We start from the raw sequence: 56,880 nt of genomic DNA, 5'->3' as shown, positions 1-56,880 counted from the left end.
ACGCCCCAAATGGGGCGTTTGAGTCTGATGACAAACCTCATGTCCGCACAGAACGAGAGGATGTCACCCAATAAAAACCAGGAAAATCAATTTATTGATTTTCGGCTGCTAACTAAAAAGAAGGAAAAACCACGCTTTTTCCTTCTTTTTCATCAATCTGAAACGCCCCGTCCGGGGCGTTTTATACAGCGTTAAACCAGTGACTTCAGCCGGTAGATCCACTCCAGCGCCTGGCGAGGCGTCAGGCTGTCCGGGTCGAGATTTTCCAGTGCTTCAACCGCGGGGCTGGGTTCTTCAGAGGCAGCCAGCAACGACATCTGCGTGCCGTCAACCTGGCTTGCTGCAGCATTGCCAGACAAGCTTTCCAGTTCACGCAGCTTCTGGCGCGCGCGTTTAATCACATCTTTCGGTACGCCAGCCAGTGCCGCAACCGCCAGCCCGTAGCTTTTGCTCGCCGCACCATCCTGCACGCTGTGCATAAACGCGATGGTGTCACCGTGCTCAAGGGCATCGAGATGCACGTTGGCAACCCCTTCCATTTTTTCTGGCAGCGTTGTCAGCTCAAAATAGTGGGTGGCGAATAGCGTCAGCGCTTTAATGCGGTTCGCGAGGTTTTCGGCACAGGCCCAGGCCAGAGACAGTCCATCATAAGTTGAAGTACCCCGGCCAATTTCATCCATCAACACCAGGCTTTGCGCTGTGGCATTATGCAGAATGTTGGCGGTTTCTGTCATTTCAACCATGAAAGTAGAGCGCCCTGAAGCCAGGTCATCCGCCGCACCAACACGCGTGAAAATGCGGTCGACCGGGCCAATTTCTGCGCTTTCTGCCGGCACAAAGCTGCCAATATAAGCCATCAGCACAATCAGAGCGGCCTGGCGCATATAGGTACTTTTACCGCCCATGTTCGGGCCGGTAATAATAAGCATCCGCCGTTGTGGCGACAGATTCAGTGGGTTGGCAATAAACGGGTCACTTAATACTTGCTCCACTACCGGGTGGCGACCGCCCTGTATTGCAATACCGGGTTTATCGGTAAGTGTCGGGCAGACATAGTTATAGCGCAGGGCCCGTTCAGCCAGGTTTGCCAGCACATCCAGCTCCGCCAGCGCCGCCGCGCTGTTTTGCAGTGCTTCAAGGTGTGGTAGCAATTTGTCGAACAGTTCATCGTAGAGCTGTTTTTCCAGCGCCAGCGCTTTCCCTTTGGAGGTGAGTACTTTGTCTTCGTACTCTTTCAGTTCAGGAATAATATAGCGCTCAGCGTTTTTCAGGGTCTGGCGGCGCACATAGTTAATTGGCACCATGTGGCTCTGCCCACGGCTTACCTGAATATAGTAGCCATGCACAGCATTAAACCCGACTTTCAGGGTGTCAATACCCAGTTTTTCCCGCTCGCGGATTTCCAGTTTGTCGAGGTAATCCGTTGCACCATCTGCCAGTGCGCGCCATTCATCCAGCTCTTCATGGTAACCTGGAGCAATAACACCACCGTCACGTACCAGCACTGGTGGGCTTTCAATAATGGCGCGCTCCAGTAACTCGCGCAGTTCGCTAAATTCGCCACAGGTTTCACGCAGGCGCTGAACGGCAGGCGCATCCACTTCCGCCAGCACATCGCGCAGTAGTGGCAGTTGCTGGAAAGCATGGCGCATTCTTGCCAGGTCGCGCGGGCGGGCCGTGCGCAGCGCAAGGCGGGCCAGAATACGCTCCAGATCACCGACCTGGCGCAAAATGGGCTGTAGCTCGCTGGTTAAATCTTGTAATGCACTGATAGCCTGTTGGCGGCGGCTCAGCACACTGGTATCGCGCACCGGCATATGCAGCCAGCGTTTTAGCATGCGGCTGCCCATTGGTGTAACGGTGCCATCCAGCACGGCGGCAACCGTGTTGTCGGTCCCGCCTGCCAGGTTGAGGGTGATTTCCAGGTTACGGCGCGTGGCGGCATCCATAATAATGCCATCCTGCTGGCGCTCCATGGTGATACCACGGATATGGGGCAGTGCAGTGCGCTGAGTGTCTTTCACATACTGCAACAGGCAACCTGCGGCGCACAGGCCACGGTGTGCCTGTTCCACGCCAAAGCCAGTTAAATCGCGGGTGCCGAATTGCAGATTCAGTTGCTGGCGAGCGGTATCAATTTCAAATTCCCATAACGGGCGGCGGCGCAACCCCCGGCGGTGTTCAACCAGGCGCATATCGGCAAAATCTTCCGCATAGAGTAATTCTGCGGGGTTGGTGCGCTGCAGTTCGGCGGCCATATCTTCCGCATCTTCCGGTTCAGAAAGGCGAAACCGGCCAGAGCTGATATCCAGCGTGGCATAGCCAAAACCTTTGCTGTCCTGCCAGATAGCCGCCAGCAGGTTATCCTGCCGCTCTTGTAGTAAAGCTTCATCACTGATGGTTCCTGGCGTGACGATACGCACCACTTTGCGCTCCACCGGGCCTTTAGTGGTTGCCGGGTCGCCAATTTGTTCACAAATAGCGACAGATTCACCAAGGTTAACCAGCTTTGCCAGGTAGTTTTCGACCGCATGATGCGGCACTCCCGCCATGGGGATAGGTTCCCCTGCGGAAGCTCCGCGTTTGGTCAGGGAAATATCCAGTAACTGGGAAGCCCGTTTGGCGTCGTCGTAAAACAACTCGTAAAAATCGCCCATCCGGTAAAACAGCAAGATCTCCGGATGCTGTGCCTTCAGGCGCAGGTACTGCTGCATCATTGGTGTGTGGGCGTCGAAATTCTCTAGTGTGCTCATCAGTTTATGATGTCCATTTTCTTAAATTTTAATGAGTTAGTGATATTTGTTGTTCTCATTGAATTTCACTATGTCTCATTGGATCTCATGAATCGGGTTGTTCTGTTCATGCATGCGTGGTGAGCATGATAACGGAGTCTTTATGGCAGGAAAACAAGTGGCAAGGTGACTGGCGTTTAACGCGATAGAAATGGTGACGCCAGGTGACAAAGATAAAGCCGATATTGGTGAAAATCGGTGCCTCACTGCTCTCGCCGCTGCCTGTATTAAACTCCACGAATCAGGCATTCACGGGTTCCTTCATCAATAATATTCACTGTTCTGAATCGGTTACCGCAATAAAGTGCATCATGCATATAATCCAGTGTCCACTGAATATCCGACTGATTTACAACAGATAACGGCTTACTCTCACGTTTTGGCAACGTTTTTTTTATTTTGCGTTTGAGGTTCAGGCCTGGGCAACAATAGACGCGACAGACACATTTATGATTGAAGATGACCCCTTAAATCTGAGACGGTAATAGCATTTCCAGAAACCCGCCTGAGGCGAGTCAGCCAGAACGGACTGAATCGCATCAATCACAGCCTTTGGACCTCTGCAAATGTTAAAGCAGAAAATCTAATTATAGCTGTCTCATTTTAAGGGGAGTAGACATAAGCTTTCATGTATATTTTCTATGTTATAAACAATAACACTATTACCTGATCAGTCATAAAGCCATTTTCCCGCTTTCGCTGATTCAGCAAACATTTTGACGGTTAAGGGTTTACGAGTTCTCTCTATATCTTTCCGCTTTACTTTAAACCACCGTGTTAGCAATGGGGTATTCTCCCAAGGAAAATAATACGACCATTTAACACTGGAAAGATCAACATTAAACTTTTTTTCGAATTTATTTAAAGCTTCATGCAGGTCATCACCGGGAGCATCAAATAAATCATAATCAAGTTCCAATGGGATTTCTTCCCAATTTTTATCTAAGCTGGTTGAAATCTCCTCTTTAAACAAGTCTAAAACCTGATCTTGAATACTTTTCATTAAAAGTATGTCCATTGTATACGGTCTTTAGGGCGTGCTATCAGGTTATATTTTTCCTTAGTTTTCCTTGATACTTGATAAATTGAGTTTACAAGGCCTATCCAACCTAACCAAGGAACATAACGAGCTATAACAGCAGCAAGACTATTCGTTTTTCTCATTCTCACACCAACAGGTGTAGGAACCCTAATACCAAATGGAGTTTTTGCATTTCGCAGAAGCATCCTTCCATATTTAGAAACGACGCTTGTTCCTTTAATTGCCTCTCCTGGTTTTGTTCTGGTTTTTAGCCAAGGTTGCCCGGCGAGGATAGCAGCACCTGATCCAATACTTATGCCAAGCTCGTCACAAAATTGCTCAAGGAAAATTACATCAAAAAGCTCACCGGCCGAGAGGTTGGATTGTCCGTGGTAGAAATAGGTTCCGTTTAGTTCTTCTGTCGTATCCATTCGATCACCTTATGCTGTTTGTCGCTCATTCCAGGCATCTGTGAAAATTATATTCCCATCACAATGCTTCCAGGTGATCTTCTCATACCTTAACTCAATAGATTCAAGGTGATTGTTGTTCTTGTCTTCTGGGGAAGCCATTGTAGGAGATATTGATACGATTCGAACTCCTTCAAGTAGCATATTGAAGTATTCCACTTCCTGACCGGCATCACTGATTTTATACCATTTGATTTCAGCAGATTTCAGGTTCTGACCAGTAGCAACTGCTTTGTAGAGGTATGGGCTGGAATAGTCGAATTCTTTAACGATGATCATTGGTGAGTGTTGACGAGTGCCGGTAGGCTTGCCAGTGGCATTATCAGTAGGAATGGAGAGATTATGGTGAAACCCTTTAAACTCAATACTGAATTCTCTATCTGCAACATCACAACCGCCTTTGATTAGTGCTCCACCATCGTCATAGAGCCACATATTTCCGGGAATAGCCATGTTCTTTTTTCCTTATGCTATTGTAAATCCTTATAAATAGTGTATCTATTGAGTGGAGGTGAGTAAATAACCAATGTGTGGTTTTTTTGCTCCTTAGAAGAGTAAGTTATCTGCTTCTACCAATCGCACCGACATTCACAGAAAAGTATGCCACCAGTAAACTAGAACATAGCCAGTAATCTCTTTGTTCCTCTACTTCAACAGGTTAACACTGATAAAAGAGTACAGCTGCATCATTGGCGTGTGGGCGTCGAAATTCTCTAGTGTGCTCATCAGTTTGTGATGTCCATTTTCTTAAATTTTAATGAGTTAGTGATGTTTGTTGTTCTCATTGAGTTTCACTTTGTCTCATTGGATCTCATGAATCGGGTTGTTCTGTTCATGCATGCGTGGTGAGCATGATAACGGAGTCTTTATGGCAGGAAAACAAGTGGCAAGGTGACTGGCGTAATAGCGTCTCGCTCACCGCAATAAAACTGCTTTGCTTCCTTTTTCGTAAGATATCCTGGATGGTTCGCTTATGCTCTTGAACAAGGCATTGAGTGCGCCCTTGAGTTACTTGAGTTAATTCGCCTGGAAATGTTGGTATAATGTTCGTTCGATGACTGTCTGCCCAAATTCTGCTTTCAGGAGTAACGATGAGCAACAACAAAAAAACTCAGGCAAGCTACGCTAAGCCGTCTCGTGCCGACATTGTTCGCTCAGTAGTAACGTCTACGGCTGTTGAAACTGGGCAGTCCTCTGCGAAGATTGAAGCTTCCCTTGAAGCGACGCGCAAAAAATTTGCTCATTTACGTCTTGCGGTTTAATTCCTTCTTAATACTTCCCTGACCCAGTGTCTCATTGGCTCGTAGTCCATTGATAAGCCTGAATGAATAGCCGAGATATACTGGGTTTTGTTTTGCTCCCAACTTTTATAATCCAGCGGTTTGTATCCTCCCTGAACGGCCATCACGTCGGCTAATAGTCGCGACAGGCGCCCGTTTCCCTCTCTGAATGGATGGATAAGTATCAGCTCGACATGGGTGATGGCGACAGCGGCGATGAGTTGTTCTTCGTCCATGCCGCTACACTTGGCTTTCATCGTATTTAACACGAGCATTTTCAATATCCTGTAAATGCTCGATTGCCCATTCGAACACTGCGGAAAAAGGTTTCTGCAGGGTTCGGCCTAGGTCAGTTATAGAGTATTCAACTGCAACGGGGGAAGTGGCTAAAACTCTGCGGGTAATCAGTCCATTACGCTGAAGCCGTCTAAGTGCTTGCGTTAGCGCTTTATGAGTGATGCCTTCTAAGCGTCTCATCATCTCATTGAAACGGGTGGGGCGTTCTTCGAGGATGGTGAGGATCATTACCGACCATTTATTGGCGACCTGATCGAAGAACGATCTGGCGGCACAGTCTGCGAAAAACATATCGCTAACTCCGAATTCTGATCCACGCGGCATCCAGGTATCCTTATGTATATCTACGCGATTAAAGGTGCGTAATTGACAGTAAATATATAATGGATATCTTCATGTATCAACATGATACATATAGGGTGGATATCCAGATGGTGCAACTCTCTCACCGCAGACTTTCAGGTGATTTTGCTAATGCAGCAGAGGCAACTCAGGGCTCCGGGGCCCAGCCTGCTTTGGCTCAGGACATGCAGACAGCACGGCTTTTCAGTACTGATTCGGGGAATGGGCGTGCGCTGATTCTTCTACACGGTTGGGTGGCGGATTCCCATGACTGGAGCTGGCAGATCCCCGAGCTTGAGCAGCATTACCGCGTGATTGCGGTCGATCTTCGTGGACATGGGCGCTCAGAAGTTATGCCCTCTGGTGCTTATACGCCAGATCACTACGCCGCGGATATCATCTCGCTTATCCAGAAAGCATTGCCGGGACAAAAAGCGGTTCTGATTGGACATTCTATGGGGGGGCAGATCGCTGCACGGATTGCTTCGGAAAGACCTGATCTTGTCGACGCAGTCATTTCGGTGGACGGCAGCCTTGGGTTTGATCAATCTTTTGCGCCGCTATTCCAGCAAACGGCAGAACGTTTACAACGTGAAGATCCCGCATCCGTTACATCCGAAATGATCCAGAATTTCTATGATGCCGCGACCCCGGCTGCATTTAAGACCTGGCATTCACGGCGCATGTTTGGTATGCCTGAAGCACCATTCCGCGAATCCTTTGGCCCGCTGTTTGTTGGTCCAGAGCAGGTGGGGGTAGGTCAGGGTAGCGAAGCATTGCTGCGGTCCCTGAATATTCCTTTTTACCACATGTGCCGTTATGTTGAGCAGGCTATAGCGATGCGGCCATGGTTCTCACATCCCAAATCAAAAGTAGACGTTTGGGAACATGCCAGTCACTGGATAATGAAAGACCGACCTGATGACGTAAACGCTGCGATTATTGACTGGCTTAATAAACTTTAGTCATTTTACCGCAGTACATGAACTCAGAGGGGCTGGTCTTCTGGCAGCGCGAGGCGACGCTGGTACTGTAATACTGGCATCAGCTACTGAGAACAACAGGTGATGCTGGCCGGGCGAGGTATAGACTTTCATACCCTCGCGATAGTATGGAAACCTTGTTGCCCCATCACCCGTTTTAGGCTGATGCTTTCTATAACAAGATGCTTTATGTTGGTCAAACTTATCCTTCAGGGCATCACCATGATAACAGTAGAGAAATCAGATCCATTTTCTTCAGAATCCTGTCGCCTAATCGAATTGCTATCAGCAGAGCTTGCCGCTATTACTGGTGATAACGGAAAAAGCAATTTCACCGTTGACGCAATGAGTGATGACAAGGCCTTATGGGCATTAGCAAAGAATTCTCAAGGCAACGCTATTGGGTGCGGTGCTATACGGCCATTAACGCAAAATATAGCCGAGCTTAAAAGAATGTTTTCAGACCGAAGTGTGCCTGGGGTTGGCTGCGCTTTACTCAAATTTCTTGAAAAATCTGCAAAAGAGATGGGATATACCGAACTTAGGCTGGAAACCCGACACATCAACTATCGGGCTGTAAATTTCTACAAGAAAAACGGCTATATCCGTATTGCGAATTACGGTCCATATATAGGTAGGACAGAAGCTGTCTGTTTCTCAAAGGCATTGCGCTGAATATATTAATCGGATCTGACGTCCACGCCTGGCACACAGCAGTCATTTTGATTCTTCTTTCACATCTCAATCCCTGGACAATCCCGCCAGCTTTACACCAAATCAGGAAACCGGCATCACCCGACGGAAAAGACGGTGCCCAGTCTGAAACACCTGATGAATCCTCCGTGCCAGGGGCATTGTCCTCGACCCATCATGCTGTACTCAACATAATGGATCTTATGTGGCGGTGGTCGCTATGTTCATTTTTGTTGTTAGCTTTTACCCGTAGCGCGGTTGAAAGTAATCAATACAACATACATAGACGGGGGAAGAGTATTATAACATGTAGACCAGTGCTGGCAGTTTAGTGTACTTGTCCGAAGAGGTATCAGTATTTGATATCTCTTCGGAGCATTAAAAATGAAACTCGTGAAATGAGGTGATAAAAATTACAGAGGTAGTGTTTCTATTTCTGATTACATCCTGCGCTAAACAGTCAGTATCACGCTCCCCGTTGTGCGCCCAGCTTCAAGGTCTGCATGTGCCTCAGCGGCATGAGTCAGTGGATATTGTGCCCCGACAGGGTTTATAAGTCCGTTCTGAAGGGCCGATATAAGGTCTCTCGCTCCCTGCGCGTAAAGTTCTGCGTCATCAGCATAAGCCATTGAGCTTGGCCTCATGAGTGCGATTGAGCGGGCGAATCCCAGTTCTTCAACGCGGACCGGAGGAATGGGGCCAGCCGGTTGGCCCAGACTTGCCGCCGTGCCAAACGGGCGTACCACGCTGAGCGTGGTAGAGAGCGTGCTTCCGCCTATCCCATCAATGGCAAGATGTACGCCACGACCATCAGAAATTTCACGTACCTTATCTGCCCATGCAGTGTCTGTATGAAGGAGAACCTCTTTTGCTCCTGCTGCCTGCGCAATTTTAACTTTATCCGCAGAGCCCGTTGTGCCGATGACGCGTGCGCCTTTCATTGTTGCCCAGCGTGTAACAATCTGGCCAAGCCCCCCGGCAGCAGAATGTACCAGAATCCAGTCGCCCTCTTTGACATCTCTGACTTTATGAAGAAGCATATGTGCGGTAAGTCCGCGTAACATAGCGCTTCCGGCTGTTCTTATATCGATATTCTGGGGAATTCTGACAAGGCGACTGGCCGGGATATTTCTTATTTCGGCATAGGCTCCCATCGGGCTGCCGGTATAGGCCACCCTGTCACCCGGAGCAAAGCCCCGGACGTTATGTCCGGCCGCTGTCACTATGCCGCTCCCTTCAAAGCCGGGTATAGCAGGCGAAGAGGGCAGAGGATAAAGGCCTGAACGATAGTAAATATCAACAAAATTAACGCCTATCACTTCATGCCGGATCTGAACTTCATCAGGGCTGGGGTCTTTGATTTCTATTTCAGTGGCGTGGAGTACTTCAGGTCCGCCTGGCTGGCTGATAATGATTGCGGTTGGCATATACTGTCCTCACTATTAAGTGAGAAAATTATAAAGTTGTTCACATGGAGAAAAATACGGGTATAAAAGCTCTATGTATGTGCGGATATGCACAAGGTGGAAATGGATGGACTGGCAGGATTTAAATTGTTTTCTCGCGCTGGCGCGTAAAGGGTCCATGTCAGCCGCGGCTAAAGAACTTAATGTGGATCACGCAACTGTAAGCCGCCGTATAGCGGCGCTGGAAACTGCGCTCGGGCTTCGCCTTACCGAACGTTTACCCCGGCAAACCAGCCTTACTGAACAGGGAAAAGTGATTGCCTCGGTAGCGAATGAAATGAACAGGATCGCAGACCGGATTCATATACAGGCAAAATCGTTATCAACTTTACCTGCGTTTAGTTTAAGGATCAGTGCATCTCCTGCTGTGGCTGCACAGCTGATTGCGCCTGCTATAGCAGGTTTCACTCAACGCCATCCTGACATCGCGCTCTCGTTGGCAGGCGAATCACATCATGCTCAACTGAATAAAGGAGAAGCGGATATAGCCGTACGTCTGACGAGACCTGATGACCCCGGTTTGCTGGTCCGCCGGATTGGTACAATGCATTTTGGCCTTTATGCTTCCCGTTCCTGGCTGGAAACTCCACCTGAAGACTGGGTATTCATCGCTTATGAGCGCTCTCTTGAACATGTTACGCAGCAAAACTGGCTGGAATCACTGCTGGAAGGAAGGCGTGTCATATTCAGGGCAAGCGATCTGATGGCACAGCAACAGGCCGCCAGAAGCGGCCTGGGTCTCGTCACGTTACCCTGCTTTATGGGAGATGCTGACAGTTCCCTGGTAAAACTGGCCGTCAATTCGCGCCCTCCTGTCAGAGATATCTGGCTGGTCGCTTATCCGGAGTTAAGACGTGATCCTTCAGCAACTGTCGTCATGGAGTTTCTTGCCGCCACCATCAGTAATGTATGTCCGTCAGACTGAATATCCCGGAATGATCCTACCCACCATTAGTGGACATGCAACTAAGCGAGTAAACTCCCTGCCTCCAACGTTTTGATAAAAAATAATATATGGAATGGTTGATTACGAAAATAGCAAGAGTCAGAAGCATGCATTCTTGTTATGTATTAGCTATCCAGGCATGAATTAATAGTGATTGAAAGAAATGATGAGGTGGCGAAAATCCGGCATTGAGAATTAATTCTTCAGTTTTTTCAGGGGGCAATAGAAGCAACCTTTTTCGTAGCAAAGTTTTGAGATCCTCAAGCATTGGTATGTTTGGGCTGGAGATTGCCTGGAGCGCTGCCCAACCAGACAATTGTTCGTCGAAATTACCCGTTGTGGTATCTCCCGCGATTTCGGCCACAATCAATCTGCCGCGAGTCTTTAATCTCTTTTTTATTTCACAGTAGATGCCTCCCCGGTCACTCTTCTGGATAAAATGCGTTACCAGCAGGCACAATACTGCGTCATAAGCCACATTGTCCGGTATATTATCAAGATATCCTTCTATTAAAGTGCAACGGTCTTTTATCTCAGCTTGTTCCAGTTTACTGGCGCATACTTCCAGCATATCGGGAGAGGGATCCACCCCAGTGAAGTGCCAGCCATGGTTTTTGACTGCGTGGTAAATAATTTCGTTACCAGTTCCCACACCGACACAAAGTATACGTGCATCAGCGGGGAGATCACGCAGCAGCAACGCGACCAGGAAATGTAAGTTGTCGTTAATCGCGCTGAAACGTGAATTATTGGCATCATACTGGCGGGAGAATTCACTGTTAAAAATGTCATTGGTATTCATATGTACCTGTCATTTACTTATGTGGATTCAGTATTTGTTGTGCTTCATGCTTCATCACATGAGTACGAATAGCGGCCTGAAAAACTTTAAACAATAAGCCATTAATAAAGGTGGTGATGGTCAGTACGATAAAAGCTGTCATTATCCAGTCGAACAGGCCGACGCTGCTGTGTAAAAGAATCGGGTGGTAGATCAACATACCGGCCGCAACCATCCAGTGGCTCATGCAGTAAAAACAGCTGAACAGATGCCCTAATAAGCCATTTTTTCTGGCCGCCAATGCGCGTAGCGACGCGAAAAGTTCGGTTTGCGTAATTGTCATAGACAAGCTGGCAGATGACAGGGCAATCATCAGGCATACTGAAAAATCTGAAGATAATACAGAGAGCATTGTTGGTTCCTTACAGGTCTGTGATGGCAATTTTCCTGTTTGCAGGCGATGCGATCCTTCATGTAACTTATAAAATCACATGATATTCGTTGTTGTCAATCTTATGTATCATTGTAAGATACATAAGTGTCATTAAAGAGAAGAGTCGATATGCGTCAGGACAACAAACTTTCCCGCACACTGCATGTGTTACTGCATATGGCGCGGCACGATAAAGTCTATACCTCAGAACAAATCGCCATGATGCTTGGGACGAACAGTGCTGTTGTAAGGCGGACTCTGGCAGGATTACGCGAGGCGGGGTTTGTCACATCGGTAAAAGGCCATCACGGTGGCTGGCGTATTGCTGTTGCTATGCGGGATATCAGTCTGCTTGATATCTACAACGCTGTGGGGGTTAAGCAGCTTTTCGCCATCGGCGGAGGGGATGAACATCCGGAATGTGCCGTAGAAGCGGCGGTAAATCAGGCTCTGGGTAATGTGCTGGAAGAGGCTGAACAGGCACTCCTGTTACGTTTTTCTGAAATTAGCCTGCAAGACTTAAGTGAAAGGTTCGAGAAGCATTTCCCTGGAGGTACTGGAACTAAATAGCTTCGCAAAATAATAGGCCTCTGGGGGGAACTCAGTCCGAATTGAGCTATCTGTTCAATCGCCAAAAATCGCCAACCGGTCAGGGCGATACTCACCATAGCCGCAATTCCTGATGAAGAACGATAACTCATGCGTAAAGAAGCCCAATAAAACCATGATGAAAATTATGCCCGACGCTCTGTCGCCATATTGATACTGCACTGGGGAATGGCCGTCAGCGATCTTGCCAGGCTACTTTGTGCTGTGCGTTCATCTGTCGGAAGATGGATAAACTGGGGTTGTGATGTCCATTTTCTTGAATCTTAATGCGTTTGTGGTTTTATTTTTGTTGTTACGAGCTACCCGGACGCACCGACAACAGGAAGGATAAATCTGGGCATTGAACTATCTCCATCTGTTTACACTATTAACCCAGCTAACCCAGCAGTTTCATTTCCAGCGCCCGGCTCATAGCCTGAGTGCGGCTGTTGACTTTGAGCTTGGCGTAGATGTTCTTGAGGTGCCATTTCACTGTCTCCACAGAAATAGTCAGGGAGCGGGCAATTTCTTTGTTCATCTGGCCGTCGGCTATCAATTGCAATACCTGAAGTTCGCGTTCACTGAGCTCCCAACGAACATTATGGCTTTCACTTTGTTCTTCCTGCACACCCGTGCCAACCCCGCGACCGTATGTTGCTTCTCCCGCTTTGCATGTAAAAGAGGATTCGTTCATACAGGTAAGCAAAGGTTGCAATGCATCCCCAACATCAAGAAAGATGCGCTTCAGATTCTGTTGTTCAGCTAATTGCAGAACAGGCTGAAATATAGTGCAGGCATCTGCGCTTTTGCCACTGTTCCACAAAGCTAACGACCAGAGCGTACGCAGGCGCGCCGCAGTTAACCAGTCGCCCCGATTTTCCTGATCACTAACCAGTTCAGCCAGTAGAATGCAGGCTTGAGGCGCCTGGTCTGTAGCCAGAAGAAGGCGGCTGCGGCTGAGGGTTGCATACTGAACGATAGTTCGTTGGCACGGGTGTTCCGCATCAATACTGAAGTTGGTGACCAGTTGTTCAAGTTGCCGTTGCAGTTGCTCAGCACCCGCAAAATCTTCACGCTGCAGCCGCACCCTGACTTGTTCTGCTAACAATATAGCCTGTAACCGTTGCCATCCACGAGACACGGCAAGTCGTTGCGCATGCTCCAGCAACCGCTCTGCTTCATACGGCATATTGCCATTTAAGGCCTGACGCGCAAGACAGGTATAGCAACGGCATAGCGCGTCGGGTGGACTGAACCGATCGATAAATTCGAGCCTGTCAGTTAACAGATTATCGAGTGAGTCAAGACTCTTGCATTCGTAAGCAATCTCCGCCAGCAGTGGCGCCAGTGTCGCACCACTGGTCGATTGGGTACCGGTATAACGTTCCGCCTGTCGCAATGCTTTCTCTGCATACCACCCGGCTTTTTCCAGATCACCCTGACAAAGGTGGCACTGGGCAATGATAAAAGCGCGGTAAACCGAGACAAACAGATTGTCTAAAGGGCTTTCTGGACAGGGCATATGCTGTTGAACCTCCAGAGCTTCGGTATAGCGCTGGTTAACAACATGGCAATAGCTAAGAATATTACATATCAGACCATCAACCCAGGTATCTCCACAAGGCACTTCGGCCAGCAATGGCTGAACAATAGCCAGACTCTCTGGGATGTTCTCGGCAAAGGCCTCGCAAATTGCACGCACAACACGCAATTTGTGCCAGGTGCTGCGGGGTAAATCATCACGGTGATTAACGACTATCTGTTCCAGATTATCAAGCAACTGCCTTGATTCATCAAAATGGAAATAATGTGCCAGACCCCAGGCAAGGTTAATTTGAAGGTCAATGCGTGAAGGATCCGAACTGGCAGGTAAGTGATGCATCCAGGAAACAAGCGTTTCTATATCACCTTCTTCTGCCAGTGACTGAGCGCTTGCGCCATCCTGCCTGGAGCTATGAACTGGCTTTCCCGCTTTGAGTGCATGGCGTATCGCCTCAGACCACAGCCTCTGTTCGGCAAACCAACGGCTGGCCAGTTCATGCAACTGTGTGAGGTTAATTTCGTTGTTCTGCTGCAGCATTGCCCGAAGGTTTTCCTGCAACAGAGGGTGGTAGCGAAACCAACAGCCTTGTTCGTCAAGGGCTGACAAAAAAAGGTTGTGTCGCTCAATCCATGCCAGCATCGCTTTACTATCATTACGTCCCGTAACTGCATTACATAATCCGGCATTTAACCGACTGAGGAATGACGTTTTCAGCAGGAAATCGAGCACCTCCTCCGGAAGCGGATCAAGCACCACCTCTTTCAGATAACGGGCAATGGATCGTGTTCCTCCACGGATATTGCGCAGCAGATGCTCTGGATCATTTTGCAATTCAGCAGACAATGAAGCGATTTTCATGCCTGCGATCCAACCCTCTGTCGCGGCCTGTAGCCGCTGCGCATGTTGGTTGCTGAGTGGCACTGCAACCGTCCGGTGAAAATAGTTCTTCGTTTCTTCGAGCGAGAATTGCAGGTCTCTGTCATAGATTTCCACCAACTGGTCCTGTGCCTGCAGCTGGCTTAGAGACAGGCTTGGGTGGAAACGGCTACCAATTATCAGATGTAAGGCAGCAGGGGCATGCCTGAGTAAATAACCCAGGGCTTCATATACACCAGGGTCATTAATCACATGAAAGTCATCGATAATCAGATACAGGTCGTGCGGACAAGTGTGTAACTGGTTAATCAGCCCGGCCAACAGCCGCTGGGAGCTGGAGAGCATCTGTTCTTCTATGTCGCGCCAGAAATCGACGTCCCAGTTTGCATCGAGTGGGCGCAATGCTTCCAGCAGATAAGGAATAAACTGCCATACGTCATCATCGTCCTCATCAAGGCTAAGCCAGGCAACACGTTCACCCTGAGCGATCATTTGCTGATGCCATTGTGCCAATAGTGTGGTTTTACCAAACCCGGCACCTGCACAAACAACGCCCAGTCGGCATAACTGAACTTGATTGAGAAGTTGAAGAAGTCGTGGGCGCTCCAGCAATTGTATAGAGGAGCGTGGTGGAACGAATTTGGTCAGGATTAGCGGCAAGCCTCTCGTCAGCCGCAATGGTCCCGAGACCAGTGAGGGTAATTGGCGACCTTCTAAATCCGATGGCTTCATCCGTGGCTGTCTACTCGCTTTGTTTTTTTTAATTGTATGTCAGAGCAAGGGATTACATGGAACAGCCCAATGTGATTGATGCACAAAATTTATAAAGTTTGACCTCAAGCATGAAAACCCCCTCCAACCCCCCCATGCAGGTGGCTTCTCACTCTCCCGTACCGCTCGTAGATTCATTGCATTGGTGTAGCCAGGGTGTATCTCCCTGCCCGGACGACCTTTATTGAGGAGAATTAAATGATGCTAAGCAAACAGGCTTTATTGCAGGCTTACCGCAAGATGCGGGAGATCAGGACATTTGAAGAGCGTTTGCATCAGGAAAATACCAGCGGTGATATCCCTGGCTTCATTCACCTTTATACCGGCGAGGAGGCTATAGCGGTAGGGGTCTGCGAAAATTTAACCAGCGCTGATTTCATTGGGTCAACACACCGTGGACATGGTCACTGTATTGCCAAAGGTTGTGATATTCACGGCATGATGGCCGAGATATTCGGTAAAGACAGCGGCTTGTGTCGGGGGAAGGGTGGGTCTATGCACATTGCCGATTTGTCGAAAGGTATGCTGGGCGCGAACGCTATTGTTGGTGGAGCCCCTCCGTTAGCCATTGGTGCAGCGCTGACGGCCAGGACTCTTAAAACCGGCAACGTCGGGGTCTCTTTTACTGGTGACGGTGGTTCTAATCAGGGGCTGGTTTTTGAAGCCATTAATATGGCAGTAGTGCTCCAGCTTCCAGCCATTTTTATTTTCGAGAACAATGGTTATGGGGAAGGGACCGGTCATGACTACGCCGTCGGGGGGCGTGATATCGCCAGGCGCGCCGCTGGCTTCGGTTTACCGGCAGTAACCGTTGATGGCACTGATTTCTTTGCCGTTTACGAGGCAACCTCAGAGGCGGTCAGGCGGGCACGCGAAGGAGGTGGCCCTGGCGTCATTGAGGCCAAAGCCTTCCGCTGGCATGGTCACTTTGAGGGCGATCCCGCGTTATACCGTGCTGAAGGTGAAGTTCAACGCCTGCGTGAAGAACATGATCCGCTGAAGATTTTCATAGCAAAGGTTAGTCAACATATCACCCAGGAAGAACTTGCGGTAATCGACGCGGAAGTTGAAGCGCTTGTTGACGATGCTGTGGCGAAAGCCCGCGTCGCTGCCTACCCAGCACCAGAAGACCTGCTGACAGACGTTTACGTCTCATACTGAGGGGGATAACAATGACAATAAAAACCTATCGTGAAGCGGTCAAGGAAGCCCTGGCTCAGGAAATGGAACGCGATGAACGCGTAGTGCTAATTGGTGAAGATTTACGTGGTGGTCATGGCGGAAACGCGCCCGAAGAAGCGAGAATCGAAGCCTTTGGCGGTGTGCTCGGTGTAACTAAAGGGTTGTGGACGCAGTTCGGATCAGAGAGGGTTATAGACACACCAATTACAGAGTCGGCGATCATCGGTATGGCAGCCGGTGCCGCAGCCACTGGTCTGCGGCCAGTGGCGGAGTTGATGTTCATGGATTTTTTCGGCGTGAGTCACGATGCACTGTACAATCAGGCCGCCAAATTCCGTTATATGTTTGGTGGTAAGGCCAGGGCGCCACTGGTAATGCGAGGCATGATCGGTGCTGGTTTTTCTGCCGCAGCCCAGCATTCTCAGTCACCTTATAATATCTTTGCTACCACGCCGGGGTTGAAGGTGGTGGTGCCATCGACACCTTATGACGTCAAGGGGTTGTTGATCCAGTCAATTCGTGATGACGATCCGGTGGTATTCTGTGAGCATAAAATGCTTTACGACCTCAAGGGTGAAGTTCCGGACGAGATTTATACTATCCCGCTAGGTGTAGCTAATTATACCCGTGAAGGAGAGGACGTCACCATCATTGCGTTGTCAGCAATGGTGCATAAAGCAAACCAGGTTGCGGACAAACTGGCCAGCGAGGGGATCTCGGTTGAGGTGGTTGATCCACGTACTGTTTCGCCACTCGACGAGGAAGGTATTCTCGAATCAGTTGCTTCCACAGGGCGTGTAGTGATTGTCGACGAATCCGCAGCACGCTTCGGCTTTGCTCATGATGTCGCGGCACTGATTGCGTCCCAGGCATTCCATTTCCTCAAAGCACCAGTCATCCTGGTGACACCACCACATACTCCAGTCCCTTTCTCCCCTGCTCTCGAAAAACTCTGGATCCCTGGCGTTGAACGTATCGAAGCAGCCGTCCGTCAAGTACTGGAGGATTAATCTATGAGCGAAATCAAGACACTTGAAATGCCAAAGTGGGGGCTGTCAATGGAGGAAGGTTTGCTCGCCCGGTGGGCCATCCAGGAAGGTGACAGCTTTACCAAAGGGCAGGAAATCTGCGAGATTGAAACCAGCAAAATCGTTAATGTGCTGGAGGCGCCTTTCGCCGGTACGCTGCGTCGGATAATAGCCCAACAGGGTGATACCCTCCAGGTAGGAGCCGTTCTGGCGCTGGTCGCTGACACTTCGGTCAGCGATGCCGAACTGGATGAATATGTTGCCGGTCTGGCTACGGTGAAATCAGTAACTCCTGCCACGGAGGCCACCGGGCCGGATGTGGTTGCGCAAGCAGTGGGTAACCTACCTGATGTTGCATCGACCCCATCCAACAAACCTGTGCCGCCCATTGGGCAGACTGAAGTCCCAGCAAGTCTGCAAGGTATAACGGATGTGACTCTGGTTAATGCCACTCCCCATGCGCTACGTCTGTCTGCTCGACTGGGGGTCGACCTGAAAAAGGTCCGTGGGAGCGGGCGTGATGACCGTATCTCTGTGGCAGACCTGGAAAGGGCGATAGTTGCAGCTGGCGGCCGCATAGCCCCTCCGCAGATACCTGTTCGTCGCAGCAAAATACCACGCTCGCATGCCGATGACAGCCAGGTATCAGCAACTCCGCTGGCGCGCCGTCTTGCCAACAAACTGGGTATCAATTTACACGACTGCCGAAGCAGCGGTTCACGTGGCCGGGTCAGTCGTGATGATGTGCTGGCCGCGGCAGCGCTACTTGACGGGCAGCCGCAGACCGGGCCTGCTCAGGAAAGTGTGCCTGCAACCTTTGAGAACATCCCCCTGTCAGGTATGCGGCGGGCTATCGCATCCCGCTTGCAAATGTCCAAGCAACATTCTCCCCATTTTCGTTTGACTGCCGATCTTGACCTGGAACGACTGTTAGCGTTGCGTAAGGAAATTAACAGCGAAGTTCCCGGCGTTAAGATTTCGGTTAATGATCTGCTGGTTAAGGCCTGTGGCCTGGCACTGGTTGCCGTACCGGATGTCAACGTACAGTTTGACGAAGTTACCCAGAGTATCCACCGTTTTGCCAATGCCGACATTTCGGTGGCTGTTGCGCTGCCTGATGGGTTAATTACGCCTATTGTTCGCTCAGCGAACCGGAGAACGGTAAGTGACATATCGAACGAAATTCACTCTCTGGTGACCAAAGCCAGAGCGGGCACGCTCAAGCCTGAAGAATTCCAGGGGGGAACCTTTAGCTTGTCCAACCTGGGCATGCTCGGAGTACGGCAGTTTGACGCCATCATAAATCCACCTCAAAGCGCGATCCTCGCAATTGGTACCTGCGAGGCCCGGGCAGTCGTACGTGATGGACAAATAGTCGCGCGCCATCAACTGACTGTTTCGCTGTCCTGCGATCACAGGGTTATCGATGGGGCGCCAGGCGCGGCTTTCTTGCGGGAACTCAAGCGTCTGGTTGAAACACCGACACTGCTGTTTATCCAGGAGGCGAGTTATGCACGATAAATATGATGTACTGATCATCGGGGGCGGGCCTGGGGGATACGTGGCGGCCATTCGTGCCGGTCAACTGGGGCTTCGTACCGCATTAGTGGAAAAGCAACATCTGGGAGGCATCTGCCTGAACTGGGGATGCATCCCAACCAAGGCACTGTTGCACGGTGCTGAGGTGGCGCACAGTATTGCACATGCCAACCAACTGGGTTTTAGTGTTGGGGAGGTGAGTTTCAATCTGCAGAAACTGGTGCAATTTAGCCGTACAGTGTCGCAACAGCTGACTGGTGGAGTCGAGTATCTGTTGAAGAAAAATGGTGTCAGGGTCATTGATGGCACTGCCCGGCTGTGTGGCAAGGGACAAGTAACCGTATCTGATGCCAGAGGGGAAAAGCATGAGTACCGGGCTGATCATGTTATCCTGGCAACTGGTGCCCGGCCACGGGCGTTACCAGGCATAACGCCCGATGGTGAGTATATCTGGACCTATTTCGAAGCGTTGCAGCCTGAGCGATTGCCGAAATCTCTGTTAGTCATTGGTTCAGGGGCCATTGGCGTCGAATTCGCCAGCCTTTATAACGATCTTGGCTGCAAAGTAACGCTGGTCGAGCAGGCTCCACAGATCCTGCCAGTTGAAGACACCGAAGTGTCTGCAGCGGTGCGCAAATCATTCGAAAGGCGCGGCATTCAGGTCCATACCCAGACTCTGGTGACGCAAGCGCAGGTCACCGACACAGGGGTGTGCTGCACCTTGAAAAACGCCAGTGCCGAACAGTTCCTGGAGGTTGAGCGAGTGCTTTTGGCGGTTGGCGTACAACCCAATATTGAAGATCTCGGGCTGGAAGCGCTTGAAGTTGGGCTGGACCGGGGTTTCATCAAAACGGATGCTGCTTGCCGCACCAACGTATTTGGTCTTTATGCTATTGGTGATGTAGCCGGCCCGCCATGCCTGGCGCACAAGGCCAGCCACGAAGGCGTGATATGTGTTGAGACACTGGCTGGCCTCGCAGGCACAGCTCCTCTTGACCACGACTATGTGCCCGGTTGTACTTACGCCCGGCCACAGGTTGCCAGTCTGGGTTTGACAGAGGCTACAGCACGCGCCAGAGGGCGGGCTATCAAAATAGGTAAGTTCGCCTTGCAGGGTAATGGAAAGGCACTGGCCAGTGGAGAGACGGAGGGGTTTGTAAAGACTATCTTTGATGCTGAAACCGGCGAGCTTCTGGGCGCGCATATGGTTGGCGCACAGGTGACTGAACAGATCCAGGGGTTGGGCATCGCCCGTCATTTAGAGGCCACACATGAGAGTCTCCTGTCGGTGGTCTTTGCGCATCCAACGCTTTCCGAAGCTATGCATGAATCAATTCTTGCCGCCAGTGGCAAGGCGCTGCACCAATAGGAAAATAGGTAAAAGAGACACAGTCCTGATAGTTGTGACGGGTGACATAACCCAAAGAGCAATAAGGCCTGTTAATAAATGAATAGTTTATGAAATAAACAGGTATGTTACTAAGGCACAGACAACCTTACCCGCATAGCTGAAAGCTGGCATGGTAAATTACTGCCAACCGTCAGCCGGAAATCGGCAACTGGCTCATCTTCTGTTGCGCAGTAATGTCAGACGCTGGCATTTAACCCGTCCGGGAAGGGAAACAGATTAGTAGGGGCTAAAAGTCACAAGGTAAATGAATGTGATGTAGCCCCTGAAACACCAGACCAGAGCGGTCTCTCCATGATGTGACTCACCCCACACCTGGATACGCACTGAAGGCGTGCCATTCTTTCAGAAAAGCGCTTCTTTTATACTGATTTCTTCCACATTCAGTATTGATGACATGTCGAAACCCTGCATATCAGCCCTGAACTCTGCGCTAACCATATACTTCTGATTTATGGCTTGTATATCGGCTCCATCTTTATAAGTTACTACCGCAATGACCTGATTATTTGCTCCCAGGTACACATGGTTAACATATATATCAAATGTGGGAAGGCTGACCATGTGCCTTGGCCAGTGCGTGTGAAAATAAGTTTCTGCGGACAGCGCGTCTTTGAGGGTGTAAATCCTGACCTGTTTCATTTTAACCATCCAGCCATTCAGATTATCGGGAGGGGAACAGACCTAATCATACTGATTTTATTGCGGTGAAATTCACAAAAGACCACATTGTTGTATCGAAAATATGCGGCTCAGTTGAACTGAACGTTATATATCCTTCAGCATCGACACAAACCGCTTTACTGTGTGAGATCGTTCAAAACGACGCCAGCAGAGTGCGATGTCGGTATAAAGTTCTGGCGTTGTTAAAGCATGATAGGTGATGCCGGGCGGTGTGATAGCGGTCATTGATTTTGGCACCAGCGCAAACCCACAACCGGTGGCGACCATCCCAAGGGAAGATGAAAACTGGGAGGACTGCAGCGTGTTTTGCATATCAATGCCTGCCCGTTCGCAGCAACCGTATACACGGTCATAGCAACCCGGTGCGACCTCCTGCGGGAATAAAATCAACGGAGTATCTTTCAACTGCCCCAGGGCAAGCGATTCACATTTTGCCAGCGGGTGAGTCGGATGTAATGCAGCAACCATTGGTTCCCGTTCGAGTATTTTCAGCTCAAAATCCTTGCTGCTATCACAGGGTAGCCGCACAAAAGCGATATCCAGTTCACCTTCTGCCAGCATCGTCATCAGGCTGGACATATTGGCCTCCACCTGGTGGACAGTAACTCCCGGGTTTTGTTGTAAATACAGGTGAATGAGCCTAAAAATCTGAGGATGGAAGGCATCTGAACTGGTGATACCAATCGAAAGGCTGCCATTAAGACCCCGGGCTATTCCTCGGGCTTTTTCCAGTGCGGCATCACTCATCGCCAGGATTTTACAGGCATCCTCATAGAATGCCTCACCCGCCTCAGTCAGTTCCACGCCACGGGTCAGTCGCCTGAACAATGGAGTGCCGACCTCCTGTTCAAGCCGCTTAATCTGCTGACTCAGTGGCGGCTGTGAAATACCCAGTGCTTTAGCCGCTTTGGTGAAGTGTTGCTCGCGCGCCACCGCAACAAAATACCGCAGATAACGAAGTTCCATATCAAAAACGTCTCAAACCAGCATGGTTTCTATATTGGAATTATCAACTGAATCGAGTCAACATTTATTTAACCTTTCTGAAAAAAGTTGAAGAGGCAGGGCATGATTTCGCATTCATCTGCATGTGATTGTCAGGAGAGTTTTCATGAAACTGTACGGGCATTCTCCGCGCAACATCCTGACAGCATCATTTATCAGACATCGCTAATGAGCGCTTTGTTGAGTGGCGTATACGAAGGGGAAACAACTATAGCGAGCTTGTTAACCCATGGCGACTTCGGTCTTGGCACCTTTAATGAACTTGATGGTGAGATGATTGCCTTCAGTAGCCAGGTTTACCAGTTACGTGCTGATGGTAGTGCCCGGGCTGCAATGCCGGATCAAAAAACACCGTTCGCAGTAATGACCTGGTTCCGGCCGCAGTATCGTCATACTTTTGATACCCCAGTCAGCCGCCAGCATATTCATGATGTTATCGACCAGCAAATTCCTTCAGATAACCTGTTCTGCGCATTGAGAATAGATGGCCATTTCCGCCATGCGCACACCCGTACAGTTCCACGCCAGACTCCGCCTTATCGTGCGATGACCGATGTACTGGATGATCAGCCCGTTTTCCGTTTTAACCAGCGCCAGGGCGTGCTGGTGGGGTTCCGCACACCGCAACATATGCAGGGCATTAACGTAGCCGGGTATCACGAACACTTTATCACGGATGATCGCCAGGGCGGCGGGCACCTGCTCGATTACCAGTTGGAGCATGGCACGCTGACTTTTGGCGAAATTCATAAACTCATGATTGACCTGCCTGCAGACAGTGCGTTTTTACAGGCTAACCTTCACCCGGGCAATCTTGACGCAGCGATCCGTTCGGTCGAAAACTAACAGGAGAATCACAGTGAACAGTGAGAAGCAGGCACGTCAGTGGGCACACGGTGCCGACATGATTGTCGGCCAGTTGGAAGAACAGGGAGTTAAACAGGTTTTCGGTATTCCGGGTGCAAAAATTGACAAAGTTTTTGACTCCTTACTCGATTCCTCAATAGAAATCATTCCGGTCCGGCATGAAGCGAATGCGGCATTTATGGCTGCGGCGGTAGGGCGGCTGACAGGTAAAGCCGGTGTGGCGCTGGTCACCTCCGGGCCGGGCTGCTCAAATCTGATTACTGGCATTGCCACGGCAAACAGTGAAGGTGACCCGGTTGTCGCTCTGGGTGGTGCGGTTAAACGTGCGGACAAAGCGAAACAGGTTCATCAGAGTATGGATACGGTTGCCATGTTTAGCCCGGTCACGAAATACGCTGTGGAGGTCACTTCCTCTGACGCAATAGCTGAAGTGGTATCAAATGCCTTTCGCTCCGCCGAACAGGGCAGGCCAGGCAGTGCTTTTGTCAGCCTGCCACAAGATATTGTCGACCAACCAGCAAGGGGCGCGATTTTACCTGCCGGCTCCTCGGCATTGATGGGACCGGCACCTGATGTGGCCATTAACGAGGTTGCGGCCCGCATCAATCAGGCGAAGAACCCGGTTATTTTATTGGGGCTGATGGCCAGCCAGACAGCCAACAGTGCAGCGCTACATCATTTGCTGGAGAAAAGTCGTATTCCGGTCACCAGTACCTATCAGGCGGCCGGTGCCGTGAATCAGGCGCATTTCACGCGTTTTGCCGGGCGTGTTGGCCTGTTTAATAATCAGGCGGGTGACCGTTTGTTACATCTGGCTGATCTGGTTATTTGTATTGGCTATAACCCGGTTGAATACGAACCCGCGATGTGGAATAGCGGTGATGCCACACTGGTACATATTGATGTGCTGCCCGCCTATGAAGAGCGCTATTACACCCCGGATTTTGAACTGATAGGGGATATCGCAGCAACGCTGGAGCGTCTGGCTGGCCGTATTTCCCGTTTGTATGAACTGAGCCCACGCGCTACAGAAATTCTCGTCGACCGTCAGCGTCAGCGGGATCTTCTCGACCGCCGTGGCGCGTCGCTCACCCAGTTTGCTTTGCACCCATTGCGTATTGTCCGGGCGATACAGGATATCGTGAACAACGACGTGACGCTGACGGTCGATATGGGCAGTTTTCATATCTGGATTGCCCGCTATCTCTACAGCTTCCGCGCCCGTCAGATAATGATTTCCAATGGCCAGCAAACGATGGGGGTAGCTCTGCCGTGGGCAATTGGTGCCTGGATTGTGAACCCGGGGCGCAAAGTGGTTTCTGTTTCGGGTGACGGGGGATTCCTGCAGTCGAGCATGGAGCTGGAAACCGCCGTGCGTCTGCACGCTAACATTCTGCATATCGTGTGGGTGGATAACGGCTACAACATGGTGGCGATTCAGGAAGAAAAAAAATACCAGCGTACTTCCGGTGTTGAATTCGGCCCCGTCGATTTCAAAGCCTATGCCGATGCATTTGGTGCAAAAGGGTTTGCTGTGGAAAGCGCTGATTCGCTGGAAGCGACATTGCATGAAGCAATGGATGTAGACGGCCCGGCTGTAGTGGCCATTCCGGTTGACTATAGCGACAACCCGCTGTTGATGGGGCAGCTCCATCTCAGCCAGATTCTGTGAGTTAATAAAAGGACAAAATGATGCAAAAAGTTGCTCTTGTAACAGGTTCAGGCCAGGGGATCGGTAAAGCCATTGCGCTACGCCTGGTAAAAGAGGGTTTCGCTGTGGCTATTGCCGACTATAACGAAGCAACGGCGAAAACCGTAGCAGACGAGATAACGCATTCAGGTGGTCGCGCTATTGCCGTGAAAGTGGATGTATCTTGCCGTGAACAGGTTTTCGCGGCGGTAGAGTCAGCGCGTAAAACATTGGGGGGATTTGACGTTATCGTCAACAATGCCGGGATTGCCCCTTCCACGCCGATAGAATCTATCACCCCTGAAATAGTAGATAAGGTATACAACATCAATGTGAAAGGTGTTATCTGGGGGATACAGGCTGCTATCGAGGCTTTCCGCAAAGAAGGGCACGGCGGTAAGATAATTAATGCCTGCTCACAGGCAGGGCACACCGGCAACCCCGAACTGGCGGTATACAGTTCAAGTAAGTTTGCGGTACGCGGTCTCACTCAGACTGCCGCACGGGACCTGGCTCCGCTGGGGATTACTGTTAATGCCTATTGCCCGGGGATCGTGAAAACACCCATGTGGGATGAAATTGACCGACAAGTATCCGAAGCGGCAGGTAAACCACTGGGATACGGTACTGAAACTTTTGCCAAACGCATCACGCTTGGCAGGCTATCTGAACCGGAAGATGTGGCTGCTTGTGTTGCTTACCTTGCCGGGCCTGACTCGGACTATATGACCGGGCAATCATTGCTGATTGATGGTGGAATGGTGTTTAACTAATTACTTACTATAAACTCTGACGTGGATTTTCCCCTGCTATATATAGCAGGGGCTTTTTATATCTGGTTTGCAATATGTTCACGTAACCACTTATGTGCGGGGTCACGGTGAACCCGTTCGGGCCAAAGCATAAGCATCTCGAAGCCCGGCACCTCAAAAGGCAGAGGAATAACCTGAAGCGCAATATTTTCCCGCACCAGCCTCCAGGGCACCATCGCCACCATATCTGTATTGGCCAAAACCGCACAAAGGAAAAGAAAATGAGGGACCGACAGCGATACCTTACGTGTAATCCCTTGCTCCATCAAAAACGTATCTGTTATACCGCGAAACCCGCCGCCATCCGGGGAAACCATCGCATGGTCAAGTTGGCAAAATTGTTCCAGTGTCAGGCCTGGCTTTAAGTGGGGATGGCCAACTCTGCCTGCCAAAACATAGTGCTCGGTGAAGAGTGTGCGCCGGTGTAAATCCAGTGGTGCTTCTGCTGCACTCATCAATGCCAGGTCAATGTCACCTTGTTCTGCTTTCCTCAGAACTTGTGAAGGTGAACTTTGCACTACAGATAAGCGGGTTGCTGGTGCTTGTGTTCGTAACGATTCAAGCATGGGAAGCAAAATAGTGTACTCACCATAATCGAAAGCGGAAATCCGCCAGGTCTGGCTCGACTGTTGAGGAAAGAAATCCCCTTGTGGTGCCACAGCCTGTTCAAGAAATGACAATGCCTGCCTGAGTGGTTCGCGCAGTTCATCTGCTCTGGCCGTAGGCCGCATCCCCCGTGCACCCGGTAGTAATAATGGGTCGCCAAAATAGTCCCGCAAACGGGAAAGTTGCACACTGACAGTTGGTTGCGAAAGGTGCAGGCGTTCCGCAGCCCGGGTGACATTATGTTCAGTCAACAGCGCATCAAGCGTGATTAACAGATTCAGGTCGAGACGTCTTAAGGAATTACTCATGGCTATACCTGGAATATAGGAAATTCATTTCAACTATACCTGATGGAAGACTAACGTGTTGCCACTGACGCATTCTCCACTGACTAATAAGGTATTGATGATGAATATTCTTCTTGTTTATGCGCAACCAGAACATACGTCTGTGACACGCCATCTGGTGGATATTGCCGTTGAGGTATTCACGGGGCAGGGACACCAGGTTGAGCAATCCGATCTCTACGGTATGGAGTGGAAAGCGGTATTTGATGGTGATGATTTTCCTGAGCGTGTAAACCCGGCGCGTTTGTCATTTATTGACGAGTCCCGGCATGCTTTTCACCATGGTTGCCAGACACCGGATGTCAGCGAAGAACAACGAAAAGTCCTCGCAGCGGATGCCGTGATTATGCTGTTTCCTCTTTGGTGGTTTGGTATGCCGGCAATCATGAAAGGCTGGATAGAGCGCGTCTGGGCTTACGGCCTGGCGTATGGCTACCAGGGCAAAGGCAATGCGCACCGCTACGGAGAAGGCGCTTTTGCAGGCAAACGGGCACTGCTGGCGGTCAGTGTGGGTGGGCCAGAGCAGGATTATTCCCCGCGCGGGATTAATGGCCCTTTAGAGCAACTTCTGTTCCCTGTCACACACGGTACGCTGTTCTACACCGGCATGGAAGTATTACCCACGTTTGCAGTATATGGCAGTGGGCGTATTGATACGGATGCTATGGCACAGACAGAGGCCAGGTGGCGGCAACGTTTGAACGCAATGTTTGTTGAGGAGCCAATAGCCTTTCGCCGCCAAAATAGTGGTGACTACCCGGATAGCCACGTACTGGCAGATCATGTATCTCCGGGGCTGTCTGGCATGGCGGCACACATTGCTGGCAGGTAACCCTTGGTGAAAACACCAGTGTGCCGGATAACTGGCAGTGCGCTGGGTTGAGGCCGGGCTGGGGCAACCACCAGTACTGTTTCGGGAATTACTGGCAAAAACAGTTACTGATGCCAGCCTTCTGGCAGAAATAGACCCGTTACTGGAAATTAAACAGCGCACCGGGGAAGCCGTGTATGGTCCGCGCAGGGAGCACTTGCACGCGTTTATTGAACACGAACTGGCAAGAGGGGAAATCTCACCGAAATTGCCCCTGAGCGCGACGGGAAAAACCGGGGCACTCGACAGCCTGCTGTACCGCACGGTAATGGGGTAACGGTGCCTGTTTGTGGGCTGAAAAAACTGCCCCATCAGCCTAAGCATGGGGCAGTTGTTCCCTGGTGGTTAGTGGACTTTCTGCCGGACATCCAGCACAGCCTGCTGGTTGGCACTCAGCGTTTCATCCACCGTCAGTTTGCCCTTTAACAGGTTAGCGATGTTTTGCGCCACCTGGCTGCCCATCTGGTCGAAACCGGGAATACTGACATACTGAATCCCCTGGTAGGGGACCGGGTTCAGTGTCGGTGTTTCCGGTGAGGCCGTTTCCATGGCGGCAAGCACTTGTTTGGCATAGGGTGCCAGTGCCTGGTAACCTGCTTCAGCATAGGTCGATTTTCTGCTGCCCGGTGGAACAGAGCCCCAACCGACAACTTTGGCAACCTCCTGAATATACCCGCGTGAAGTCGCCCAGGAGATGAAATCAATGGCCTGTGCCCGCTGGGAACTGTTGGCCGGTACCGCCAGCGCCCATGCCCATAACCAGTGAGAGCCATTACGAGTAATGTCATGAGGTGCTGAAGCAAACCCCAGTTTGTCGGCGACCATTGAAATCTGCGGGTTGGTCAGCAGCCCGGCAGCAACGGTACTGTCCACCCACATGGCACATTCCCCCTGAGCTGTCAGGCGCAGGATCTGTCCAAAGCTATTATCCACCGTATCCGGTGGGCCGTATTCATGCACCATCGTGACATAATCTGTCAACACCCGCCGCCACTCTGGTGTGTTCATGGTAGGGGTCCAGCTTTCATCGAACCACTGGGCACCATAGGCGTTGGCGATGGTGTTGATCAGCGCAACGTTATCTCCCCAGCCGGGCTTCCCGCGCAGGCACAAACCATAAATACCTTTGCTCTTATCCGTCAGTGCGGCTGCAAAATGCTGAATATCCTGCCAGGTGGGTTCTGCCGGCATGCTCAGCCCTTTTGCCGCAAATAAGTCTTTGCGGTAATACGTCATACTGCTTTCACCATAAAAAGGTAGCGCATACAGCGTGTTATGCCACGAAAGCGCTTTGCGCAGCGGGGGCAGCAAATCATTCACATCATAACTGTCGGGTAAATTATTCAGTGGTGCAAGCCAGCCTTTTTCGCCCCATAATGGCGCTTCGTATGTGCCGACGGTAATCACATCAAAGCGTTCACCGTTGCCTTCCATTGATGAATAAATCGTTTTTCTGAGTGCGCCATCATCCATAACATGCCACTGCAAATGGACACCAGGGTGTGACTGTTCATACTGGTCGGAGAGTTGCTGCATAATCGTCATGTCACCATTGCTGATGGTGGCGATTTTCAGCGTTGTGTCGGCCCAACTGAGCACCGGGACGAGCAAACAAAGTGAGGCCAGTAACTTACGCATTATGCCTCCTTGTATTCAAGTGCGGTGTGCATTGCAGCGCCGGACACTGATTTTTCACGATTCTGTGTGTGGAAAAAGGCCATTTTTTCCACCAACAAGTCAGCATGCTGGCGTACAGTCTGGCTGGCATGGCTGGCTTCCTGTACCAGCGATGCATTTTGCTGAATAGCTGTATCCATCAGGTTTACCGCCGCATTGACTTGCTCAATGCCGCTCGATTGCTCCCGACTGGCAACCGCGATTTCACCCACAATATGAACTACCCGCTCAACGCCCTGGTTAATCTCATTCAGCATGTCGCCAGAACGGCTGACCAGGTTACTCCCGGTATTAATTTTGCTCACGCTGGCATCTATCAGGGTTTTGATTTCTGCAGCCGCTTTGGCAGAGCGCTGGGCTAACTGACGCACTTCGGTGGCAACCACGGCAAAACCGCGCCCTTGTTCGCCCGCTCTTGCGGCTTCCACCGCAGCGTTCAGTGCCAGTAAGTTAGTCTGGAAGGCCAGTTCATCAATCACCCGGTTGATATCGGCAATTTGGTTACTGGCTTCTTCAATTTCGTGCATGGCTTTCACGGCGCTGTTTAACACATCGCTACCACGTTGTGCCTGTTCGCGCACGGTGGTTGCCAGCGCATCTGCCTGCGAAGCGTTTTCCGCATTATGCTTCACAGTGGCGGTCATTTGCTCCATGCTGGCGGCGGTTTCTTCCAGTGAACTGGCCTGGGAATGGGTGCGTTCAGAAAGGTCGTCGTTCCCCTGAGCCATCTGGCGAGCCGCATCGCGCAGAATATCCGCGCTGCTGCTGACATCCTGCACAATATCTGACAAGCGCACATCCATCGTGGCGAGTGACTGCATCAGTTCCCCCAGTTCGTCGTGCGTGCTGGCGGTGACACGGTGGTTCAGTTCACCATTGGCGATGGATTCCGCCAGGTTACGGGCACGGGAAAGTGTCTGGTGCAATGAACGAATCAGTAGCCAGCCCGCGATAATGCCTGCCAGCAGACCGACAACCAGCATCACTATCAGGCTGTTACGTGCCAGAAGATAGGCGCTGTTACTTTGCTGATACGTTTTCTCGGCCAGCGCGCGCATTTGTGCATCGAGGCTATCAATATTCTTTGCCATCGCCAGTGAGTGCACCCGCAACCGGGTTTCAATCACCACCAGGGCGGCGGAAGGGTTACCTTGCTTAAGCAAACTGCCGGCCTCACTCAGTGCCTGCTGGTAACTATCGAGATCCTGAAAAAAACTGTCACGCAGTCCGGACATATCCTTATGGGTATCCAGACCAGCCCAGGCTTTACGTGCGGCAGCAATTTTTGCGCTGTCGTCCTGAATAACGGCCAGCCGGGTTTCTACTTCACTTGCGCTGGTCCAGTAACGTAACGCTTCAAATAATGTAGAAGACTGGTTTTGTACCATGCGGTACAAACGGGAAGAGTATTGCAAGGGCAGCAGTTCAGTACGATAAGTACTTTCTGCACGCTGTTCTGCATTGTGCAGGCCAAAGATCCCCCAAACGGAGGTGATCACTAATAAAATACAGAGAAAACCAATAATACCGATTAAACGCGCCCGAACGGTCATTTTCATTCTGAACTCCCGGTGAGTAAAAGTTGTAGGCGGAAAATTATTCTTTTTTTGCCTTTCAGCTATCGACTTACCGGGGAATAACTTGAAGGAAATGTCGGAACATGTGCGGTAACTTATGTTTTTGAGGTAAAAAGTGCAGCCCGGTTTTATACCGGGCTGAATATGAGCTTAACCGTGCATATCAAAAAAACAGTCTTTATCTAACTGAATAGTAGCCACTTTCTGTACCGGGCCACGCATCCTGACCTGAAAATCTTTATTCAGGGTAATGGTGAGTTGCCCGCCTGGCATATGCACGGTGACTTGTTCATCCACTAAACCGAGTTTGTACATGGCACTGGCGGCGGCGCAGCTGCTGCTGCCGGAAGCCAGGGTATAACCGGCTCCCCGTTCCCAGATACCAATATTGATATTATTGCGGTCCACAACTTCCACAAACTGCACATTGGTGCGCCGGGGGAATAATGGCAGGGTTTCTACTTGCCCACCCAACTGCCGGACCTGCTCCAGGTCGAGCTTTTGCACACGGATAACACAATGTGGGTTACCCATAGAGACCAGCGTTGCCTGCCAGGACTTGCCACCCAGCATTAATGGCAATGCCAGTGCTTCTGTGCCTTCTACTAATGCTGGCAGGGCGGCAGGGTTAAAACGGGCTTCGCCCATATCGACAACTACCTGATGCGCCCCTTCTTCCACCAGGCAGGAAACCTGGCCGCCCAGGGTGTTTACCTTAAAAGGCGAGTGTGCCACGCGGCCGCAGTCGAACAGGTAGCGGGCATAGATCCTGAGCCCATTCCCGCTTTTTTCAGCTTCAGAGCCATCGGGGTTAATAATACGCAATGTGGGGATCTCGCCGTCATCGCCATCCACCAACAGGCCATCGGAACCAATGCCGTAATGGCGGTCACAAACGCGCTGGATCTGCTGGTTAGTCAGTTGCGTAGCCACACTGTGGTGGCAGACCAGGTAATCGTTGCCAAGGCCGTGGTAGCGGTGGAAGGTAAGCGGGTTTTCCATGGTGAGTTCCTGAAAGTCATTAACTATTTTCATCAGCAAACCATACCGTTTTTTGCCGGTTATGCCAGTGTTGCTGTTCTGGCAGAAAGAATGTTCAGCATCGGGCTGCAGATATTAGTCATTCTGATAGTTATGACGGTATTTTCGCTGGTTTTTCCACCAACTGCCACAATGGTGGTGGTCATCTGTCACTAACTGCAACTGCGAGCCTTTTATAGGATTGCAGTTGCTGCGTTTTTCATCACTTTTGGATCAGCCCTGACCGCAGTTTTATCGCCCACGTACTTTCCTTGCCCCATCACAAAGCAACTCTGCTGTTTTTTGCACCACATATGGTCAATAAAAGTTAATATCCTGCCGCCAATTGCTGCAAACGTGCTGTGTTCTTACGGTTTTTCACTCTGGCACAAAAATGGCATAACCAAGAGAAACTTAACCAACCAGTCAAAAATTGACAGGGGGAGCAGGGGAATGAGCCAGCTAATGTATGAGGAAGAGTCTGCCGTGGTGCCTTTAAAGCCTGCCACGGCACGGCCAGCCGTTACGGTGCGTGATGTAAATGTCATTTACCCGGCGGCAGACCAGCCAGTACATGCACTTAAAGATGTGAATCTGACAATTCGCCAGGGTGAGTTTGTCTCTTTCATTGGGCCATCTGGCTGCGGAAAAACAACCTTACTGCGTGCCATTGCCGATCTCGAACAGGTGAGCTCGGGTGAGTTGCTGGTCAACGATATGTCTCCTTCTGAAGCCCGCCAGGCCGGGGCTTATGGTTATGTCTTCCAGGCACCAGTATTGCTCCCGTGGCGCACGGTGCTGGCGAATGTCATGTTGCCGTTACAAATTCAGGGTGTGCCGCCAGGCCGGTGTGATGAAATTGCCCGTGAGCAACTGGCGCGTGTCGGGCTGAAAGGGTTCGAGAAAAAGTACCCCTGGCAGTTATCTGGTGGTATGCAGCAGCGTGTTTCTATTGCCCGTGCTTTAGGTTTTGAACCCAAAATATTGATGATGGATGAACCTTTCGGTGCGCTGGATGAACTGACCCGCGACAACCTGAACCAGCAACTTCAGCAACTGTGGTATCACGAGCAACGCACGATGGTGTTCGTGACCCACTCCATTTCTGAGGCAGTGTACCTGTCCACCAAAATCGTCATTATGTCTCCACGGCCCGGGCGCATTATTAAAGTGATTGATTCACCCCTGCCTGCTGAGCGCGACCTTACAATTCGCGACACAGCTGCATTTATGCAGTTATCTCAGGCGGTGAGGGAAGCGCTGGTGGAGGGGCATCATGACCACTAGAACGCTCACCTGGGGGCGGCGTTTAACGTTCCATACTCTGCCTGTCAGTGTGGTACTGCTGGCAGTGGTCGTGCTGTGGTACGCCCTGGCTGTGGCGCTGAATGCCCATGGCACCATTGACCGGGTGTTGTCCCACCGGGCTTCCTGGAACATGGCAGACCTGATTGTCGCCTCACTGAATGCCACTCGCCCGTTACTGCCCGCTCCCCACCAAATTGTTGCTGATATCTGGAACAGCCTCACTCAATGGCCGGTGACATCGCCACGTAACCTGCTATTACACACCTGGGTGACGGCCAGCGCCGCATTAACCGGTTTCGTTATGGGAGTGGTACTGGGGATTTTGCTGGCGGTGTGTATCGTTCATTCGCACACCCTGGATAAAGCATTGTTGCCGTGGATTGTGGCTTCACAAACCATTCCGGTACTGGCTATTGCCCCCATCGTACTGATAATTCTCGGTAGCATGGGGATAACCGGTATGTTGCCGAAAGCCACCATCGCCATGTATTTGTGCTTTTTCCCGGTGACGATAGCCACGGTGCAGGGGCTGCGTTCCCCGCAGAAAATGGAGATGGAGCTGGTACACACCTGGGCGGCCAGCCGGATCCATATCTTCTGGATGGTGCGCCTGCCTTCCGCTTTGCCTTATTTGTTCCCTGCTTTTCGTGTCGCTATTGCCAGTGGGCTGGTGGGCACCATGGTGGCAGAACTGCCCACCGGAGCGCAGGCCGGGCTGGGAGCACGCCTGCTGACCAGTTCTTATTACGGCAATACCGTGCAAATCTGGTCGGCACTGGTGATGGCATCGCTGCTGGGCCTGCTATTAACCGGCATGGTCACACTGGCTGAACGCCTGGTCATGCGTAAGCGTAAGGGGGCGTGATGAAAAGTAAAACCATTCCGGGCGTTATCTCACTGCTGCTGGCGCTGCTGTTACTGGCTTTATCCCTGGTTCAACTCTCTGTTGCCTCGCCGGTGAACGGTGCGCTGGTGGTGATAAACCTGGTGCTGATTATCAGTGCGCTGCTGGCCTGTTCACCCACCTTGCCGGTCTGGCGCATGGCGGCTTTTGCCATCACCCTGGCGGCAGGTACCGTGTGGCTGGCGTGGTTGCCGCTCAGCGGGTTAACACTGGCGGCGGTGGCATTACTGGCGGTTGTCAGTGTACAGCGCCTTGCCCGCACACCATTACCGGCAAGCCTGGTTGCCAGCCTGTCAGGGCTGTGGATCCTGGTGTTCTGGCAAATCCTGGTTACGGCGTTTGCAGTGCCTCAGGTCATTTTGCCTGCGCCGCTGGCGATTATATCTGCGCTGGTGAGCAGCTCAGGCATGCTGATGGGCGATGTTCTGCAAACGGTGATCAAGTCTGTCCTGGCGGGTTATGTCCTGGGAAGTGGGCTGGGGATTGTGGTTGCTTTGTTGACAGACCGCCTGCCTTTCCTGCAACGCGGATTGCTGCCAGTGGCAAACCTGACCAGTACCGTGCCACTAGTGGGTGTGGCGCCGATAGCGGTGATGTGGTTTGGTTTTGACTGGCCTTCCAAAGCGGCTGTTGTCACCCTGGTCACCTTTTTCCCGGCTTTGGTGAGTACCCTGGCTGGCCTGAAATCCTGCGGAAAAATGGAGCAGGAACTGATGTATTGCTATGCCGCCACGCCGCGCCAGAGCCTGCTTTCCCTGCGCCTGCCTGAAGCCATGCCGTTCATCTTTAGTGCCCTGAAAGTGAATGCGACGCTGTCATTAATTACCGCGATTGTAGCTGAGTTTTTTGGCTCGCCCACTGCCGGACTGGGCTTTCGTATTTCTACTGAATCTGCGCGCATGCATATGCCAGTGGTGTGGTCTGCCATTGTGGTGGCTTCAGTTGCTGGCTCGCTGATGTACGCCCTGGTGGTCCGCCTCGACCGGCGGGTGAATTTCTGGCATCCCACAGTGCGTGGTATGTCGTAAACGAAGTGAATGAAAAATAACGTTAATTAATGATGCTTAGCACGTTTGTATTCCCTTTTTAATGCCGGTGGCTGGTAGCGGTATGCCGGAATGATTCTGGGGATATACATACCTAACCCGAGGAGTTACTCAATGATAAAACGTTCTGCTTTTCGCCGGGGATTGTTGCTGGCGGCAATGTCTGCGACGCTCGCCTTTCAAACCTTTGCCGCAGAGAAAGTGACACTCCAGTTAAAATGGGTGCCGCAGGCGCAGTTTGCTGGTTATTACGTGGCTCAGGCGAAAGGCTTTTATCAAAAAGAAGGGCTGGATGTCACTATCAAGCCTGGCGGAACGGATATTTCGCCAGTCCAGGTGATTGCCGGTAAATCTGCAGATGTCATTGTGGACTGGTTGCCTGATGCGCTTGCTTCCCGCGAAGCTGGCGTTCCATTAGTGAATATTGCTCAGGTGTATGACCGCTCAGGCATGATGCTGACCTGTAAAAAAGCCAGTGGCATTAAAACCCCGGCAGATTTTAAAGGCAAAACTCTCGGTGTCTGGTTTGGCGGCAACGAATACCCCTTCTTTAACTGGATGAACAAACTGGGGCTGAAACCGGGTAAAGATATCACCATCTTAAAACAGGGCTTCAACGTTGACCCGCTGCTACAGGACCAGGCTGCCTGTATTTCCACCATGAATTACAACGAATACTGGCAGTTAATAGACGCCGGGCTGAAAAAAGATGAACTGATTAATTTCCCATATGAAGACGAAGGGGTTTCAACCCTGGAAGACGGCCTGTACGTGCGTGGCCCGGACCTCAAAGATCCGGCGTTTGTCAGCAAAATGGCGAAGTTCCTGAAAGCGTCATTTGAAGGGTGGAACTATGCCGTTAAGCACCCGGAAGAAGCAGCAAAAATCGTGGTTGCTGAAGATGCCTCCGGTGCTTCTACTGTGGAAGGGCAAACACGCCAGATGGAGAATGTCGCCAAACTGATAACCAACGCGAACACCCCTAAAATTGGCTGGCTTGACCCGGCTGCCTACCATCGCACCATTGATGTTCTGTTGCACAGTGGCGGCGATACCCCGGTGATTAAGAAAGACCCGGGCGATGCTGCTATGACCCACATAGTATGGGATGCTGCAGCCAAACTGCAGTAATGCGTTTGCGCCAGGGAGGGCGCGCTTCATGCGTTTCGGAGGCGTACGTTGACTGATGAATGATGTATTACTCAGTGGCATGCTGGAAAACCCGGAGAAAGGGCGCATTCGCCAGGACAATGAAGCGGTTATCCTGCCAGCGGCTGAGCGGGTGTTTGCCCGTTATGGCTTTCGTGGTGCGACTATGCAGCAAATAGCCGATGAAGCCCAACTCCCCAAACCCAACCTGCACTATTACTTCGGCAATAAACAAAACCTTTATCTGCGGGTACTGGAGCGCATTCTCCATGACTGGCTGGCTCCACTCGAAGTCATGGTGGCGGACGAAGACCCCAAAGCGGCGCTGGAAGCTTATGTACGCAAAAAAATCCGCTTCAGCTTTACGCGCCCGGATGCTTCAAAACTGTTTGCCAATGAAATATTGCAGGGTGCGCAGGTAGTGCAGCCGTTACTGCAAAATCAGTTGCGCCAGATGGTAGCTGAAAAAGCACGCATGCTGGATGGCTGGATAGCGCAGGGAAAATTACGCGCAACTGACACCACCCACTTCTTTTTTACTGTCTGGTCGATGACCCAGACCTACGCCGATTTTGATATTCAGATAGCCGCAATTCTGGGGAGTGATGCCCACAGTGAAGGTGCCGAAGAACGCGCAACCCAGCATGTGCTGAGTTGCGTTTTACGGATTTGCGGCCTTGAGTAACAGTGTATCTGTTGCTTATTAATGTGGCTAAAAGAGTCAAAAATGGTGCGAAATGCACCAAAATGAAGAAATTTTCCGTGTTGCTGAAAGTGTATTGATGACCTTAAGCCTTATTTTCTGCAAGGTTAAAGGAAGATGAAATAAATGGCATGCAAATCGCATGGGTATTCCTGAAAACTTAACCATTTGGTCAAAAATTTGCAGCCAGCCTTTTCGGGAGCTGCATCTTTCAGGAGAAGCATAATGAGCAGAGACGTCCCGCAGTATGTTGTTGTTCGTTGCCCCACCGAGCTGCCCCTGTTTCATTTTTTGGCAAGTGCAGGAGGTGGCTTGTGAATAAGCATGCGCCTTTGGGTATTGATCTGGCTGGCGTACAGGCTGGCAGATTAGCCCCGGCAGATTACGCGCGTGAGTTTGCCGATTGCGAAACCCCACTCACAGCACACCAGGCTGTAACAGAAGCTGACCGTTGCCACTACTGCTATGACGCACCCTGTAGCCAGGCGTGCCCGGCTGATATCGATGTCCCAGGTTTTATTCACCGCGTGGCGCAAAACAATACGCGTGGCGCTGCCGAACTGATTCTTACAGCCAATGTGCTGGGCGGTATTTGCAGCCGGGTTTGCCCAACAGAAAACCTGTGCCAGCAGGCATGTGTGCGTAACGCGCAGGATGGCAAACCGCTGAACATTGCATTGCTCCAGCGTTTTGCCACTGACCAGTTCTTTGCCGATGGTGGCAAGCCGTTGTTTGTTCGTGCTCCCGCCACCGGGAAGCGTGTGGCCGTGGTTGGTGCAGGCCCGGCAGGCCTGACAGTTGCGCATCAACTTGCAGTTGCAGGCCACGACGTGGATATGTTTGACGCCAGCCCCAAAGCCGGGGGGCTGAATGAATATGGCCTTGCCCGTTACAAAGTGGGCGAAAATTTTGCCAGCAAAGAGGTGGCATGGCTGTTGTCTGTAGGCGGCATTCATTTTCACCCACAAACCCGCCTGGGGCAGGATGTGCAGCTTAATACCCTGCGTGAAGAGTATGACGCGGTTTTTCTCGGCCTGGGCCTTGCGGCTGTTAACGACGCCAGCCTGGGTTCAGCAGAACCCGCAGGCGTCATGGATGCCGTTGATTTTATTGCCCGCCTGCGCCAGAGCACGGACCTCCGCCAGTTGCCTGTTGGCCGTAACGTGGTGGTGATTGGCGGCGGTATGACGGCGATTGATGCCGCCGTTCAGGCGAAGAAGCTCGGTGCGCGTGACGTCACTTTGGTATACCGCCGCGGGGCTGACGCCATGAAAGCCTCACCCAAAGAGCAGGCGTTTGCCAAAGACAACGGTGTCACGCTGCGTTACTGGTCTGCACCGCTGGCGTATCAACAGCAAAATAACCAGGTGACTGGCGTGACATTCAGTGTAATGGCCCAAAGTGACACCGGCCTGGTGGACACTGGTGAACGCTACACCCTGGCTGCTGACTGGGTGTTGAAAGCGATTGGCCAGGCTTACGACCCGGCTCCGGCAGGAACGGCGATAACCCTTAAACAGGGCCGCATCTTAATTAATGAGCAGGGCCAGACCTCGTTACCGGGCGTCTGGGCCGGGGGCGACTGTTGCTTCGGTGGCCTTGATCTCACGGTTGATGCGGTGCGGCAGGGAAAAATCGCCGCAGGTTCCATTGCACAGGCACTTTCTGTTGCTACATCTCACGCTGATTTCGCCGGGGAGCACGCTCATGGCTGATTTACATAGTAATTTTTTAGGTATCCACAGTCCTAACCCTTTCTGGCTTGCCTCTGCGCCGCCAACCGACAAAGCCCTGAATGTGGAACGCGCATTTGCCGCAGGCTGGGGTGGCGTGGTGTGGAAAACCCTCGGGCTTGACCCACATGTCGTTAACGTAAGCGGCCCACGGTACAGCACGTTGCGTGGCGCAGACCGCAAAGTACTTGGCCTGAATAATATAGAACTTATCACCGACCGCAGCCTCGCGGTTAACCTGGAAGAAATTACCCAGGTGAAAAAACGCTGGCCGGACCGGGCGATAGTGGTCTCTGTCATGGTGCCCTGCGAAGAAGATGCCTGGAAAACTATTTTGCCGCAGGTGGAAGCGACTGGCGCTGATGGCATTGAACTGAACTTTGGTTGCCCGCACGGAATGAGTGAACGGGGCATGGGCGCGGCAGTAGGCCAGGTGCCGGAATATATTGAGATGGTCACCCGCTGGTGCAAACAGTATTGCAGCCTGCCGGTTATCGTCAAACTGACCCCAAATATCACCGACATCCGCTACCCCGCCAGAGCTGCGCGGGTGGGTGGCGCAGATGCCGTTTCACTGATCAACACCATCAACTCCGTGATGGGCGTTGACCTGGATTCCATGCTGATGACACCCCATACCGGCAATAAAGGTTCTCACGGCGGCTATTGTGGCCCGGCGGTGAAACCCATTGCCCTGAATATGGTGTCGGAAATTGGCCGCGATGCGCAAACCCAGGGGCTGCCGATTTCCGGTATCGGCGGGATTTCCACCTGGCGCGATGCGGCGGAATTTATCGCGCTCGGTTGTGGCAACGTTCAGGTGTGTACAGCCGTGATGGTCAATGGTTTCCAGATTGTGCGCGACATGATTAGCGGCCTGGAAAACTACATGGATCAAAAAGGGTTCCGCACCATTGAAGATTTCCGCGGCATGGCGCTGGGCAGTGTTACCGACTGGCGTTACCTCAACCTTAATCATGTTGATAAAGCCGTCATTGATCAAAGCCTGTGTATTAAATGCGGGCGTTGCCACCTGGTGTGTGAAGACACCTCTCACCAGGCCATCTCTACCTTACAAGACGGTGAACGCCACTTTGAAGTGCGCGAAGAAGACTGCGTTGGCTGCAACCTGTGCGCTTCTGTCTGCCCGGTAGAAAACTGTATTTCTCTGCGTAGTTTGCAACCCGGCGAAGTGGATAAACGCACCGGTAAAGTGGTGACCGACCAGTATGCCAACTGGACAACGCACCCCAATAACCCGATGGCAACCACCGCCTGAACCCTGAACAGAAAGGAGAAAACAATGGGTAATGTGTTGATTAAAGGCGGTACGGTGGTGAATGCCGATTACCAGCAACGCGCCGATGTGCTGTGTGCGGGCGGGAAGATTGTTGCCGTGGGTGATGCCGCTCAGTGGGATATTCCGGCGGGCACTGAAACGCTGGATGCCGGTGGGTTGTACGTGATGCCCGGTGGCATAGACCCACATACACATATGAATTTCCCGTTTATGGGCACCACCACGGTAGATGATTTCTACAGTGGGACTTCGGCGGCTCTGGCGGGAGGCACCACAACCATTATTGATTTTGTGATACCAAACCCGCAGCAGCCCTTGATGGAAGCTTACCATCAGTGGCGCGGCTGGGCAGAAAAAGCCGCATCTGACTACAGCTTCCATGTGGCGATAACCTGGTGGGATGAGAGTGTTCGCCGGGATATGGGCACGCTGGTGCGTGAAGAAGGGGTGAACAGCTTTAAACACTTTATGGCCTATAAGAACGCCATTATGTGTGATGACGAAACCCTGATGAACAGCTTCCGCCGTTGCCTGGAGCTGGGCGCAATGCCCACCGTCCATGCTGAAAACGGCGAAATGGTGTATCTCCTGCAACAAGAAATGCTGAAGCAGGGGATTACTGGCCCCGAAGCTCACCCGTTATCGCGCCCGCCAGAAGTGGAAGGCGAAGCCGCCAACCGGGCAATTACTGTTGCCAGCATTATGGGCGTACCTATTTATGTGGTGCACGTTTCCTGCCGTGAATCTGCCGAAGCCATTGCCCGTGCCCGCAACCGTGGCCAGCGGGTGTATGGCGAGGTGCTTGCCGGGCACCTGGTTATTGATGACAGCGTGTATCGCCACCCCGATTTCACCGTTGCCGCCGCCCATGTGATGAGCCCGCCATTTCGTGATAAATCCCACCAAAGTGCGTTATGGCACGGGCTGCAATCCGGCCAGTTACATACCACTGCGACAGATCACTGCACGTTCTGCGCCAGCCAGAAAGCCATGGGCAGCGACAGTTTCACCAAAATTCCCAACGGGTGCGGCGGGGTGGAAGAGCGTATGGCAGTCATTTGGGATGCCGGTGTCAACAGTGGCCGGCTGACGCCCAGTGAGTTTGTGGCAATCACCTCTGCCAACACCGCCCGCTTGTTTAACCTGTACCCGCGTAAAGGCTGTGTTGCGCCGGGTGCGGATGCAGACCTGGTGTTGTGGGACCCGGCAGGCAGCAAAACGTTATCTGCCGCCACCCATCACTCCCGTAATGATTTCAATGTGTTTGAAGGCCGGACCGTCACCGGCGTTCCGGTGTTTACCCTCAGCCAGGGGGTTGTGGTTTGGGCTGATGGTGAGTTACGTGCCCGCGAAGGTGCCGGGCGCTATATCAAACGCCCGGCATTTGGGCCGGATTTCAGTGCGGCAGCAGCCTGGGAGCGCCAGCGGGCACCACAGGCAGTAGCGCGTTAATACCCTGTTATTCGAATTCAATGAAGGAAGGAGAAAGTCATGACAAGTGAAGTATTATCCGCAACGAAAAAAACGGCAGATATCCAGAGCCTGCGCATTAATGGCCAACGCTTGTGGGATTCACTGATGCGCCTGGCTGAAATTGGTGCCACGCCGAAAGGCGGTGTATGCCGCCTGACACTGACGGATCTCGACCGCCAGGGCCGCGACCTGGTGGTGTCCTGGGCCAAAGAAGCCGGGTTATCTGTAGAAGTGGACCAGATTGGTAATGTGTTTATGCGCCGTGCCGGGCGCGATAACAGCCTGCCACCTGTTGTCGCGGGCAGCCATATCGATACCCAGCCCACCGGCGGCAAATTCGACGGTAACTTCGGTGTGCTTTCCGCCCTGGAAGTGATTCGCACTCTGAATGACTACGGTATTGAAACTGAAGCACCCGTAGAAATGGTGTTCTGGACCAACGAAGAAGGTTCACGCTTTGTTCCGGTGATGATGGGCTCCGGGGTGTTTGCCGGTATTTTCACTCTGGAGCAGGCCTATGCCGCTACTGATCCCGCAGGAAAAACCGTAAAAGATGAGCTGCATAAAATTGGTTATGCCGGGCCGGCAGTTCCCGGGCAACACCCGATTGGTGCTTATTTTGAAGCCCACATTGAGCAGGGGCCGATTCTGGAAGACCAGGATATTTCTATTGGCGTGGTGCAGGCCGTGCTGGGGATCCGCTGGTATGACTGTACTGTAACCGGGATGGAATCCCATGCCGGGCCAACTCCGATGGCTATGCGCCAGGATGCACTCCAGGTCTCCACCCGGATTATGCAGGAAGTGATCGCCATTGCCGGGCAGTTTGCGCCCCATGGGCGGGGAACAGTGGGTATGGTGCAGGTGTACCCCAACAGCCGCAACGTGGTGCCAGGCAGCGTGAAGTTTTCCATTGATTTCCGCAACATGACAGATGCCGATGTCGATAACATGGATGCTGCCCTGAAAGCCTTTATTGCCAAAGTGGAACAGGAAAGTGGCCTGAGCGTTAAGCTGGAGCAGGTGTCTCACTACCCGGCTGCGCCTTTCCACCCATCCTGCAAAGATGCCGTGCGCCGTGCCGCTCAGCAGTTGGGCTATTCCCATATGGATATTGTCTCTGGTGCCGGGCACGATGCAGTATATATGAGCATGCTCGCCCCCACCGGGATGATTTTTATCCCTTGCAAAGACGGTATCAGCCATAACGAAATTGAGTATTCCTCACCAGAACAGGTCGAAAAAGGTGGCAATGTGCTGTTGCATGCCATGCTGGAAAAAGCGCAGGTGGTCAGCCGGAATTGAGTGCTACAGGATTCTGATTATATCTTCGGGATTAACGGGGGTTATCCCCGTTGTTCCCGGCAGGTTACCAATAACATATACACCAATAACAATAGAAAGATTAATGGCCTGATGTATCGGGAAGTAATCAACACAATTGTGTGGGAACACCGTGAAATACAAACGTTATTCACCAAAATACTCCCCCGGAAAGCCAGAGGAGTATAACAACCTGGTTAATGATACTAAGACTGATTAGCGGCAGCCATGGCCTGTTTTACCCAGCCATCGAAGGTACTTTGGTGCGCTTTAATCCAGCCATCAACTTGTTGCTGAACATCCTGTGCGGAGTCCTGGCCTTCATGCATCCGCAGGTTCTGGGCATTCACATCTTCCAGGGGAAGTTTCATGATGGCAAACAGTTTTGCCGCTGCCGGGTTTTTATCCGCCCATGCTTTATTCGCCACAATGTGTTCGTTATTAACGGAGAAACCATAATTCTTGCCATTTGGCAGGGTGGTATCCAGCCCTTTTAACCCGCCAGGGTTGGCGGAGAATGGCACGGTGAGCCATACCACATCTTTACCTGGTTTTAATACAAAACTTACCCAGTAAGGCGTCCAGGCATAATATAATACCGGCTTGCCTGCTTTATAACGAGCCAGCGTTTCTGCAATAATTGCGGAGTAGTTCCCCTGATTCTGCTCGACAGTATTGCTTAACCCATATGCTTTGATTTGTGTAGCAATGACAGCTCCACAATTCCAGCCAGGATTACAACCCGTTAAATCGGCCTTGCCATTACCAGTGGAGTCGAACAGTTTTGCTATTTTCGGATCTTTAAGCTGGGAGAGATCAGTAATATGGTATTTGTCGGCTGTTTTCTTATCAATTAAATACCCTTGTGCGGCACCACTGATATACGTCCCTTTGCGGTAAAACTTTTTGTCGCCGCCTGCTGAGTTATACATGTCGTTCTGTAACGGTTCCCAGTTAACTGCCATATAAGTGGCATCACCCTCAGATATGGCTGTATACGCAACGTTGTAATCCACCTCTTTGGTTGGCTTAACATCGTAGCCTAATTTTTCAAGTGCGCGGTTTACCAGTTCAGTCTGAAAGGATTCTTCCGGGAGTGGGCTTTGTACGGGGTAAACAGTTACACCTTTGCCGGGTAATCCAGCAGCCGTTGCGGACCCGGTTGCCATCAGTACGGCGGAAATTAAGGTGAGTGCAACAGGAAAGGTCTTTTTCATGGAACGGTTCCTTATGATGTTGTGCATATTATTCTCCGCCATAGCAGGGCGGATTTATAATTTTTTGGAGCACACATCAATAATGCGGCGGCGCTGAGATGCAGCAGGCGTATTATTGATTTTTGCTCATGCGGATGATGGTGAAAACAAAATTAACGCCATCAATTTTTAACGGTTTTTTGCGTTGTGCTACAATGATAATAGATGTTTTAGTTATCTTGTTTTGCCCTGTGTAAATATGTTGTTAATATCAACCCTACCATAATCTCTCTTCAAATCAAGTGCTAATGTTCTGCTTAATTCTCCCGGATGGTTAACTAATGCTGGCGATTATTACCTGCAATTGAATATAGTGTAATATTTTATTTATCTTGAAAAATACAAATTATATCAATGTGTTAGATTGGTTGTTTTGTGGGGTGGATATTGGAGAGTTGAAAGAATCATTCCGGCCTGATTATTGGCTTCGTCGCGTGCTGAAATGGCGCATATGACTTTAGTGATATACGCGCACAGTGATCAGGATAATGATGCGCCACCACAAATAATGTGTTCCTGGCCGGTTATTGCCCCCGCTTCTGGCGAGACCAAAAAATTGACCAGTGCAGCCACTTCTTTTGGGTCGATATAGCGGCCAATAGGGGGAAGTTTAGGTGGCGATGAAACACGGCCTGGTTGAGAGAGTATGGGGGAATAAGGTGCCCCTGGTGCTGGCGGATGCCGCATCGGCCAGAGGCACGGTGTAATCTTTCGCGCTTTATAACTGTTTACTCCCGAACGCGCCCAGCCAGTCTTGCTCAAATTTCTCAACCGCCGCTGTTACCGCCGGAGCAGAAATAAATTGCGTCGCCACATCCACGGGCAGTGTGATGGCACCGCAACCTGCCAGCAGGCAGTCCAGCGCCTGGCGGGGGGTTTTAAAGCTGGCGGCCAGTACTTGTGCCTGGGGCGCGTGTTGAACTAACAGTGACTGCAGGTCATTCACTAATTCAATACCACTCCCGCCCTGGGCATCCACCCGGTTAATGTATGGTGCAACATAGCGTGCGCCTGCCAGCGCAGACAGTAACCCCTGAGCTGCACCATAAACGGCAGTACCCAGTGTGGGAATACCTTCCTTGCTCAGGCACTTAATCGCTGCCAGCCCTTCTGGTGTTACCGGCACTTTCACTACCAGGTCCGCGATAATTGCCCGTAGTTTTCTTGCGTCATCCACCATTCCCTGCGCGGTATCAGCCATCACCTGGGCGAACAATTGCCCGGTTCCCCCCAGCGCATCATATAACGCGGGCAACAGGTTTTCTGGCCGTTGTTTACTGCTGGCAACAATACTGGGGTTAGTCGTCACACCCGCAAGAGGAAGGATGCGGGCCAGTTTTTTTACAGCGTGGATATCAGCGGTATCGAGGTAGAGCTCCATATTCAACTCCTGAAATTGTGATGGTTCGCGGCTTTTCATCATCATAGGCCAGCGAGCCGTATTTTTGTTGTCGAAAATCAAGTTTTCTTTCTTTCGAAAGTGTTTTTATTTTTATACGAAACACAGTCAGGAGGCGAGATGATTTTCAATATCCAGCGGTATTCCACCCATGACGGACCCGGGATCCGCACTGTTGTCTTCCTGAAAGGTTGCTCTTTAGCTTGCCGGTGGTGCCAGAACCCGGAAAGCCGCAGTGCAGAACAGGAAGTGCTGTTCGATGCCCGTTTATGCCTCACCGGTTGCGCGCGTTGCTGCCATGCAGCGCCTCAGGCAATTAGCCGTAAACCGGGCGGCGGGCTGGATATCGCCCGTAGCAAACTTTCGGGTAGTGCGGTTAAGGCGTTGGTGAAGTGTTGCCCGAGCCAGGCGCTGACTGTATGCGGGGAAAACCGCACGGTGGAAGACATCATGCAGGTGGTGTTGCGTGATAAGCCGTTTTACCAGCGCAGTGGTGGCGGGGTAACGCTTTCTGGCGGCGAACCTTTTATGAACCCGGAATTAGCCCTGGCACTGTTGCAGGCCAGCCATGAGGAGGGTATTCACACTGCCGTGGAAACCTGCCTGCATGTTCCCTGGCACAATATTGAACCCTGCCTGCCTTTTACCCGCCTTTTTCTGGCCGACCTGAAACATACCAACACTGAGTTATTCAAAACCTGGACCCGGGGCTCAGCACGGCGAGTTATGGCTAACTTGCAACGCCTTGCGGAACAGGGCGCACAGGTCGTTATCCGTGTGCCTTTAATTCCTGGGTTTAATGCCAGTGAAGGTGCTGTACGCAGCATTGTGGATTTTGCAGCCGGGTTACCCGGCGTTGAACAAATACATTTTTTGCCTTACCACACCCTGGGCATGAACAAATACGCCCTGCTTGGCCTGCCTTATGAAGCGCCGGGAAAGCCCCTTGATAACCCGGCCTTGCTTACTTTTGCTCAGTCATATGCATACCAAAAAGGCCTGGCAGCCACTTTACGAGGATAATTGTATGACACAGTTGAAACTTGATGTCCTGACCGACCGAATTAAGGCACATAAAGCGGCTCTGGTGCATATCGTCAAACCCCCTGTTTGCACCGAGCGCGCGCAGCATTACACCGAGGTGTACCAGCAGAATATGGACAAACCGGTAGCTGTGCGCCGGGCACTGGCTCTGGCCCATCACCTGGCACAGCGCACTATCTGGATCCAGCACGACGAATTGATAGTGGGAAACCAGGCAAGCGAACTGCGTGCCGCCCCCATATTCCCGGAATACACCGTTTCATGGATTGAGAAAGAAATTGATCAACTGGCAGAACGCCCGGGAGCCGGGTTCTCCGTAAGTGAAGAGAATAAGCGAATTTTGCACGAGCTATGCCCGTGGTGGCGTGGGCAAACGGTGCAGGACAGGTGTTACGGCATGTTTACCGCCGAGCAAAAAGCCATACTTGATACTGGTATTATCAAAGCAGAAGGCAATATGACTTCCGGGGATGCCCACCTGGCGGTGGATTTTCCTGTGTTACTTGAAAAGGGGCTGGACGGGCTGCGTGAAACAGTTAATACCCGGCGTGAACTGATTAATCTGACGGTGCTGGAAGATTTGCATGGCGAGCAGTTCTTAAAAGCGGTAGATATCACTCTGGAAGCGGTCAGCCAGCACATTACCCGTTATGCGGACCTGGCCCGGCATATGGCGGAATGCGAACCACGGGCTGAACGGCGGGAAGAGTTGCTGGCAATCGCCCATAATTGCGATGTGGTTGCCCATGAGCCGCCGAAAACTTTCTGGCAGGCGCTGCAGTTGTGCTATTTCATCCAGTTGATTCTGCAAATTGAATCCAATGGCCACTCTGTTTCCTTCGGGCGCATGGATCAGTATCTCTACCCCTGGTACCGGCGCGATGTTGAACTGGAACAATCGCTGAGCCGCGAGCAGGCCATTGAATTACTGCAAAGTTGCTGGCTGAAACTGCTGGAAGTTAACAAGATCCGTTCAGGTTCTCATTCTAAAGCCTCCGCAGGCAGCCCGCTGTACCAGAATGTGACTATTGGTGGTCAGAACCTGGTAAATGGTAAACCGGTAGATGCGGTTAACCCGTTATCCTGGTCCATTCTTGAATCCTGTGGGCGGCTGCGTTCAACCCAACCAAACCTGAGTGTGCGCTACCATGCAGGCATGGGCGATGACTTTCTCGATGCTTGTGTGCAGGTGATTCGCTGTGGTTTCGGTATGCCGGCATTTAATAACGATGAAATTGTTATTCCTGAGTTTATTCGCCTGGGTGTGTTGCCGGAAGATGCGTATCAATATGCTGCCATTGGGTGTATTGAAACGGCAGTAGGGGGCAAATGGGGTTACCGGTGTACCGGCATGAGCTTTATCAACTTTGCCCGTGTCATGCTGGCGGCGCTGGATGGTGGCCGTGATGCCACCAGTGGCAAGGTATTCCTGGCTCAGCCTGAAGCCCTTGCCGCTGGTAACTTTGCTGATTTTGAATCTGTGCTGGCCGCCTGGGATAACCAGATTCGCTATTACACGCGTAAATCTATTGAAATTGAATACGTCGTGGATACGGTTCTGGAAGAAAATGCCCACGATATTCTGTGTTCAGCGTTAGTGGACAACTGTATTGAACGGGCGAAAACCATCAAACAGGGTGGGGCAAAATATGACTGGGTTTCTGGTTTGCAAGTTGGTATAGCTAACCTGGGTAACAGCCTGGCCGCAGTGAAACAACTGGTGTTTGATGACCAGGCAATCAGTCAGCAACAACTGGCCAGCGCACTGGCAGACGATTTTGCAGGTGCGGAGTTTGAACAGCTACGCCAGATACTGGTTAACCGTGCCCCGAAATATGGTAATGACGATGAGTCTGTGGATGCACTGCTAGTACGCGCTTATCAAACTTATATTGATGAGCTGAAGCAGTACCACAACCCACGTCACGGGCGTGGCCCTGTTGGCGGGGATTACTATGCCGGCACTTCTTCTATTTCTGCCAATGTGCCATTTGGCGCGGCGACGATGGCAACCCCGGACGGGCGCAAAGCCCATGCGCCACTGGCGGAGGGGGCAAGCCCTGCATCTGGCACCGATCACCTTGGCCCCACCGCGGTTATCAGTTCAGTCGGCAAATTGCCCACAGGCTCAATTCTGGGGGGCGTGTTACTTAACCAGAAGCTCAACCCTTCTACCCTGGATAACCCGGCAGACCGCGAAAAACTGATGTTTTTACTGCGCACTTTCTTTGAAACCTATAAAGGCTGGCATATTCAGTACAACATTGTTTCCCGGGAAACACTGGTTGAAGCGAAAAAGCATCCGGACCAGTACCGTGACCTGGTGGTGCGGGTGGCCGGATATTCGGCATTCTTTACTGCGCTGTCGCCGGATACCCAGGATGACATTATCGCCCGTACTGAACATGTGTTGTGACACCGCAACTGGCGCCACACTCGCCTGTAGTGTGGCGTGAACTCCGTAAAGCATAAGTGTTATGTAATAAATATGAAGTAATACATGCGAAGTAATAAATGTGAGGTGGAGAGTATTAAAGTGTGCAGGGGCAAGGAGTGCGCGTGGCAACAAATAACAGCTACTCAGGCCAGGCGTAATACTTCATACTTATGAATGATGTATTTATGAATGATGTGGATATGAATTAATACATGTCCATTCTGATAACCATACTTTGGTGCCCAACCCCACAGCGGCTGCACAACAGGCAGGTGCGGTGGGGTTTGTTTTATTATGGATGGTTTTTAAAGTATTCCGCCAGCGCATCACGAATCAATGCACTGACACTTTTTGGGTCGCGGCCACTGCGTTTATTGCGCAGTGCCGTATCTTCGGTTTTATCCAGTAACGATGCTGGCAGCGAAATAGTGGTGCGTTTCAGTGGGTCTTCCGCTTCTGTAACTGGTGCGCTGTTACCCGGTGAACCGTAAGGTTTGCCTGCCAGGCGCTCTGCCAGTTGTTCGATGTCCTGGTCACTGGCATATTTCCGGGTGGCGGATGCCTGCTGGCTGGGTTTTTTCAGTGCCATCAGAACACCTCCTTAATCAGTGCAAGCACTTCATTTTTCGCCTGCTCATTACTGGTTTCCATAACGGATTTCCCCTGAGGCATGACATCACGGTAAACCTTGCGAAAGCAGGCTATGGCATTAAGTGGAGTGATTTCCGGGAATTCTTTAATGTATTCCAGAAATTCATAGCGCTCATTGCCGCGAATCAGCGGGTTGGTGGTCGCCATCGTCTGGTAACCGAACACTTTTAGTTCCGGGTTAAGGTCGCGCCATGAGATAACCTGCTGTTGCAGCTCAATAAGCGTATCGAGATCCAGTTGTGAACTTTGGTGCGGGGCGATAATAATATCAGCCACAGTACCACCCGTTACCAGTTCGCGGCTGTTACGACCGGTTACATCAACAATAACGTGGGTGTATTTCTCGTTCAGGCTTCGCAATGTGGCGGCGATATTATCCCGTTTTTCCACCAGAGTGATGGCAGGGCTTAACCGCGCTTCTTCCCGTTCACCAATCCACCTGGCGGCGGAACGTTGCACATCTGCATCCACCAGGCACACATCGTTGCCCTGTTGCGCAAGGCCGACAGCAAGGTTAATCGCTGTTGTTGTCTTGGCGGCACCACCCTTGTTACAACCCACAATTGTTATCATTGCAACCTCCAATGTTAAGTATGAAGTAATACTTATCACTTCATATGTATTACGTATTCTTTGCTGGCCTGCCCTTTCAGCAAGGGTAGGCAGTAAACGCGCACAGTATGAATGAATCATTATGAGGTGTGAAGTGTCACTTCACAGGTGGTACTTCACAAGTAACATGTATGAAGTATTACTTATGAAGTACTATTTATGAACCAGCCGGAGTTAAATCAGTGCCATAGCGAGGCAACGAAGCGATATTTATCTGCCTTATTTTTAGCAGGGAAAGCCGTTGCCATAAGGCTTTGCGCTGTTATGCAATAGCGGCTGCATCGGTGACCTGGTCTACCTGAATACCCTGCTCTTGCATGCATTTCAGGGCGTCCGCAGGCAGTTGGGAGTCGGTTATTACATGGCGAAACCCATGGTTTTCTGTCGATAATGGGTAAGGGTGAATGATTCCGAATTTTGATGAGTCGGTTAACGCGATGGCCTCAATGCCTTTATCCAGAAGCGCACAAACCACGTCACTACGCATCATGTTGCGCCCGGTAAACCCGGTATCTTTGTGCCAGCCATCAACGCCAATAAACGCTTTTTGAAAATGCACATGCTGGATACACAGGCGGGTTAACGGGCCAACAACAGACTCACTCCCTTTTTGGTATAACCCGCCCAGAACAATCACTTCACAACGGGCATTTTTCAGGAGTTGAGCAATATAGTGGCTGACTGTCACCAGGGTTATTGACGGGTTATCAGCAAGGCTGCGTGCCAACAGTGCGTTAGTACTGCCGCCTTCAATAAACACCGATTCACCGTCTTTCACCTGCGAGGCCGCGTATTCTGCGAGAGTCTTCTTCAGTGGAAACCGGGTATTCATGCGTACGCCGACATCTTCCAGATCCATAGCAATGGCAGAACCGTGAACACGCTTTAAGTAGTTTTCGCGCTCCAGTGCCGTCAGATCCTGGCGGATGGTGACTTCAGAAACACCCGTAAGGTGCGATAATTCGTTAACGCTGACGCTGCCTTTGTCGTTCACTAACTGGATTATTTTTTGATGGCGTGCATTCATGTTTCAGTTCACTGATTACCCTTGATTTTGCCAGTGTAACAAAAAGGCAGGCCTGGCAGAAAGGCGCAGCAGTTCTGGCACCCTGTAAATGGCAGAGCGCCAGCGCGGTGTCAGACGTGGTACAGGCTTATCCCTAAGCTGCGGCGGCCATTATCGTTTAAATCCGCAATCAGGAACCTGTCCTGCCAGTGCTGTTCGTAGTTTTCACGGGGAAAATCGCCCGGTGAAGCGCCTTGTTCCAGCGCTTCGACTACGCGCCGGGCATAGCGGCGGTTTTTATCACACAAAGGAGCTGCCGGAATATACATGACATTACCGAAGCCTTGCTGGTTTTCTACCGGCGCTACGGCGTGAATAACATCGCAGTGCCACCAGACAGAGTCACCTGCTTCCAGTTGCGGAATGCTGCATAACCCGTTTGCCAGAAGCGGATGCCATTGCTCACTGATGGGTAACACACGGCCAGGTGCAACGCCACAGAGTTCATCTTCCGGAACATCATCCAGTAATGGGCGCAGGAGTACCAGCGCCATCGCTTCGGGGACCGGCACTACATGCAGTAAACCCTGGCCAGGTTGCATGTCTGACAGCGCAGTCCAGCCCTGAAAAGTGCGAAAAACCGAGCACTTAGTCGTGTTATCGACATCATATTCGTCAACGTCTGTCCGCCAGGCGGCATCCCACGGGTCATACTGGTCAAACTGGTTATTGAAGATATGGCGGAATACTTGCTGGTAAGCCGGTAATAACCAGCGCTCCAGTGCGCCTGAGTCAGTGTGGGCACCTAATCCTTTTGATGTGGTGCCGGGTAAACGGCGGCGGATCCGGTCAGGGTAAATAATGCTGACATCGGGATCAAACCATTGTTTTCCTTGCGATTCAAATGACCACAAACGATTCAGAAATGACTGAACACCTGCCATTGAGTCACTTTGGCGAGCCTCCATTTGGGCACGAGACCAGTAAATCGGGTAAATCTCCGGGCGCGAAGCTTCCAGAGAACCAAAAAAGTTATCACCCGGGCCGCGGTAAATGTCATCGAATTTATTGGTGTCCAGGTAGTTCAGCATGGACTGATCCCAGGCGAGAGCCTGCTCGCGCGGGAAATGTTGTTTAACCACCAGGCAACCCCGCCGTTTGACGCGCGCCCGCAGAGTATCACTGATATTACCCGACAAAATTTCTTCGCGGCTAGCAACTGGCCAGGCGGTGCCATAGCGCTGTTCATCTTCCCGGGCTGCAGCCAGTTCATGAGTAATTTTGGCTTCAACGTGTTTAAACAAACCGGCCACATCACCAATTTGGGCCCGCAGGGCTCGTTTCATGTTCACAATGCTGGCTTTGACATCTTCAGGCAGAGTTTGTGCAGTGAATGTATCTTTCATCGTTGGCTCCTGTTTTATCTTCGAATGAATTATATTTACTTTCATTCGTAATTTTGGCGAGTATAACAACTATGAAACATTTAAATGCGAATAAGGTCACAAACTGTGGGGAGCACTATCAAAGGGGGACAACAGGTTGCCCTGTAACAAACGGAGGTGGAAGCCAGGAAACAACACGGTGGCTCAGGGCTCACCGTGCTGGTAGTGAAGGCAAAAAATTAAATTTCGCGGGCCATTAATGCTCGTAAAAAATGTTACCTTCTTCTGCGCGCAGAACTTTGCCTTCGGCATTGGTAATGAGTACATAATCACCACCCATGTAGGTCCAGTGGCTGTCGGGCTCTGGCGCAGGCAGGTGGCGGAGCTGCCACTTGTCAATTTCATAGGTTTTTGAACGATAAAGTTCAGGCACAATGTCGCCAATACTGAAATGCTTAAAATCAGCGGTGAACGACGTAATGGCGTAAGGATCCTGCCCGCTGGTTTGTGCTGCGGGCGCCGCTGTTTCATCATCAGCATGCGCGCAGGCAAATGGCAACACGCTGGTGCTAAGCAACAGCACGGATAACAGTAACGCTATGGACTTGGACATAACCTCTCCCGATGAAACTGCTTTGAACATGGACAAGTAGCGCATCGATAAAAATAAATAAACAGGACAGCATTAGACACGCCCGCTATGAATTAATATGCATGGATTTTGTTTCCTGATGTAACCTTATGTACCTTCAGGTAAGCAGATGTCTCGCCATACGGATATAGGGCAAGCCTGATTTCTCGAAAGGCGCAGAACAGGGGGCAAACCCCAGTTTCTCATAAAATGCACAGGCAGTTTGCCGGGCGTCCAGCTCAAAACGCTGCGCACCTTGTTGTTCCAGTTGTTTTAGCACTGTGGTTAGCAGGATTGTGCCAAACCCTTTACGCTGCCATTGAGGCAAAGTGGCAAACTTGCGTATCTGCCAGTGCCCCTCAGCCAGGGAAAATGCGGAAAGGCAACAGATGAGTTCACCTGTGTGATACACACCAAAGTGCAGAGCAGTATCATCACCAGGTACAGCACTGAATGCCAGCGGCTTATCTGGCCATAACACTTGCTGGCGCAGGGGCATATATTCGCCATTTTCCAGCACGGCAATATGCCAGCCATCACCATAATCAGATTGTTTTACCTGGTAGCTTGCCGTGTGCCGGGTAACAGCAAGGCGCTGGCTGGCGAATGCCTGGTTAGTGAGTTGCACCTGTGCCAGCACATCGCGTGGTGCCTGGCCTGGTGTGCCACTGTTAAACGGTGGTTGTGGGGCATACTCCAGTTGTAGCTGAATCCCCTGAGCGATATCTGCTCCCCAAATATCACTTATTACGCTCAGCGCAAAATCAATACCCGATGTAACACCCGCCCCGGTAATTCTGTTGCCATCATGCACCACTCGTTGTGCCAGCGGAATGGCGCCAAGCAGGGCAAGTTGGTCCAGTGAGGCCCAGTGCGTTGTTGCCTGGTAGCCATGCAGCAGCCCGGCAGCTCCCAGCACTAATGCGCCAGTACATACTGCCGTGATAAAACGCGCCTGTTGCGCCCGTTCACGCAGAAACTGCAGGGTTTCAGTGTCATCCATCAGCGGGATTTGGCCGGGGCCACCGGGTACACAAATTAAGTCAAGTTGTGGGCAGTCGGTAAAGGTCGCCGTGGGTTGAATCCCCATGCCTTTGTCAGACTGAACAATGTCTCGTGTCTTCCAGATAAGGTGCACCTGAGCACCCGGCGCACGGGAAAACACTTCCCACGGGCCGGTTAAGTCCAGTTGCGTCACCCCCGGGAAAAGAAGAAATCCAATGGAGAATGGGTTCAAAACCTTGCTTTGTATGGAGGAAGCCATGAGTCACCTTTTTACCGTATCTGCCCGCGCCGATAAGCCAGCCTATAACAGTATGAAAGTATTACCAATCGGTAACGGATGCGTGCTGCGTTTTTATTTTCTGAATATAAGAAAGTGATCTGGATCGCACTTTTTGCTACCATGCTAATAATTTCTAGAGTTATTATTTCACCCATCGAAGGCACAGGCCTTTTACCAGTATTGATAGATGAATTGAATTAGGAACAAGACCATGAAAATGATGAAAACGCTTTTTGCTGTTGCTGCGTTAACCCTGGTTTCTACTGCAAGCTTTGCACAAACTGTGAGCGCCACCGCCAGTACTCTGGATGGTGCGGAAGCGAAAATTGCTGCAGAGGCTAAACAGGATGGTGCGTCTTACCACATCACTGAAGCCCGTGATGGTAACCAGGTTCATATGACCGCAGAACTGACCAAATAATTAATGGTCGCTGAGGGAACAGCCGGACGAAGCCGCGTGAGTGCGGCTTTTTCCGGTTGTTTTGTTTCTGAAAACGTTCTTTCTGCCAGAGCGGCAGTGGCGTTATAAAATGCCAGCCTGCCAGAAATCTTGCAGGTTAATAGCCCCTGCCAGTTTGTGATTACTGTCAGTGACAGGCGCGGCGCTGATGCGCCGGTTCATAAGTTGTTCTTTTGCTTCTACAGCACGGCTGTCAGCATTCAGTGTAAACCCACCACGAGTCATTGCCTGAGTGACACTGTCTTCCAGTTTACCGCCACCTACCAGCCAACGCCTTAAATCACCATCGGTAAAGACACCACTGACTTCAGTGCGTGTATTAACGACGGGTACCATTCCCAGGCCAGTACGGCTTAATTCCAGCATTGCGTCCATCACTGTTGCGCTGTCGGTAACCTGTGGCACATTTTCGCCCTGGCGCATCAAATGGTGTACCCGGTTGAGTAAGCGTGCGCCGAGCGCCCCTGCAGGGTGAGAGCGGGCAAAATCTTCTTCGTTAAACCCGCGCGCCTGCATGACTGCCATTGCCAACGCATCGCCCATCATCAGGGTATTTACGGTGCTGGAGGTAGGCGCCAGATGCATTGGGCAGGCTTCACGCTCAATCGAAATATCAATAACTGCGTGTGCTGCCTGTGCCAGAGGAGAGGTGTTCTTGCCGGTTATTGCCAGTAACAATACTTGTTTTTCAGCCAGGCGGGGGAGGATAAAATCCAGCTCTTTTGCCGTGCCGGAATAGGAGATAAATAACAGGATATCGCGCGATTCAATCATGCCCAGATCACCATGCAGCGCTTCTGCCGGGTGAACAAAGAAAGCCGGTGTCCCGGTACTGGCAAGTGTCGCGGCCAGTTTTCTGCCAATATGGCCGGATTTTCCCATACCGGACACAATCACTTTGCCATTGCAGTGCAGCACTGCTTTAGCTGCTTTCAGAAAGCCTTCATCAAGACGCTCTGGTAATTTACTGGCTTCATGTAACTCCAGAAGCAGGGTGTTTTTGGCGGCGGCGAGCAGAGAATCACTCATTATTTTCTCCTGTGATAATGACTTTTATCCCGGAGTCTTCCAGTGCTTTGTGGAATTCCGGGCTGATGCCATTGTCCGTTATCAATATATCTACCTGGTCTAATCCACACACAACGTTCGGGCTTTTGCGCCCAAATTTGGTTGAGTCTGCCATCAGAATAACTTGCCTTGCGGCGTTACACATTGCTTTACTGACAGTAAATACCTCATTAAACGTGGTTACACCCGCATTCAGGTCAATACCATCGGTACCCATGAATAATTTATCGAAGCTGAAGTGCTCAAAGGCATTTTCGGCCAGCTGCCCATGAAAAGAGGCGGATTTTTTGCGAAATGTGCCACCCGGCATCAGGATGGTTTGTTCGTTATCCAGTTCAGAAAGTGCATTGACGATATGCAGGCTGTTGGTCATTACCGTGATGTTGTTAAAGTGCTCCAGCAGCGGCACCATTTGCAGCACGGTACTCCCGGCATCCAGAATAATGGAGTCGCCATCCTGAATAAAACCGACGGCGGTGTGCGCAATTTCTTTTTTTTGTCGGGTATTAATCAGGGTTTTGTGATCAATGGGGGGATCGGCTTCGTCTTTGTTCAGCATCACGCCACCGTAGGTGCGAATGACGGTACCGGCGTTTTCCAGTGACACCAAATCTTTGCGAATGGTGGTTCCTGTGGTGGCAAAGAACTGAGCCAGTTCTTCAACCGAAGATTTACCTTGTTTCTGCAGATGCTCAAGAATGGCGGCCTGGCGTTGACGTGGTTTCATTAGCTAACCTTACAAAATTTGCAAAATGATAACTTCGCAAGCCATAAGCGTTCAAAACGAAATTATCTTTGTTTCAGTTTAAGCGCTAATAATAGAGCATTCTGACAGTTCTGATCATTGGGAAAGATCACATCAGATTGTAATTGTTGCTTTGAGAGCCCCTGAATATTGGGAAGTGCTCTGGGTTTTGCAAAAATAGTCAGCCCTTTCATCAGAAATGAATCAATGACACGTTCTTGCTCATCGAGGGCAATGGCCACCACTACTCTGGGGCGAAAACGGCCGCCAGAACGGCCAACACCTACCCGGCCTTTCAGGCAAAGTGCATCAAATGCACGGTTGAAACGGTATATTTGCCATGCCCCCAGAACCATCTGGCTGAACC

General features: G+C 51.2%; 52 protein-coding genes and 6 pseudogenes (1 of these 58 running past the window's edge). 27 read left to right on the top strand and 31 right to left on the bottom strand.

Annotation, left to right across the window (positions count from 1 at the left end; all coding sequences use genetic code 11):
- Positions 1-191: 191 nt before the first annotated feature.
- From mutS to A9B99_RS21070, 6 genes and pseudogenes are all read right to left on the bottom strand, one after another.
- Positions 192-2,753 carry a DNA mismatch repair protein MutS gene (gene mutS, locus A9B99_RS21085; protein WP_064600982.1) on the bottom strand — a complete coding sequence of 854 codons (2,562 nt, stop codon included), beginning with the start codon at positions 2,751-2,753 and terminating at the stop codon, positions 192-194.
- A 106-nt stretch (positions 2,754-2,859) separates the two neighbouring features.
- The gene (locus tag A9B99_RS23975; protein WP_156519116.1) at positions 2,860-3,030 is read right to left on the bottom strand and encodes a hypothetical protein; all 171 of its coding nucleotides are present in this window, start codon (positions 3,028-3,030) and stop codon (positions 2,860-2,862) included.
- Positions 3,031-3,034: 4 nt separating this feature from the next.
- Positions 3,035-3,345 (bottom strand): annotated as a pseudogene (locus A9B99_RS23470) (IS3 family transposase); the annotation flags it as partial.
- Positions 3,346-3,462: 117 nt separating this feature from the next.
- Positions 3,463-3,810, bottom strand: a complete 348-nt coding sequence (locus A9B99_RS21080; protein WP_064600979.1) for a DUF1493 family protein — start codon at positions 3,808-3,810, stop codon at positions 3,463-3,465.
- The gene (locus A9B99_RS21075) at positions 3,795-4,244 is read right to left on the bottom strand and encodes an STM2901 family protein (protein ID WP_064600977.1); all 450 of its coding nucleotides are present in this window, start codon (positions 4,242-4,244) and stop codon (positions 3,795-3,797) included. The genes A9B99_RS21080 and A9B99_RS21075 overlap by 16 nt, the downstream gene beginning before the upstream one ends.
- Positions 4,245-4,253: 9 nt before the next feature.
- Entirely contained in the window at positions 4,254-4,736 is a 483-nt protein-coding gene (locus tag A9B99_RS21070) for an Hcp family type VI secretion system effector (protein WP_064600975.1), read from the bottom strand.
- A 638-nt stretch (positions 4,737-5,374) separates the two neighbouring features.
- Here A9B99_RS21070 and A9B99_RS24085 point away from each other — a divergent pair.
- Complete coding sequence (locus A9B99_RS24085) at positions 5,375-5,545, top strand: hypothetical protein (protein WP_197499304.1); 171 nt, start codon at positions 5,375-5,377, stop codon at positions 5,543-5,545.
- Here the strand turns inward: A9B99_RS24085 and A9B99_RS21065 are convergent.
- Both A9B99_RS21065 and A9B99_RS21060 read right to left on the bottom strand, forming a co-directional pair.
- Positions 5,542-5,808 (bottom strand): annotated as a pseudogene (locus A9B99_RS21065) (Fic family protein); the annotation flags it as partial. The gene A9B99_RS24085 and the pseudogene A9B99_RS21065 overlap by 4 nt on opposite strands.
- Complete coding sequence (locus tag A9B99_RS21060; protein ID WP_156519115.1) at positions 5,804-6,184, bottom strand: winged helix-turn-helix transcriptional regulator; 381 nt, start codon at positions 6,182-6,184, stop codon at positions 5,804-5,806. The pseudogene A9B99_RS21065 and the gene A9B99_RS21060, both read right to left, overlap by 5 nt.
- A 71-nt stretch (positions 6,185-6,255) precedes the next feature.
- Between A9B99_RS21060 and A9B99_RS21055 the strand changes: the two genes are divergently transcribed.
- Complete coding sequence (locus A9B99_RS21055) at positions 6,256-7,167, top strand: alpha/beta fold hydrolase (RefSeq protein WP_197499303.1); 912 nt, start codon at positions 6,256-6,258, stop codon at positions 7,165-7,167.
- Positions 7,168-7,374: 207 nt separating this feature from the next.
- Positions 7,375-7,860 (top strand): GNAT family N-acetyltransferase, encoded by a 486-nt coding sequence (locus A9B99_RS21050; RefSeq protein ID WP_064601036.1) that lies wholly within the window; start codon positions 7,375-7,377, stop codon positions 7,858-7,860.
- A gap of 470 nt (positions 7,861-8,330) precedes the next feature.
- Here the strand turns inward: A9B99_RS21050 and A9B99_RS21045 are convergent, their stop codons facing one another.
- A complete protein-coding gene (locus A9B99_RS21045) occupies positions 8,331-9,305 on the bottom strand; it encodes a quinone oxidoreductase family protein (protein WP_064600973.1) in 975 nt (324 codons plus the stop codon).
- 106 nt (positions 9,306-9,411) lie between these two features.
- Between A9B99_RS21045 and A9B99_RS21040 the strand changes: the two genes are divergently transcribed.
- Positions 9,412-10,269, top strand: a complete 858-nt coding sequence (locus tag A9B99_RS21040) for a LysR family transcriptional regulator (RefSeq protein ID WP_064600970.1) — start codon at positions 9,412-9,414, stop codon at positions 10,267-10,269.
- Between the two features lie 139 nt (positions 10,270-10,408).
- Here the strand turns inward: A9B99_RS21040 and A9B99_RS21035 are convergent, their stop codons facing one another.
- Together A9B99_RS21035 and A9B99_RS21030 are read right to left on the bottom strand one after the other, a co-directional pair.
- Complete coding sequence (locus A9B99_RS21035; protein ID WP_064600968.1) at positions 10,409-11,092, bottom strand: class I SAM-dependent methyltransferase; 684 nt, start codon at positions 11,090-11,092, stop codon at positions 10,409-10,411.
- A gap of 13 nt (positions 11,093-11,105) precedes the next feature.
- Positions 11,106-11,483, bottom strand: a complete 378-nt coding sequence (locus A9B99_RS21030) for a hypothetical protein (RefSeq protein ID WP_064600967.1) — start codon at positions 11,481-11,483, stop codon at positions 11,106-11,108.
- Positions 11,484-11,633: 150 nt separating this feature from the next.
- Here A9B99_RS21030 and A9B99_RS21025 point away from each other — a divergent pair, with 150 nt between their 5' ends.
- Both A9B99_RS21025 and A9B99_RS24330 read left to right on the top strand, forming a co-directional pair.
- Entirely contained in the window at positions 11,634-12,074 is a 441-nt protein-coding gene (locus A9B99_RS21025) for an RrF2 family transcriptional regulator (RefSeq protein WP_064600965.1), read from the top strand.
- Between the two features lie 129 nt (positions 12,075-12,203).
- Positions 12,204-12,350 (top strand): annotated as a pseudogene (locus tag A9B99_RS24330) (IS630 family transposase); the annotation flags it as partial.
- A gap of 139 nt (positions 12,351-12,489) precedes the next feature.
- Here A9B99_RS24330 and A9B99_RS21020 read toward each other — a convergent pair.
- On the bottom strand, positions 12,490-15,243 hold the full coding sequence (locus A9B99_RS21020) for a LuxR C-terminal-related transcriptional regulator (RefSeq protein WP_064600963.1): 2,754 nt from the start codon (positions 15,241-15,243) through the stop codon (positions 12,490-12,492).
- A gap of 240 nt (positions 15,244-15,483) precedes the next feature.
- On the opposite strand from A9B99_RS21020, the gene A9B99_RS21015 reads away from it, so the two are divergent.
- From A9B99_RS21015 to lpdA, 4 genes are read left to right on the top strand one after another with little or no spacing between them, the layout of a single operon-like run.
- On the top strand, positions 15,484-16,443 hold the full coding sequence (locus A9B99_RS21015) for a thiamine pyrophosphate-dependent dehydrogenase E1 component subunit alpha (RefSeq protein ID WP_197499307.1): 960 nt from the start codon (positions 15,484-15,486) through the stop codon (positions 16,441-16,443).
- An 11-nt stretch (positions 16,444-16,454) separates the two neighbouring features.
- Positions 16,455-17,474, top strand: a complete 1,020-nt coding sequence (locus A9B99_RS21010) for an alpha-ketoacid dehydrogenase subunit beta (RefSeq protein ID WP_064600959.1) — start codon at positions 16,455-16,457, stop codon at positions 17,472-17,474.
- Between the two features lie 3 nt (positions 17,475-17,477).
- Positions 17,478-19,013, top strand: coding sequence for a 2-oxo acid dehydrogenase subunit E2 (locus A9B99_RS21005; protein WP_064600957.1), 1,536 nt, complete (start codon positions 17,478-17,480; stop codon positions 19,011-19,013).
- Complete coding sequence (gene lpdA, locus A9B99_RS21000) at positions 19,003-20,400, top strand: dihydrolipoyl dehydrogenase (protein ID WP_064600956.1); 1,398 nt, start codon at positions 19,003-19,005, stop codon at positions 20,398-20,400. The genes A9B99_RS21005 and lpdA overlap by 11 nt, the downstream gene beginning before the upstream one ends.
- A 384-nt stretch (positions 20,401-20,784) precedes the next feature.
- On the opposite strand, the gene A9B99_RS20995 is transcribed toward lpdA, so the two are convergent.
- A complete protein-coding gene (locus A9B99_RS20995) occupies positions 20,785-21,081 on the bottom strand; it encodes a hypothetical protein (protein ID WP_064600954.1) in 297 nt (98 codons plus the stop codon).
- Positions 21,082-21,207: 126 nt separating this feature from the next.
- Positions 21,208-22,089 carry a LysR family transcriptional regulator gene (locus tag A9B99_RS20990; RefSeq protein WP_064600952.1) on the bottom strand — a complete coding sequence of 294 codons (882 nt, stop codon included), beginning with the start codon at positions 22,087-22,089 and terminating at the stop codon, positions 21,208-21,210.
- A 105-nt stretch (positions 22,090-22,194) separates the two neighbouring features.
- Between A9B99_RS20990 and budA the strand changes: the two genes are divergently transcribed.
- Genes budA through A9B99_RS20975 form a run of 3 tightly spaced genes read left to right on the top strand, consistent with a single transcriptional unit; the run spans position 22,195 to position 25,458 of the window.
- Positions 22,195-22,974 carry an acetolactate decarboxylase gene (gene budA, locus A9B99_RS20985; RefSeq protein ID WP_064601034.1) on the top strand — a complete coding sequence of 260 codons (780 nt, stop codon included), beginning with the start codon at positions 22,195-22,197 and terminating at the stop codon, positions 22,972-22,974.
- Between the two features lie 13 nt (positions 22,975-22,987).
- A complete protein-coding gene (gene alsS / locus A9B99_RS20980) occupies positions 22,988-24,667 on the top strand; it encodes an acetolactate synthase AlsS (RefSeq protein ID WP_064600950.1) in 1,680 nt (559 codons plus the stop codon).
- Between the two features lie 20 nt (positions 24,668-24,687).
- Positions 24,688-25,458 carry a (S)-acetoin forming diacetyl reductase gene (locus A9B99_RS20975; protein WP_064600948.1) on the top strand — a complete coding sequence of 257 codons (771 nt, stop codon included), beginning with the start codon at positions 24,688-24,690 and terminating at the stop codon, positions 25,456-25,458.
- Between the two features lie 56 nt (positions 25,459-25,514).
- On the opposite strand, the gene A9B99_RS20970 is transcribed toward A9B99_RS20975, so the two are convergent.
- On the bottom strand, positions 25,515-26,411 hold the full coding sequence (locus A9B99_RS20970) for a LysR family transcriptional regulator (protein ID WP_064600946.1): 897 nt from the start codon (positions 26,409-26,411) through the stop codon (positions 25,515-25,517).
- Between the two features lie 55 nt (positions 26,412-26,466).
- On the opposite strand from A9B99_RS20970, the gene A9B99_RS20965 reads away from it, so the two are divergent.
- Complete coding sequence (locus A9B99_RS20965; RefSeq protein ID WP_231889224.1) at positions 26,467-27,282, top strand: NAD(P)H-dependent oxidoreductase; 816 nt, start codon at positions 26,467-26,469, stop codon at positions 27,280-27,282.
- Between the two features lie 31 nt (positions 27,283-27,313).
- A pseudogene (locus A9B99_RS20960) lies at positions 27,314-27,598 on the top strand (DNA polymerase beta superfamily protein); the annotation flags it as partial.
- A 68-nt stretch (positions 27,599-27,666) separates the two neighbouring features.
- On the opposite strand, the gene A9B99_RS20955 reads toward A9B99_RS20960, so the two are convergent.
- The 3 genes from A9B99_RS20955 to dapF form a co-directional block, all read right to left on the bottom strand.
- Positions 27,667-28,959 (bottom strand): ABC transporter substrate-binding protein, encoded by a 1,293-nt coding sequence (locus A9B99_RS20955; RefSeq protein ID WP_064600941.1) that lies wholly within the window; start codon positions 28,957-28,959, stop codon positions 27,667-27,669.
- Positions 28,959-30,557, bottom strand: coding sequence for a methyl-accepting chemotaxis protein (locus tag A9B99_RS20950; RefSeq protein ID WP_064600940.1), 1,599 nt, complete (start codon positions 30,555-30,557; stop codon positions 28,959-28,961). The genes A9B99_RS20955 and A9B99_RS20950 overlap by 1 nt, the downstream gene beginning before the upstream one ends.
- A gap of 168 nt (positions 30,558-30,725) precedes the next feature.
- Positions 30,726-31,577 carry a diaminopimelate epimerase gene (gene dapF, locus A9B99_RS20945; RefSeq protein WP_064600938.1) on the bottom strand — a complete coding sequence of 284 codons (852 nt, stop codon included), beginning with the start codon at positions 31,575-31,577 and terminating at the stop codon, positions 30,726-30,728.
- Between the two features lie 471 nt (positions 31,578-32,048).
- On the opposite strand from dapF, the gene A9B99_RS20940 reads away from it, so the two are divergent.
- From A9B99_RS20940 to A9B99_RS20900, 9 genes are all read left to right on the top strand, one after another.
- Complete coding sequence (locus tag A9B99_RS20940) at positions 32,049-32,882, top strand: ABC transporter ATP-binding protein (protein WP_064600936.1); 834 nt, start codon at positions 32,049-32,051, stop codon at positions 32,880-32,882.
- Positions 32,872-33,768, top strand: a complete 897-nt coding sequence (locus A9B99_RS20935) for an ABC transporter permease (RefSeq protein ID WP_064600935.1) — start codon at positions 32,872-32,874, stop codon at positions 33,766-33,768. The genes A9B99_RS20940 and A9B99_RS20935 overlap by 11 nt, the downstream gene beginning before the upstream one ends.
- Positions 33,768-34,835 (top strand): ABC transporter permease, encoded by a 1,068-nt coding sequence (locus tag A9B99_RS20930; RefSeq protein WP_064600934.1) that lies wholly within the window; start codon positions 33,768-33,770, stop codon positions 34,833-34,835. Before A9B99_RS20935 ends, A9B99_RS20930 begins: the two co-directional genes overlap by 1 nt.
- Positions 34,836-34,967: 132 nt before the next feature.
- A complete protein-coding gene (locus tag A9B99_RS20925; RefSeq protein ID WP_064600933.1) occupies positions 34,968-35,984 on the top strand; it encodes an ABC transporter substrate-binding protein in 1,017 nt (338 codons plus the stop codon).
- Between the two features lie 55 nt (positions 35,985-36,039).
- Positions 36,040-36,687: a TetR/AcrR family transcriptional regulator gene (locus A9B99_RS20920; protein WP_064600931.1), complete on the top strand. Its 648-nt coding sequence runs from the start codon at positions 36,040-36,042 to the stop codon at positions 36,685-36,687.
- A 332-nt stretch (positions 36,688-37,019) separates the two neighbouring features.
- Positions 37,020-38,420, top strand: coding sequence for an NAD(P)-dependent oxidoreductase (locus A9B99_RS20915; RefSeq protein ID WP_197499302.1), 1,401 nt, complete (start codon positions 37,020-37,022; stop codon positions 38,418-38,420).
- The gene (gene preA / locus A9B99_RS20910) at positions 38,413-39,717 is read left to right on the top strand and encodes an NAD-dependent dihydropyrimidine dehydrogenase subunit PreA (protein ID WP_064600929.1); all 1,305 of its coding nucleotides are present in this window, start codon (positions 38,413-38,415) and stop codon (positions 39,715-39,717) included. Before A9B99_RS20915 ends, preA begins: the two co-directional genes overlap by 8 nt.
- Before the next feature lie 24 nt (positions 39,718-39,741).
- Entirely contained in the window at positions 39,742-41,190 is a 1,449-nt protein-coding gene (gene hydA / locus A9B99_RS20905) for a dihydropyrimidinase (protein ID WP_064600927.1), read from the top strand.
- Between the two features lie 39 nt (positions 41,191-41,229).
- Positions 41,230-42,516, top strand: coding sequence for a Zn-dependent hydrolase (locus A9B99_RS20900; protein WP_064600925.1), 1,287 nt, complete (start codon positions 41,230-41,232; stop codon positions 42,514-42,516).
- A gap of 224 nt (positions 42,517-42,740) precedes the next feature.
- Here A9B99_RS20900 and proX read toward each other — a convergent pair whose 3' ends face one another.
- From proX to fsa, 3 genes and pseudogenes are all read right to left on the bottom strand, one after another.
- Positions 42,741-43,751, bottom strand: coding sequence for a glycine betaine/L-proline ABC transporter substrate-binding protein ProX (gene proX / locus A9B99_RS20895; RefSeq protein ID WP_064600923.1), 1,011 nt, complete (start codon positions 43,749-43,751; stop codon positions 42,741-42,743).
- Positions 43,752-44,270: 519 nt separating this feature from the next.
- Positions 44,271-44,462 (bottom strand): annotated as a pseudogene (locus A9B99_RS23465) (SDR family oxidoreductase); the annotation flags it as partial.
- A gap of 46 nt (positions 44,463-44,508) precedes the next feature.
- Positions 44,509-45,171: a fructose-6-phosphate aldolase gene (gene fsa / locus A9B99_RS20890; RefSeq protein ID WP_064601029.1), complete on the bottom strand. Its 663-nt coding sequence runs from the start codon at positions 45,169-45,171 to the stop codon at positions 44,509-44,511.
- A gap of 138 nt (positions 45,172-45,309) precedes the next feature.
- Here fsa and A9B99_RS20885 point away from each other — a divergent pair, with 138 nt between their 5' ends.
- Positions 45,310-46,212, top strand: coding sequence for a glycyl-radical enzyme activating protein (locus A9B99_RS20885; RefSeq protein ID WP_064600921.1), 903 nt, complete (start codon positions 45,310-45,312; stop codon positions 46,210-46,212).
- A gap of 4 nt (positions 46,213-46,216) precedes the next feature.
- Positions 46,217-48,649 carry a formate C-acetyltransferase/glycerol dehydratase family glycyl radical enzyme gene (locus A9B99_RS20880; RefSeq protein ID WP_064600918.1) on the top strand — a complete coding sequence of 811 codons (2,433 nt, stop codon included), beginning with the start codon at positions 46,217-46,219 and terminating at the stop codon, positions 48,647-48,649.
- A gap of 313 nt (positions 48,650-48,962) precedes the next feature.
- Here the strand turns inward: A9B99_RS20880 and A9B99_RS20875 are convergent, their stop codons facing one another.
- The 7 genes and pseudogenes from A9B99_RS20875 to A9B99_RS24320 all read right to left on the bottom strand — a co-directional run.
- On the bottom strand, positions 48,963-49,259 hold the full coding sequence (locus A9B99_RS20875; protein ID WP_064600916.1) for a hypothetical protein: 297 nt from the start codon (positions 49,257-49,259) through the stop codon (positions 48,963-48,965).
- Positions 49,259-49,894: a division plane positioning ATPase MipZ gene (locus A9B99_RS20870; RefSeq protein ID WP_064601027.1), complete on the bottom strand. Its 636-nt coding sequence runs from the start codon at positions 49,892-49,894 to the stop codon at positions 49,259-49,261. Before A9B99_RS20870 ends, A9B99_RS20875 begins: the two co-directional genes overlap by 1 nt.
- Before the next feature lie 301 nt (positions 49,895-50,195).
- The gene (locus tag A9B99_RS20865; RefSeq protein WP_064600914.1) at positions 50,196-50,960 is read right to left on the bottom strand and encodes a DeoR/GlpR family DNA-binding transcription regulator; all 765 of its coding nucleotides are present in this window, start codon (positions 50,958-50,960) and stop codon (positions 50,196-50,198) included.
- A gap of 110 nt (positions 50,961-51,070) precedes the next feature.
- On the bottom strand, positions 51,071-52,345 hold the full coding sequence (locus tag A9B99_RS20860) for a DUF1479 domain-containing protein (RefSeq protein ID WP_064600912.1): 1,275 nt from the start codon (positions 52,343-52,345) through the stop codon (positions 51,071-51,073).
- 235 nt (positions 52,346-52,580) lie between these two features.
- Positions 52,581-52,937, bottom strand: a complete 357-nt coding sequence (locus A9B99_RS20855) for an RcnB family protein (RefSeq protein ID WP_064600910.1) — start codon at positions 52,935-52,937, stop codon at positions 52,581-52,583.
- A gap of 136 nt (positions 52,938-53,073) precedes the next feature.
- Complete coding sequence (locus A9B99_RS24325) at positions 53,074-53,454, bottom strand: GNAT family N-acetyltransferase (RefSeq protein WP_231889228.1); 381 nt, start codon at positions 53,452-53,454, stop codon at positions 53,074-53,076.
- A gap of 66 nt (positions 53,455-53,520) precedes the next feature.
- Positions 53,521-54,219 (bottom strand): annotated as a pseudogene (locus tag A9B99_RS24320) (DJ-1/PfpI family protein); the annotation flags it as partial.
- Positions 54,220-54,451: 232 nt separating this feature from the next.
- On the opposite strand from A9B99_RS24320, the gene A9B99_RS20845 reads away from it, so the two are divergent.
- Positions 54,452-54,661 carry a YdgH/BhsA/McbA-like domain containing protein gene (locus tag A9B99_RS20845; protein ID WP_064600908.1) on the top strand — a complete coding sequence of 70 codons (210 nt, stop codon included), beginning with the start codon at positions 54,452-54,454 and terminating at the stop codon, positions 54,659-54,661.
- Positions 54,662-54,763: 102 nt separating this feature from the next.
- Here A9B99_RS20845 and gutQ read toward each other — a convergent pair whose 3' ends face one another.
- From gutQ to gutM, 3 genes are all read right to left on the bottom strand, one after another.
- Complete coding sequence (gene gutQ, locus A9B99_RS20840; RefSeq protein ID WP_064600905.1) at positions 54,764-55,729, bottom strand: arabinose-5-phosphate isomerase GutQ; 966 nt, start codon at positions 55,727-55,729, stop codon at positions 54,764-54,766.
- A complete protein-coding gene (gene srlR, locus A9B99_RS20835; protein WP_064600903.1) occupies positions 55,722-56,495 on the bottom strand; it encodes a glucitol operon DNA-binding transcriptional repressor SrlR in 774 nt (257 codons plus the stop codon). The genes gutQ and srlR overlap by 8 nt, the downstream gene beginning before the upstream one ends.
- A gap of 62 nt (positions 56,496-56,557) precedes the next feature.
- Positions 56,558-56,880, bottom strand: partial view of a transcriptional regulator GutM gene (gene gutM / locus A9B99_RS20830; protein ID WP_064600901.1) — the 3' portion only. The gene runs 37 nt beyond the window's last position; 323 of the gene's 360 nt are visible here — the last part of the coding sequence; its start codon lies off the right edge, out of view; its stop codon occupies positions 56,558-56,560.

This window comes from Mangrovibacter phragmitis (assembly GCF_001655675.1).
Taxonomy (GTDB): domain Bacteria; phylum Pseudomonadota; class Gammaproteobacteria; order Enterobacterales; family Enterobacteriaceae; genus Mangrovibacter; species Mangrovibacter phragmitis.
Note: the sequence above shows the minus strand (reverse complement) of the source record. Positions and strands in the feature narration are given on the sequence as shown.

What these genes read in the sequence shown, in the direction of transcription:
- A9B99_RS21010 (WP_064600959.1), top strand. Translation starts at nt 16,455, where the DNA reads ATGACAATAAAAACCTATCGTGAAGCGGTCAAGGAAGCCCTGGCTCAG.
- A9B99_RS24325 (WP_231889228.1), bottom strand. Translation starts at nt 53,454, where the DNA reads ATGCCCCTGCGCCAGCAAGTGTTATGGCCAGATAAGCCGCTGGCATTC.
- A9B99_RS20900 (WP_064600925.1), top strand. Translation starts at nt 41,230, where the DNA reads ATGACAAGTGAAGTATTATCCGCAACGAAAAAAACGGCAGATATCCAG.
- A9B99_RS20860 (WP_064600912.1), bottom strand. Translation starts at nt 52,345, where the DNA reads ATGAAAGATACATTCACTGCACAAACTCTGCCTGAAGATGTCAAAGCC.
- A9B99_RS20885 (WP_064600921.1), top strand. Translation starts at nt 45,310, where the DNA reads ATGATTTTCAATATCCAGCGGTATTCCACCCATGACGGACCCGGGATC.
- A9B99_RS24085 (WP_197499304.1), top strand. Translation starts at nt 5,375, where the DNA reads ATGAGCAACAACAAAAAAACTCAGGCAAGCTACGCTAAGCCGTCTCGT.
- A9B99_RS21045 (WP_064600973.1), bottom strand. Translation starts at nt 9,305, where the DNA reads ATGCCAACCGCAATCATTATCAGCCAGCCAGGCGGACCTGAAGTACTC.
- A9B99_RS20950 (WP_064600940.1), bottom strand. Translation starts at nt 30,557, where the DNA reads ATGAAAATGACCGTTCGGGCGCGTTTAATCGGTATTATTGGTTTTCTC.
- gutQ (WP_064600905.1), bottom strand. Translation starts at nt 55,729, where the DNA reads ATGAGTGATTCTCTGCTCGCCGCCGCCAAAAACACCCTGCTTCTGGAG.
- A9B99_RS20970 (WP_064600946.1), bottom strand. Translation starts at nt 26,411, where the DNA reads ATGAGTAATTCCTTAAGACGTCTCGACCTGAATCTGTTAATCACGCTT.
- A9B99_RS21050 (WP_064601036.1), top strand. Translation starts at nt 7,375, where the DNA reads ATGTTGGTCAAACTTATCCTTCAGGGCATCACCATGATAACAGTAGAG.
- A9B99_RS21070 (WP_064600975.1), bottom strand. Translation starts at nt 4,736, where the DNA reads ATGGCTATTCCCGGAAATATGTGGCTCTATGACGATGGTGGAGCACTA.
- A9B99_RS20995 (WP_064600954.1), bottom strand. Translation starts at nt 21,081, where the DNA reads ATGAAACAGGTCAGGATTTACACCCTCAAAGACGCGCTGTCCGCAGAA.
- proX (WP_064600923.1), bottom strand. Translation starts at nt 43,751, where the DNA reads ATGAAAAAGACCTTTCCTGTTGCACTCACCTTAATTTCCGCCGTACTG.
- lpdA (WP_064600956.1), top strand. Translation starts at nt 19,003, where the DNA reads ATGCACGATAAATATGATGTACTGATCATCGGGGGCGGGCCTGGGGGA.
- A9B99_RS20920 (WP_064600931.1), top strand. Translation starts at nt 36,040, where the DNA reads ATGAATGATGTATTACTCAGTGGCATGCTGGAAAACCCGGAGAAAGGG.
- A9B99_RS20880 (WP_064600918.1), top strand. Translation starts at nt 46,217, where the DNA reads ATGACACAGTTGAAACTTGATGTCCTGACCGACCGAATTAAGGCACAT.
- hydA (WP_064600927.1), top strand. Translation starts at nt 39,742, where the DNA reads ATGGGTAATGTGTTGATTAAAGGCGGTACGGTGGTGAATGCCGATTAC.
- A9B99_RS21075 (WP_064600977.1), bottom strand. Translation starts at nt 4,244, where the DNA reads ATGGATACGACAGAAGAACTAAACGGAACCTATTTCTACCACGGACAA.
- A9B99_RS21035 (WP_064600968.1), bottom strand. Translation starts at nt 11,092, where the DNA reads ATGAATACCAATGACATTTTTAACAGTGAATTCTCCCGCCAGTATGAT.
- A9B99_RS20930 (WP_064600934.1), top strand. Translation starts at nt 33,768, where the DNA reads ATGAAAAGTAAAACCATTCCGGGCGTTATCTCACTGCTGCTGGCGCTG.
- A9B99_RS21060 (WP_156519115.1), bottom strand. Translation starts at nt 6,184, where the DNA reads ATGCCGCGTGGATCAGAATTCGGAGTTAGCGATATGTTTTTCGCAGAC.
- A9B99_RS20940 (WP_064600936.1), top strand. Translation starts at nt 32,049, where the DNA reads ATGAGCCAGCTAATGTATGAGGAAGAGTCTGCCGTGGTGCCTTTAAAG.
- A9B99_RS20875 (WP_064600916.1), bottom strand. Translation starts at nt 49,259, where the DNA reads ATGGCACTGAAAAAACCCAGCCAGCAGGCATCCGCCACCCGGAAATAT.
- A9B99_RS21005 (WP_064600957.1), top strand. Translation starts at nt 17,478, where the DNA reads ATGAGCGAAATCAAGACACTTGAAATGCCAAAGTGGGGGCTGTCAATG.
- A9B99_RS21055 (WP_197499303.1), top strand. Translation starts at nt 6,256, where the DNA reads ATGTATCAACATGATACATATAGGGTGGATATCCAGATGGTGCAACTC.
- A9B99_RS21030 (WP_064600967.1), bottom strand. Translation starts at nt 11,483, where the DNA reads ATGCTCTCTGTATTATCTTCAGATTTTTCAGTATGCCTGATGATTGCC.
- A9B99_RS21015 (WP_197499307.1), top strand. Translation starts at nt 15,484, where the DNA reads ATGCTAAGCAAACAGGCTTTATTGCAGGCTTACCGCAAGATGCGGGAG.
- dapF (WP_064600938.1), bottom strand. Translation starts at nt 31,577, where the DNA reads ATGGAAAACCCGCTTACCTTCCACCGCTACCACGGCCTTGGCAACGAT.
- A9B99_RS21020 (WP_064600963.1), bottom strand. Translation starts at nt 15,243, where the DNA reads ATGAAGCCATCGGATTTAGAAGGTCGCCAATTACCCTCACTGGTCTCG.
- A9B99_RS20975 (WP_064600948.1), top strand. Translation starts at nt 24,688, where the DNA reads ATGCAAAAAGTTGCTCTTGTAACAGGTTCAGGCCAGGGGATCGGTAAA.
- A9B99_RS20865 (WP_064600914.1), bottom strand. Translation starts at nt 50,960, where the DNA reads ATGAATGCACGCCATCAAAAAATAATCCAGTTAGTGAACGACAAAGGC.
- A9B99_RS20935 (WP_064600935.1), top strand. Translation starts at nt 32,872, where the DNA reads ATGACCACTAGAACGCTCACCTGGGGGCGGCGTTTAACGTTCCATACT.
- A9B99_RS20925 (WP_064600933.1), top strand. Translation starts at nt 34,968, where the DNA reads ATGATAAAACGTTCTGCTTTTCGCCGGGGATTGTTGCTGGCGGCAATG.
- A9B99_RS21025 (WP_064600965.1), top strand. Translation starts at nt 11,634, where the DNA reads ATGCGTCAGGACAACAAACTTTCCCGCACACTGCATGTGTTACTGCAT.
- A9B99_RS20845 (WP_064600908.1), top strand. Translation starts at nt 54,452, where the DNA reads ATGAAAATGATGAAAACGCTTTTTGCTGTTGCTGCGTTAACCCTGGTT.
- A9B99_RS20955 (WP_064600941.1), bottom strand. Translation starts at nt 28,959, where the DNA reads ATGCGTAAGTTACTGGCCTCACTTTGTTTGCTCGTCCCGGTGCTCAGT.
- A9B99_RS20990 (WP_064600952.1), bottom strand. Translation starts at nt 22,089, where the DNA reads ATGGAACTTCGTTATCTGCGGTATTTTGTTGCGGTGGCGCGCGAGCAA.
- A9B99_RS21080 (WP_064600979.1), bottom strand. Translation starts at nt 3,810, where the DNA reads ATGGACATACTTTTAATGAAAAGTATTCAAGATCAGGTTTTAGACTTG.
- A9B99_RS20855 (WP_064600910.1), bottom strand. Translation starts at nt 52,937, where the DNA reads ATGTCCAAGTCCATAGCGTTACTGTTATCCGTGCTGTTGCTTAGCACC.
- mutS (WP_064600982.1), bottom strand. Translation starts at nt 2,753, where the DNA reads ATGAGCACACTAGAGAATTTCGACGCCCACACACCAATGATGCAGCAG.
- preA (WP_064600929.1), top strand. Translation starts at nt 38,413, where the DNA reads ATGGCTGATTTACATAGTAATTTTTTAGGTATCCACAGTCCTAACCCT.
- fsa (WP_064601029.1), bottom strand. Translation starts at nt 45,171, where the DNA reads ATGGAGCTCTACCTCGATACCGCTGATATCCACGCTGTAAAAAAACTG.
- A9B99_RS20870 (WP_064601027.1), bottom strand. Translation starts at nt 49,894, where the DNA reads ATGATAACAATTGTGGGTTGTAACAAGGGTGGTGCCGCCAAGACAACA.
- A9B99_RS21040 (WP_064600970.1), top strand. Translation starts at nt 9,412, where the DNA reads ATGGACTGGCAGGATTTAAATTGTTTTCTCGCGCTGGCGCGTAAAGGG.
- srlR (WP_064600903.1), bottom strand. Translation starts at nt 56,495, where the DNA reads ATGAAACCACGTCAACGCCAGGCCGCCATTCTTGAGCATCTGCAGAAA.